Origin of the sequence: Aquirhabdus sp. (assembly GCF_046462495.1) — a bacterium.
GTDB lineage: Bacteria > Pseudomonadota > Gammaproteobacteria > Pseudomonadales > Moraxellaceae > Aquirhabdus.
The window spans coordinates 57,672-115,342 of sequence record NZ_JBKGVE010000002.1 but is presented as its reverse complement, the minus strand read 5'-3'; the positions used below and the strand labels follow the sequence as shown (position 1 = coordinate 115,342).

Genomic DNA, 57,671 nt, shown 5'->3' with positions numbered 1-57,671 from the left:
GTCACTCGTTGCCCCCAATTTTTTTGAAGACAGCGGCTTCAAGCTGCATCTGGGCAAAGGCGCAACTGAAGTTGATCGTGCTGCTAAAACAGTGACAACAACCAGTGGCGAGAAGATTCCTTATGACAAGCTTGTTCTTGCTACGGGATCATTTCCATTTGTGCCACCACTACCGGGTAAAGATCGCCAAGATTGCTTGGTCTATCGCACGATTGAAGACCTTGAAGCCATGAAAGTGAGTGCAACACGCTCCAAAGTTGGTGTGGTCGTTGGTGGTGGATTACTAGGTCTGGAAGCTGCTAAAGCGCTACGTGATTTAGGTTTAGAGACCCATGTAGTTGAGTTCGCACCGCGCTTAATGGCGGTACAGATTGATGATGGTGCAGGTAAAGTATTACGCAATAAGATTGCTGCGCTAGGCGTTGGTATCCATCTGGGTAAGAACACGACTGAAATTGTTGATGGCGAAATTTGCCGCCACCGCATGAATTTTGCCGATGGTTCGCATCTTGAAACGGACATGATTTTGTTTTCTGCGGGTATTCGCCCACGCGATGAGCTCGCACGTCAAGCTGGTCTGGATGTTGGCCCTCGTGGGGGTATTGCCATTGGCAATGAATGCTTAACCAATGATCCTGATGTTTATGCAATCGGTGAGTGTGCGCTCTGGGAAGGACGGATTTATGGCCTGGTCGCACCGGGTTATCAAATGGCTGAAACGGCTGCACACTCTATTATTGCCCATGAAAAGAAAAAAGAATTTATGGGCGCAGACATGTCCACCAAGCTGAAGCTGATGGGCGTAGATGTGGCATCGATTGGTGATGCACATGGTGCTACAGCGGGCGCACAAAGCTTTGTCTATGTGGATGAGCCTAACGAGGTTTATAAAAAGCTCGTTGTTTCTGCGGATGGCAAAAAATTATTGGGTGCAGTGTTGATCGGTGATGTTGAAGCCTATGGTGGCTTACTGCAACTCATGCTTAATGACATGGATTTGCCGGACAACGCCCAAGCCTTGATCCTCCCTAGTTTTGACGGTTCTGCAAAGCCTGCTTTAGGCGCTGATGCACTACCCATGACCGCAACGATTTGCTCTTGTAATAATGTCAGCAAAGGCGAAATTTGCGATGCGGTGGCCAAGGGCTGCATGGATTACGATGCCATCAAGTCTGGAACGAAGGCAGCCACATCCTGTGGTGGTTGCGCTGCACTTGTCAAACAAGTCATGAATGCAGAACTCGAAAAAATGGGTGTAGAGGTCAAGAAAGACATCTGCGAACACTTTGCGTATTCACGTCAAGAACTCTTTCATCTGTGCAAAGTCGGTGAAATCAAATCGTTTGATGCCTTGCTCGATAAGCATGGTAATGGTCAACATGATGGTTGTGATATCTGTAAACCGACTGCTGCGAGTATTTTTGCTTCGCTTTGGAATGAACATGTGCTTAAAAAACCATTGGCAGCTCTACAGGATACCAATGATTACTACATGGCTAATCTTCAAAAAGACGGCACTTATTCTGTTGTGCCACGTATGGCAGGCGGAGAAGTTACTCCAGATGGCTTAATCGCTGTAGGTTCGGTTGCTAAGAAATATAAGCTCTACACCAAAGTGACTGGTGGTCAGCGTATTGACTTGTTTGGTGCGCGTTTAGAGCAACTTCCGCTGATCTGGAAGGAACTGATCGATGCCGGATTTGAGTCTGGTCATGCGTATGGTAAGTCTCTACGCACAGTTAAATCCTGCGTAGGTTCAACGTGGTGTCGTTATGGCATGCTGGATTCCGTTGGCTTTGCCATTCAACTTGAAAATCGCTATCGCGGTTTGCGCTCACCTCACAAAATCAAGTTTGCCGTGTCTGGCTGTACACGTGAATGTGCCGAAGCACAAAGTAAAGACGTTGGCGTGATTGCGACCGAAAATGGCTGGAATCTCTATGTCTGTGGTAATGGTGGTATGAAACCTCGTCATGCTGAACTGCTGGCATCTGATCTGGATAGCGAAACTCTCATTAAGTATGTCGATCGTTTCTTGATGTTCTATGTCAAAACTGCGGATCGTTTACAGCGTACCAGTGTTTGGCGCGACAACATGGAAGGGGGGCTGGATTACCTTAAGGATGTCGTGATCAACGATTCCTTGGGTCTTGCTGCTGAACTCGAAGCACAAATGCAATATGTTGTAGATACGTTCCAATGTGAATGGAAAACAGCGGTCAACGATCCTGAGATTCTCAAGCGTTTCCAACCCTTTGTAAATTCCAATCAGCCTGATGACAACATCGTCTTCGTTCAGGAGCGTGGACAGATTCGCCCTGCGACACCAGCAGAGAAGGCTGGACGTATTACGATCGTTGAGATGGCATAAACGTTTTATCCCACTTCCTTCTATTATGGAAGGAAGTTTTTTTAAAGATTTGGTTTATTTAACTGTTTAATTAAATTTTAAGAGAATCGTCATGTTAGAGAAAATATGCACATTGACTGACCTAACACCCCTTGTTGGCGTTCCAGCTCTTGTTCAAGGTGAGCAAGTTGCGATCTTCCGTTTAAAAGATGGCAATGTCTATGCCGTATCCAACTATGACCCCTTTAGCCAAGCGAATGTAATTGCGCGGGGAATTACTGGTAATTTAAAAGGCTTTGATGTGGTGGCATCACCGATCTACAAGCAGCATTTTGATTTAAAAACAGGTTTGTGCTTAGAAGATGAAACGGTATCTCTTAAGACCTATCAAGTCACTGTTGATGGTGATAATGTGCTGATTGCACACCATTAATTAAGAAAATATTTATCAGGTTTAATACTTTACTCGGATGGGGGTTATCCTTGCTCAGTATTAAGCACTTTGTTGAAATTCATGCGCTGTTTGGGAGTGTCTTGTTTTGGCTAATCGTATCCCGTTGTTTAATTTTGCTGTGCCACGCATTCGTATCTTGCATTATTCATGGTTAGCATTTTTTATCACCTTTTTGATTTGGTTCGCACATGCGTCACTCATGCCTACACTCAAAGTGTATTTCGGCATGAGCGACGCACAAGTCAAAGCATTATTGATGCTTAACGTTGCATTGACGATTCCTGCACGGGTTTTGATCGGCGTGTTGGTTGATAAGATAGGCCCTCGGAAGTCTTATAGTGCTTTACTGCTGATCAGCGGCATCCTGTGCTTGCTCTTTGCAGCCGCACAAACCTATAACCAGCTTGCGGTGATGCGTTTCTTACTCGGGTTTGTGGGTGCTGGATTCGTGATCGGCATTCGTCTGATTTCAGAGTGGTTCCCCGCACGTGAAGTGGGTATTGCTGAAGGCATCTACGGTGGATGGGGCAACTTTGGTGCGGCCGTGGCTTCGATGTCTATGCCCTTTCTTGCTTTTCATGTATTCGGCGGTGCTGATGGCTGGCGGGCCGCAGTCGCAACAACAGGGGTGATTGCGATCCTTTACAGCTACGTGTTTTATCGCGGTGTAAGAGATACTCCTGAAGGTTCGACGTATTTCCGTCCGATGAAAGCCGGTGGCTTAGAAGTCACAACCAAAGGCGATTTTGTTTTCTATGCCTTTATGACAGCTCCTTTGTACCTTGCTTTGGTGTTACTCGCATGGCGTTTATCACCTGCTGGATTAAAACTTCTCAGCGCAGGTGAGACTCAAATCGCTTATCTGGCTATTTTGCTCTTAACGGTCTATCAATATTATAAAATTTGGCATGTGAATAAGCATTTGTTCGTGGCGAATGCACCTGTGCCACCGCGTTACCAGTTCAAGCAAGTGGCGATTTTGAATCTTGCATATATGGCTTGCTTTGGTTCAGAGCTTGCCGTGGTCTCCATGTTACCGCAGTTCTTTATCGATTATTTTGAGGTGTCGAAAAGTTTAGCGGGCTTAACCGCGGGATGTTTTGCGGTGATGAACTTGTTTGCTCGACCAGGTGGTGGCTACCTGTCAGATGCTAAAGGACGCCGCCGAGTGCTCATGATTTGCTTACTGGGTCAAACGCTGGGCTATGCGCTCATGTCACAAATGGGCAATAGCGGTTGGACGCTAGCGATGGCTGTAGGTGTGGTTTTGGCGACTTCAATTTTTGTGCAAGGTGCTTGTGGGGCGGTGTACTCGATTGTTCCTTTGATTCAGCGCCGTATGACGGGTCAAATTGCGGGTATGGCTGGCGCATATGGCAATGTGGGCGGTGTCTTGTTCTTAACCGTATTCTCAATGGTATCACCGACCGGCTTCTTTTATGTGTTGGCGGGAACGGCTGCGCTCGCATTTATAGGATCGTTCTTCATCGCGGAGCCCCGTGGTCATATGATCGAAGTTCATCCTGATGGGCGGATTGAGAAAATTGCTGTTGAGTAAATAAGTTATAGACGCTATGCGCTCATTTTAAAATGGGCGGATAGGTTGGGATGGTCAGAGGACTTTGATTCTCCCGTTTTATTTTTAAGTTATGATCAAGCTAGAATCAACAAACAATAAATGATCAAAAATAGATAAGGTGACCAATAGCCATGCCTCTCGTTGTTACTGCGGCTCAATATAGTGATAAAGGCCCTAAAACCGCTAATGATGATGCATTGGTCATGCACTTGCCTGAAGGCTTTGGGCGCAGCGCACATATGCTGATTGCGGCGATTGCCGACGGTGTCAGCTCTGCCGAGTCGGGTGGCCCAGCTGCGATGATTGCAACTCGTAATTTTTGTAGTGATTTTCTGGCCACAGATTTAAATTGGTCGATTAAAACAGCGGGCTATCGGGTATTAACCGCGATTAATCGGTGGTTGCATGGTCAGGGGCAGCATTATAACCATCGCTATAGTACGCATCTCACCACGTTTAGCGCGGTTATTATTTATGAACAATCGGCGCATATCTTTCATGTGGGAGATTCTCGTGTCTGGCGGTTTAGACCCGCTCAGCAAGGTCGTGATCATCCAATCAAACAGTCGCTGGAGTGCCTGACCAAAGATCATACGATTCAAACAGGAAGCTCTGAGCAACTCATCCGCGCATTGGGGATGGATTGGCGTATTGAGGTCGATTATCTGGAGGTGGATGTTCAAGTTGGCGATTACTTCTTACTGACGACCGATGGTATTCACGGTGTTTTGTCTGCACAGACTTTATCTGATTTGATTCAAGAGCAGACTAATCTGGGCCAGTTTTCAACGGATGATTTAGAGTGCTGCGTCAAGCAGATGGCAACATTGGCACAAGATTCGGGCAGTACTGATAATCAATCTTGTCAACTCATTCATATCGATACGCTTGAAGTTTCCCATAATCACCCACCCGATTTAGCAAGTTTTCCACCGCTTTTACCTGACAATCTAAAGCCGGGTTATAAAGTCGATGGATATGAGATCGTTGGTGAGCTACATGCAAATAGTCGTAGCAGTATTTATCATGCTGTGCAGATGAGTAATCAGAAGCATGTCATTCTAAAAGCACCTTCCCAACAATTTAGTGATAACGTTGCGACACTACATGCTTTTGTCCAAGAAGACTGGATTGGTCAACGGATTGAGCATCCCGACATTGTACAGACGCTAGCACCAGAGCAACCTCGTCAATTTTTATATCTGGTTCAAGAGTATCTGGCTGGATGTACGCTACGCAGATGGCGAGAGGCAAACCCCAATGCACCCGTTGAAACGGTTATTCGTTTTGTGCGACCTGCTGTTCGTGCATTACGTGCACTTCACCGCCGTGAAACACTCCATCAGGATGTCAAACCAGATAATTTTATGGTCTGGCGTGACGATCAGGGTCATCAGCATTTAAAGTTGATAGACTTTGGTAGTGCGCAAGTGGGAAGCGTGACAGAACGACGAATTTGTCCCGGAGCGCTTGAGTACGCAGCACCCGAGTATGCCCTTGATCAAAATATCGATGCGCGGGCTGATCAGTTTGCGCTTGCCGTGACATTTTATGAAATTCTTACGGGCGAGTTTCCTTATGGGAGCCATTATCTATCCGCCCAGTCTGCTGCTGACTTTGCCAAATTAAGTTATATCCCCGCATCCAAATATAATCCTCATGTTCCAGCATGGATGGATGCCGCTTTAATGCGTGCCTGTAGTCTGAATGTGGAGCAACGCTATGAAGATTTGGGGGAGTGGCAGGCAGATCTAGAGCGACCTAATTACGCACTGACTAGGCCGCGTATGCCGCTGATGGAGAGCCATCCTGTACAGTTCTGGCAGACCGTTGCGGCATTACTTTTTGTTACCAATATCCTTTGGCTGGTTGCCTGGTTTAAATAGCCGAGTGTTTTATCAACGGTATTCTTCTAAGAAAAAAAACGAACTTTTTAAAAAGTTCGTTTTTTAAACATTACTGATCATTATTCGTTATTCAAACTGCATTCATAATTGCTTGGGTCGAACTGACAACGAATTTTTTTGAGAAAACTCATCATATTTTTGTCATAAAATCCTTGCATTGTCATGGAGATTCGCGATTCTCGCATCATATGCATGTAGCTGGGTTTGTCTGCAGAGATACATCCATCCAGTATTTTGCATTGATAGATTTTTCGGTTTCATCTATAAAGGCATAAGCAGTTGGGGTTTGCATTGCAGAAAATTCACGCATGAGTTGACCAATACCGTCCGGAAATTTACCACGATGTACCATCATGACGCCCGTAATTTGTACGATAGGAAAGCGAATAATTGCACCTTTTATTGATCCATCAGATGCAGTCATTCCTTTATAAAGCTCAAGGGGTTTAAAGATCAAAGCAGGACCCGCCATGATATCAACTTGACCATTGTTAAATTTTCCTGAAAGGGTTGTAAGATCGACTGAAACAGGCTGGGCACCAATTTGTTGCACCATTTTGGCTTGTGATTTATCAAAATCCAGCACTGCGACCTTTTTCCCTGCTGCTTTAGCAAGCGTATCAATTTTACGATCATTGACCATAATATAAGCCGCTCCCATGGGGAGGATTGAAACTATCTCATAGTCCTGATTGACCATATATTTTGCGGCTTCTGGCTTTGAGAGCAATTGAATGGCTTCTGTTAAATGTTTATAAGATGGGATTGCGCCCAGAGCATCTAAGCTACCCACAAATCCATTAAATTCCTTCGCACGTAGGTTACTCATAGCGACGCCATCGCACTGGCCTGCTTTAAAGTCTTCAGAAGCAATTTTTTCGTTGGTATAAACCCGAAACTTTACATCAGTACTCGCTTTACGCTTTGCAACAGCTGAAGCGATATCAATGTGCATATCCAGTGGTGATGTCATTGTGACATTCATATTGATGCCCATGTTCTGAGCAATACGTGTGTATTTAGGCAACTCTTTGAGGTAGCTCATAGCAAAATCAAAGCCTTTTCCTTTAGCGCCTTCTGGTGAAAATATACAAAGAGTGACTTTAGGCGGGATTTTGTTCCAAGTTTTGGGGTCATCCATCATTTTTTTTGCACGAGCAAAAATGTCTGAATACTTTTCTAATTCGTCAACATCGGGACCATTCGAACCTAATGGTTTAGCGCCATCAGGCACAGCATAAAGTGGGGTGGATATTGTACTTAGCAGCGATAGAGTGAGGGCGGATAAGAGTCGCAGTTTGTTATTCATATATATTCCCTTGTGTATGACTTTAATAGCCCGTTTTATAATCCATAAGTTTTATTTTGACGATGTCTATAAATCTTCGATTAAATGAAGCTTCGTTTTGGAATTTATCATTTAAGTAGAAAAAATATTATGGCTTAAACTTTGCGTAATTTGAGTAGTATGGTCAACTGGCACACATCAAAGTTTGATGTTTTACTGTCCTGTTTTGCCTGTTGAGTTGGATGGTTATTAATGTTTAGGTATATGCATCAATAAAAAAAACAGGCTCTACAGGCCTGTTTTTTTTATTATTGAATTTTAGAGTGCTATTCGTCGGTCATACTGCACTCGTAATTAGAAGGGTCAAATTGACAGCGAATTTTTTTGAGAAAACTCATCATGTTTTTGTCGTATAGACCTTCTTTGGTTAGAGAAATCCGCGACTCGCGCATGAGCTTGATATAACCCGCTTTATCAGCAGCAGGCACGTCCATCCAGTATTTAGGCTCAATGGCTTGTTCTGTCTCCGTGATAAAAGGATAAGCCATAGGGGTTTGCATGGCTGAGAACTCGCGAACCAATTGACCAACGCCATCTGGGAATTTGCCGCGATGCATCATCATCACACCCGTGATTTGTATCAGCGGGAAGCGGACGATAGCGCCTTTTACGGTACCATCTGGTGCGGTCATACCTTTATAAAGTTCAAGCGGTTTAAAGATCAATGCAGGTCCTGCCATGATATCTACCTGTCCATTATTAAACTTGCCGGACAGGGTCGTGAAGTCCACAGACACAGGCTGTGCACCGATTTTTTGAACCATCTTCGCTTGAGTCTTATCAAAGTCGAGGACCGCAATTTTCTTTCCCGCTGCTTTGGCTAGGGTATTGATCTTACGATCATTGACCATGATGTAAGCAGCGCCCACAGGAATGATTGCGACAACTTCATAGTCTTTATTCACCATGTATTTTGCAGCTTCAGGCTTAGACAATAATTGAATGGCTTCAGTTAAATGCTTATAGGAAGGGATTGCACCAATCGCATCTAGACTGCCGATGAAGTCATTGTATTCTTTGGCACGTAGATTACTCATGGCCACACCGTCACACTGACCCGCTTTAAAGTCTTCGGATGCAATTTTCTCGTTGGTATAGACACGGATTTTCACATCGGTGCTGGCTTTACGCTTAGCCTTTGCTGAAGCCATATCGATGTGCATATCTAGAGGCGATGTCATTTTGACATTCAGGTCAACGCCTAAGTTTTTTGCGACTTGGGTGAATTTAGGCAAATCTTTGACCGCTTTCATGGCAAAGTCAAAACCTTTCCCTTTAGCTCCCTCTGGAGAAAATACACATAAAGTGATGTTTGTCGGGATTTTGTTCCAAGTTTTTGGATCATCGATCAGTTTCTTAGCGCGGCCAAACATATCCGTATATTTTTTTATTTCTTCTGGTGTTGGAGGTGCTGTATCAATTTTGGAGCCGTCTGGGGCGGAGGCATTGATTAAACTTTTAACTTGCATCACCGCATCGGCGATTTGTTTTTGATCTGCGGCTGGAGCGGCATCAGGTGCAGCAACAGCTAATAATGGAATGAGGGTCAGTAGAGAGGTACAGACTACGGCCTTCAGGGATTGAATATGTTTCATACCTATTCCTTGTAAAAAGTTATAATTTATTATCGATAGATCACTTCACTGTATTTTCTGCAAAGTGAAACCAGATCATCAATATGATGATTTGAGTCTATCGGTCATGTATTAAAGATCATATGGCTTATGCAGCATGTTTTTCGAATATTATGGTCAAGTGTGGTTTGACTGGTATGGTCATTATCTAAGTTTGAATTTACTGATTCAAAACAATATTGAGCAGTACTGAAAATTGATACGCGGAAATGAAAAACGGGCTAATATAAGCCCGTTTTATCGTTATATTGAGTCTTTATTTATTCGTCGGTCAAGCTGCATTCATAGTTTGTTGCATCAAACTGACAGCGGATTTTTTTAAGAAAACTCATCATGCGTTTATCGTAAAAACCCTCTTTCGTCATTTCAATACGAGACTCGCGCATCAGTTTCATATAGCCAGGTTTATCTGCAGCAGGGACGTCCATCCAGTATTTAGCATCGATCGATTTTTCAGTTTCGTCAATAAATGAGTAAGCCATAGGAATTTGCATTGCTGCAAACTCGCGCATCAGTTGACCAACGCCATCAGGGAATTTACCCCGATGCATCATCATCACACCAGTGATCTGTACGATAGGAAAACGCACGATGGCACCTTTGACCGTTGATCCATCAATAGCAGTCATGCCTTTATAAAGTTCAAGCGGTTTAAAAATCAACGCGGGACCAGCCATGATGTCGACTTGACCATTATTGAATTTACCCGAGATGGTGGTTAAGTCGACGGAAACTGGTTGAGCGCCGATTTGTTGAACCATCTTCGCTTGTGATTTATCAAAGTCTAATACCGCAATTTTCTTACCTGCAGCTTTGGCTAATGTATTGATCTTACGATCATTAACCATGATATAAGCAGCACCCATGGGAATGATCGAAACGATCTCATAGTCCTGATTGACCATGTACTTAGCAGCTTCAGGCTTTGCCAGTAACTGAATTGCTTCAGTGAGGTGTTTATAAGATGGGATTGCACCGATGGCATCAAGGCTACCGATGAAGCCATTAAATTCTTTCGCGCGCAGGTTACTCATCGCGACGCCATCACATTGACCCGCTTTAAAATCTTCAGAAGCGATCTTTTCATTGGTATAGACGCGGAATTTAACGTCTGTACTGGCTTTGCGCTTGGCTATGGATGATGCCATATCAATATGCATATCCATTGGCGATGTCATGGTGACTTTGAGATCCACGCCCATATTTTTTGCAATTTGGGTGTATTTGGGAAGCTGTTTGAGATAGCTCATTGCAAAGTCATAACCTTTGCCTTTGGCGCCTTCTGGAGAGAAAACACAGAGTGTCACTTTTGGAGGGATCTTATTCCAAGTCTTAGGGTCATCCATCATCTTTTTTGCGCGAGCGAAAATGTCTGAATATTTTTCTAATTCATCCACATTGGGACCATTTGCACCAAGGGGCTGGGAGCCATCTGGTACCGCATATGAGGTCAATGGCATAGCGCAGAGCATGGATATGCTGAGGATAGAGGAAAGCAAGCGATTATTTTTCATAAACATTCCATTGAGTAAATGATGACTTATTGTCTAAAGTTATATATTCAGCTTGAATCAGCACTGGATTGGTGACGCGGTACTCTGGCATAAGTCTAGCGTGGACAAGAAAAAGAGTGTATGACCTATCTTTCACCTTTCACTGATTTTATGGTCAAGTATTTGAAATAAAAAAACCGCTAACTGCGGTTTTTTTATTTTTAAAATTTAATTAATCAGCGACCCGCTTGGTAGTGCGCTTGAGGCTCGGCAGTTGATGCTTGGTAGCCTGAGGTAAAGTCATGCAGACCAGCTTTTGCTTCATTGATGTCTTTGCCTTGCTTTAATATAAAACTGTCAAAGCCGACACGTTTTAAGTAAAACAATACATCTTTAAATACATCGCCCGTTGCACGCAATTCACCTTTAAAACCTTGGCGACGAAGAAGCGTGGCAAATGAGTAACCCCGACCATCTGCAAAGGCAGGGAAGTAGATCTCAATCAGATCTAAGTCAGCTAAAGGCAAAGATGTGGTTTCTGGTGAATCTTTTTCAGTCAGAACCAAGCCTTTTTTGCCACTAATTTCAGCCAAGCGCTCAATTTGTGCAAGGCTTACAGTCACATCGCCAGAGGGTAATACGCCATCCTCAGCGATACGCTGAAAGGTATCCAATGCGGAATCGCCTGCGAGGTTCAATACCAGATTTGGGGTTTGATTATTTGGCATAGACACGCTCCTTGAATGGCGCTAAGCCAATGCGACGATAGGTATCGATGAAGCGTTCTGTTTCATCATTAATGGTTTGACGATTGTCGAGGTAGGTATTGAGAATTTCTTCAACAATATCGGCAACCTCATCGGCACCAAAGGATGGTCCAAGAATGTCACCCAAACTTGAATCGTGTCCAGCATTACCCCCTAAGGAAATTTGATAAAACTCATCACCTTTTTTATCCACGCCGAGAATACCGATATGGCCGACATGATGGTGACCACAGGCATTCATACAGCCAGAGATGTTTAGGTCGAGATGACCGAGATCATAGACCGTATCTAGATCTTCATAGCGACGGCTAATGGCTTCAGAAATCGGGATTGATTTTGCATTGGCCAGTGAGCAGAAGTCACCGCCTGGGCAGCAAATGATATCGGTTAAAAAGCCGATATGCGCACGGGCTAAATTATATTGGGTGAGTATTTTCCATAGCTCAAACAACTTGGATTGCTCGACATCAGCAAGCACGATGTTTTGTTCATGGGTAGAGCGTAGTTCACCGAAGCTGTATTTATCTGCTAGGTCTGCAATCAGATCTAGTTCTTCAGAGGTTGCATCACCGGGCGCAATGCCAGCACGTTTAAGCGAGATATTAACGATCCGATAACCCGGAGTTTTGTTGGGATGGGTGTTGATGCGATACCAGTTTGCAAACACTGGATTTGCCTTGAGGGTTTCAGTGAAATCAATATCAGGCAATGCTTGATATGCAGGCAATGAAAAGTTCTTTTCCATTTTTGCATACAAATCACTTGGCACCTTAAGTTCAGCACGGATTTGACTAAATTCAGCTTCTGCTTTAGAGGCAAATACAGCAGGCGTTAGTGCCTTCACGAGAATCTTAATCCGCGCTTTATATTTGTTATCACGACGCCCATGCAGATTGTAGACACGCAAGACTGCTTCTAAGTAAGCGATCAGATCTTCACGGGGCAAGAATTCACGAATGATCGAGCCAATGATTGGCGTACGGCCAAGACCGCCACCCGCCATGATTTGATAGCCCCATTCTGATGGTTCATCATTCAGCGCATGCTCAACCAGATCGACATTAAGGAAGGAGTGGAGCACAGCATCATATTGTGCTTGCTGTTCTTCTTGATCTCCATTGACATCAGCAGATGCCAAAGCCTGTTTCGCGTCCTCTAAACGGATTTTATAGTCGGCAATACGTTTAACCACATCGGTTTTTTTAACCAAATACACGCCGATATCATGAAATGCAGTTGCGGCACGATCGATCTCATTTAATGCACTAACCGCGATTTTGAATTTACGCGGTAGGAATACAAATTCTGGGTGAAAGGTTGACCACTGACGAATAATTTCACAGGTTGGGCGTGGATCAGCGACTTCGCCTTGAATACGTCCAGCGAATTGATCCGTGGTGGTATTACGGATACAGTTGCCGCTGGTTTGGATTGCATGCATTTGTACTGTCGCCAGTTCAGCAAGAATATCGGGCACATTTTCAAGTGCAGGCCAATTCAACTGAATATTTTGACGAGTAGAAATATGGGCATAGCCACGATCATAGGTTTGGCTAATCGACGCAATTTTACGGATTTGCTTGCTGTTCAGTACGCCATAAGGTACGGCGATCCGCAGCATCGGCGCATAACGTTGTACATATAAGCCATTCTGCAAACGCAATGGGCGAAACTCATCTTCGCTGAGCGTTCCTGAAAGGAAACGTTGGGTTTGGTCGCGGAATTGTGCGACGCGTTCGTCGACCAAAGCTTGGTCAAATTCAGTGTAGACGTACATGGCTGTCTTACTTGGCTCGTAGGTCAAAAAATAATGTGCAAATGTAACAGTTTCGCCTTTATCTGAAAAACGTTTTTTCTCGATAATGTTAGTTAGATTTGGTGATATGCAAAGTCGAAAATCAGAAATAGGTGTGATGTGTCGTTATTGTAGCTTAACCAAGGTTGAATATTGATCATATTCAACCTTGGGAAGAAAGTTTATTTAAAATGCTTGTTTATTATGATTTTTTCTTTTTCATTTCAATGATTTTACAAACGACATTGAGTTTAAACAGTAACCGTTTATTCACTTTAATAGAGACAAAGTAATCTACGCAGTTGAAGTCCGCATCAAAATAACCTTCCTTAGAGAAGGATGCACCAACACGGCGATATTTTTTAAACAGAGAAGGGACGTCTTTTTTATGATATTTCAGTTGGCTATGTTCAGCGAAACTAAAGAAATCATCTTCTTTGGTTAAATAGTGCTCTAAATCAAAAGGAACTCGACTGGTAAAGTCTTTCAGTTTTGCTTTTTTATGTAAGTAACCTTCGGTAGCAATGATTTTTTTATGTGAAGAGGTTAAGTTCACGCTCACTGTACCAATCAAATATTCTGCTTTAAGCTGATTCAAGATGAGTGGCACCATACCCATCCACAATACGGCAAGTGCTTTACCGCCACGATAAGCCTCATCGACACACGTACGACCAATTTCATAAACTTGTTTTTTATCTTTAAGATATTCATCCAAATTAAATTCAGATTCTGAATAATACTGACCTAAGCTTTCTTTAGCTTTAGGTGTAATGACGCGTGTACAGGCGATAATTTTTTTGGTTGCTGTATCACGTACAAGAACGTGAATGCTGTATTGATCGTATTGATCGTTATCGATGCCATCATCAAAGTAAATGTTGTATGCACCGCCAAATACTTGAGCGCGAAAACGCTGGATTTCAAGAATTGTTTTTGAATCTTCAGCAATTTCGCATTCTAAATTAGGTCCGCGTTTTGGTGTGTTTTTGGGAACACGTTTTGGAAACGGGGGCATGGAACGTAGAATTGGTAATGAGCGAAATGAGGGTTGATTCATAGTTTGAGGCTTCTATTTAGAGTAATTACGAAAATATTACAGTTTAATTATGACAATTTAGAGATATCCATCACCATCCATCTAAAACGTTATTCTTTGTAAGTGATGCGACTTTAGCTGTTTCCTGATTAAAACTGAGTATGTGCTTTGGATTGATATCACAATTGCATAAGATTCGATGTAAGATCACCTCTAATTCCCAATGACTTAAAGTGAAAAACAAGGATTAGCCATGCTGTTGAATAGCACCACGCGCGGCGCAGGATATGCAATATTCATTCTGACCATGATGAACTTGCTCAATTATTTAGATCGATATGTTCCAAGTGTGGTGAAGGATCTATTTAAGCATGATTTAAAACTGACCGATTTTCAGACCAGCTTACCCATTACCGGGTTTGTAATCGTTTATATGCTGTCGAGCATGATGTTTGGTGCCTTGGCGGATCGTTTCCCTCGTAAAATTTTGATTGCTGCGGGTATTGCCCTTTGGTCACTAGCGACAGCATTAGCAGCTTTTGCCACTGGATTTTGGACTTTTATGCTTGCTCGTGCACTGGTGGGTGTGGGTGAAGCAGCCTATGCAACGCTTGCACCAGCATTGCTGAGTGATTTTTTCCCACCCGAGCGCCGTAACCGAATACTGACAATTTTTTATGTTGCCATTCCTGTAGGTTCTGCCATGGGTTTTATCTTGGGCGGCATGTTTGGTGAAATGTACGGCTGGCGTGCGGCATTTTTGATTTGTGGCTTACCGGGCATTGCAATGGCGTTACTTGCCTTGTGGATTCGTGATCCAGGTCGTGGACGTTTTGACCTTGATGCTGATGTCACTCCACCGAAGTGGGCACAAGCGATAGGTCTACTACTGCGCAATCGTGAATATATGCTGGTTGTCGCAGGTTATACCGTAGTGACTTTTGCTGCTGGTGCGCTTGCCGATTGGTTCCCGACGTTTTTACAACGTCATCGCGGGATGTCGATTGAAGAGTCAGGACATTACGTGGGGTTATCTGCTGTTGTGGGTGGGTTGTTTGGAACGATCATCGGTGGATTTCTTGCCGATAAATTAAAAGCATGGACACGCCAGTCTTATATGGCCTTGTCCGGTTGGTCGATGTTGCTTGCAACCATCTTTGGTTTTTTTGCTTTGACCCTGCAAAACGCCATGGGTGCGGTAACTATGCTGTTTTTAGCCCAGTTTTTCTTATGGTTTTATAATGGTCCTGTGAATGCAATGCTGACCAATTGCGTACCCAGCGCATTACGTGTACGGGCATTTGCCTTCACGATTTTGTTGATTCATTTGTTGGGCGATGCAATTAGTCCGACGATTGTGGGTTTAGCATCGGATTATATTGGACTACAAAGTGCGATTCAGTTGGTTCCGATAGCAATGGGGATAGGCGCGCTGATTTGGTTATATACCTGGCGGACATTACCAGAGCGGGTCGTTACTGAATCTGTTTGAGGCTATGATAAAAGGGAGGAAATTAATAAAATTTCCTCCCTTTTTTTAGAGTGAGCATGTCGCTATTAGTACCATTAAGGCTCATGCCAAACGGTTCTAAATCCGACATGGCCTGTACCTAGATTGGCCTCTTGCGGCTGCCGTGCACTGGCACGATATCGCGAGCAATAATTCGCTGCACAGAGATAAGAGCCGCCTTTCACAACCATTTGTGCTTGTGGAAAGAGAGACATATGCTCCGCTTTTAAACTCACCAGCGGATCACCATTGCCATGGGGCTGATGACCACCCCGATAAGCATCGCGTGTCCACTCCCACACATTTCCAATCATGTCGTATAAACCCCAAGGGTTCGGCTTAAAGCATCCGACGGATGCACGACCTGCAAAGTGATCTGTGTTTTCATTGTGCAAGGGGAAGTCGCCCTGCCAGAAATTAGCAGTAGGGGTTCCTTGTGTGTCTTCGGGCTGATGGTGCATGTCTTGATGATGGTGCTCTAGGTCTGCATGTGCAAAATCATCATCTTCGACATTCGCTTTCGCTGCGTATTCCCATTCTTGTTCTGTGGGTAATTCATGTCCTAGCCACTCTGCATACCTTGAAGCATCACGTTGTGTGACCAGAACTACGGGTTCATTGAGGCGAGTGTTAATCGTGCTATTTACGCCTTCTGGAGCATGCCAAGAGGCACCTTTGACATATTTCCACCACGCATTTGGACGTTCAGCAAGTTCTTTTTCCGTGGGGATAATAAAAATTGCACCACCGCCTTCTTGTTCGACCTCAGTGACATAACCTGTTGCTTTGACAAAGGCTTGAAACTGAGCATTAGTCACTTCAGTCTGATCGATCCAAAATTCTTTGACAGTGGTTTTTCCAAAAGGTTTTTCATCGGGATAGCCATGTGTTGACCCGAATTGAAATTCACCAGCATGAATATTGACCATACCCGCTTGCTTATCCTGTGGCCATCCTTCTGGAGTCCCTTGGTACAGTTTGCATAGTTGAATGTCACCTAAAATTTCTTGAGGGATTAGGTGTGGTGTTCGTGCATCCCAGCGCCACACGATGAATGTCCCCAACCCAATAACAAGAGTTGCAATTGCGAGTGTGTAGAAAGTTTTTTTGCTCATTTGTTGGGGTTACTCAGGATTACCCAATGCGAACTTATCTGGTGAAGGTGGTGTTAAGTAATAGGGAATCAATCCAACGCGTGTCGAATAGTTATCGTATTCACGCTTAAGATCCGCCACGATATCGGGGTGCTGATCTGCGACGTTATGATTTTCCCCTCGATCTGTTGACAGATCATAGAGTTCCCAAGTCATGCTGGAGACTGCACCTCCTACTTGAAGTTCGAGTTTCCACGGACCCTTACGTACATAACTATTGCCATGTAATTCATCAGCAAAGACAAAATTTTCACCCCGTACAGGTGTTTTTGTTTTGTTTTCAAGAAGAGGAAGGAGTGAAAACCCTGTCGTTGGATTAACTTCTCGGCCATGATATTGAGTCCCTGGATTAGGGGTTTGGCTGATATCAAGCAGAGTCGGTAATACATCAATCACCGAGGTAAACTGTGTGAGATTTCCTTCAGATCTAAATTGTTTAGGGAGCTTGACGAGAGCAGGTGCGACCACACCGCCTTCACCTGTCGTGTCTTTCCAGAGGTGAAAAGGGGCTGCACTGACCTCAGCCCAGCGTGGGCCAATATAGGTGTACGAGTTATCATGACCAATATTGGAGAGACTATTATCAAATCCTTTAGGCGCTCCGCGGACAAATCCTTCAGCGCCATTGTCAGATGCGAAGAAGATTAAAGTATTGTCATACTCACCGATATCTTTCAGATGCTGAATTAAGCGACCAATATTATGATCAAGGTTTTCCACCATTGCGGCATAGACCTCCATTTTACGCGATTCGATTTGGCGTTGTTCAAGAGTGAGAGATTGCCACTTGGGACGAATATTTGATTCAGGTAAGATGGTACTCGGCTGAAAGTCAGCAGGAATAACCCCTGTTTTTTTCTGACGCTCAATACGAGCCTGACGAATAGCGTCATAACCGGCATCATATTTGCCTTTATAACGATCTATATATTCAGTCGGTGCTTGTAATGGCCAGTGTGGAGCCGTGTAGGCGGCATAGGCAAAGAAGGGCTTATCGAGAGTCTTGGATTGGCCAATATAAGAAATCAGTTTGTCCGTGTAAAAATCAGATGAATAGAAAGAATTCGGAACATTGACCAGAACGCCATCCTCACGATAGGTCCCGCGGTTATAGCCCGTAGGAGCAGTCCCAAAATGTAGGTCACCCCCTTGAAGCAGGACAAAGGATTTTTCAAAACCACGCGCTTTAGGGCTCAGTGCCTCCGTCAGTCCTAAGTGCCACTTTCCTGCCATGTAGGTATCGTAACCGTTATCTTTAAGGAGTTCCGGCAGTGAAAGCGACTTTTGATTGAGATAGCCTTCATAACCTGGATGCCCAACTTGCTGAGGTGCAAGCAGCTCAGCCATTGCGCCAAGTCCAGCCAAATGATGGTCCGTTCCAGAGAGCAGTTGTGATCGAGTTGGGGAGCAGGTTGGCGCAGTATGATAATCCGTTAATAAACGTCCTTCAGAGGCGAGCGCATCAAGATTCGGCGTTTTGATTTCCCCGCCAAATGCCCCAATGTCTGAATACCCTAAATCGTCCGCTAGAATAAATAAAATGTTAGGTCTTTTTGAAACGAGTGGGACGGGTGCATCATCTTGACTATTACAACCACTTAGCAACGTAATACTAACGATGCTTATCATTAAAAGAGAAAGGCGAAGCGGGGTGTGAGACATGGAAATGGCCTAAATCAAAGTAGAAATCGTTTGAGTTAGGGTAGCAATCTTCTTATTGGATTTTAATGCATATAAATCATAACAATATATTTTAAAGAGATAATTGATAAGCAGGGATATCTTACTTTCTTATCAAAAACACTACGTCCAGCGGCTTACTAAGCAGTCTAATATCCGTTAGGATAAAGTACTTATTTAATTAAAAAACAAGCAGCCATGTCTACATTCTCATTTCCAAACCAGTATCCACTCTACCTTGCTAATCGCCCTGTCACTTCAAATGAATGGCTTGATGTGACTGACAAATTCAGCCTCAAGACTGTCACTCAAGTGGCACTGGCTGACAATACGATCATCAACCAAGCGATTGAGGCCGCAGTGAAGGCTGAGAAGCCTATGGCGCAATTGAAAGCCTTTCAAAAGCAAGCCATTTTATTGCACTGCGTGCGTCGATTTACGGAGCGATTTGATGAGTTGACTGAAGTGTTAGTTGTTGAAGGTGGGAAGTCTCTGACTTCAGCCAAAGCAGAAGTTCTGCGTTTGATCAGTACGTTTCAATTGGCAGCGGATGCGGTGACACAACTGGATAAAGGGGCAGTGATGCCTTTGGATGTCACTGAAACCGCAGGACGCTATCGTGGTATGACGCAACGTGTGCCTGTTGGTGCAGTATCACTTATCAGCCCGTTTAATTTCCCCCTGAATCTGACTGCCCATAAAATCGCACCTGCGATTGCGGCAGGCTGTCCATTTGTGCTTAAACCCGCGAGTCTGACACCGGTCAGTGCCTTGATTATGGCTGAAGTTTTGGCCGAGACAGACTTGCCCATAGGTGCGTTTTCTATCTTACCTTGCCATAGAGAAGGCGCTGATCTATTCGTAACCGATGACCGCTTCAAACTGCTGAGCTTTACAGGCTCGGATAAAGTGGGCTGGGATATGAAAGCGCGGGCGGGTCGTAAAAAAGTGGTGTTGGAATTGGGCGGTAATGCCGCAGTGATTGTCGAGCCGGATACCGACATTGACGCAGCATTGGATCGTTTGATTACAGGTGCATTTATTCAATCTGGTCAGGTGTGTATCAGTGTACAGCGGATATTGGCTCATCAAGATATCTATGATGAACTCAAAACTAAATTCGTCGCACGTGCAAAGCTATTGACTCCAGCAGACCCACATCTTGCATCGACTGTCATCGGTCCAATGATTAAGGAAAAAGAGGCACAACGCCTTAAAGGCTGGATTGATGATGCCGTACAACAAGGCGCTTCAGTTTTAGCAGGCGGGCATTTAAATGGTGTTTTACTTGAAGCCACCGTTCTTGAAAATGTTCCTGACTCTGCTGATGTCTATCAGAATGAGGCGTTTGGTCCTGTTGTGATTCTAGAGAAATATTCGAGCTTCGATGAAGCTCTAGAATTGGTAAATCAGAGCCGTTTTGGTTTACAAGCTGGTTTATATACTCAAAATCTAAATAAGATGCTGCAAGCATGGGATGAACTTCATGTAGGCGGTGTGATTATCAATGATGTACCAACCTTCCGTGTTGATAACATGCCTTATGGCGGAGTTAAAGACAGCGGGTTGGGTCGTGAAGGCATCCGCTTTGCGATTGCCGATATGACTGAAGAGCGCGTACTGGTTATCAAACAGTGATCGCATCATTTACTAAATGAACAACGGGATAGGATATGGTCACTGAAGTCATTGGCATTGATCATATCTATATCACAGTCAGTGACATGACCCGTTCCGAAGTTTTTTATGATTTGGTCATGACAGAGCTTGGTTTTCGAAAGAATTCATTTGTCCTCAATCATGCAGGGCATATCCAATACTATAACCGTCAGTTTGGTTATGTTTTACGACCATCAAACGAAGACACACCCAATTATAATTCCTACCATACGGGTTTGCATCACTTATGCTTCCGTGTACAGAGTGTGGAAGATGTATACAGTGTGGCAAAGCGTTTTGCGGATATGGGTATCTACTGTAGTGAGCCCAAGAGATATCCTGAATATGCAGAAGACTACTATGCCGTTTTCTTTGAAGATCCCGATGGTATTCGATTAGAAGTCACGAACTATCGTAAAGAGCGCATAGAGCGCGCTTTATATTGGGATAAGATTGAGACTTAGGATTTTAAGCGTAACGCCTTGTTATTGAGAGATGTTGTATCTATGAATGCGTTACTTTCAGGGTTTGGTTTAACCTTATCGATTATTTTTGCGATTGGTGCACAGAATTCATTCATTTTGAGACAAGGACTCAAAAAAGAGCATGTGTTTTGGATTTGTTTGGTCTGCTCGCTATCCGATTTGTTATTGATCGTGATGGGAGTGCTTGGATTCTCGGTCGTCATCCAGAAAGTCCCATCGCTCATGGTCATTATTAAGTATTTGGGCGCACTTTTCCTGTTTGCTTACGGACTAAAAAGCTTTTGGGCGGCATTCAAGTCTAGTGCCATGATTTTGGATGATGAAAAGTTTAAAACAACATTAGGCCGAAATATCACTATTGCACTGGCTTTAACGTGGTTAAATCCTCATGTATACCTTGATACCGTTTTCCTGATCGGATCAATCTCGACTCAATTTATGGGGCAGAAACTAGAATTTACAGTAGGCGCTGTGGCGGCTTCTTTTGTATTTTTCTTTTCTTTAGGGTATGGTGCGTCACTCCTGCGGCCTATATTTAGTAAACCTATTTCTTGGAAAATTCTGGATATGGTGATTGGTGCCTTTATGTGGGTGCTGGCGGTGTTGTTAGTCTGGGATATTTAGTTATTCCTAATCTAATATCTTGTTCAAATAAAAAACCGCTATCTCAACTGCGAGATAGCGGTTTTTTTAATCAAAAAAATTAAGGGTTAGATGAAAAATTCACCTTTTGCCGCTTTATCTTTCAATAATTGCGGCGGCGCAAAGCGTGGGCCGTATTTAGCAGCCAACTCTTCAGCGCGTTTCACGGCCTTGTCCAAACCATATTGGTTGATGAACTGAATCGCACCACCTGTCCATGGAGCAAAACCGATACCGAAAATAGAACCGATATTGGCATCTTGAACTGACTCAAGTACACCTTCTTCCAAGCAGCGGATCGTATCCAGAGCTTGAACAAATAGGATGCGATCAATCATTTCCTGCTCGCTGATGGTCACTTCCGGTTTCAGCCATGTCGATAGACCCGACCACAAGTGTTTTTTGCCGCCAACTGGGTATTCATAGAAACCCGCGCCTGCCGCTTTACCTTTGCGGTTGTGATCATGGATCATGGCTTTAACCAGTGCTTCGGTTGCTTGTACAGGCAGATCTTTGCCTTCTGCTTGTAGGTCTTTACGTGTTTGCTCGGTGATGTGTTCAGTCAGACTGAGACTGACTTCATCTTGAATCGCCAATGGGCCAACAGGCATACCAGCTTTTAATGCCGCCATTTCAACACGGGCAGGATGGATGCCTTCGGCAACCAATGACATGCCTTCTTGAATGAAGGTACCAAACACACGGCTGGTAAAGAATCCGCGACTGTCATTGACCACAATCGGTGTTTTGCCAATTTGTTGTACATAATCAAATGCACGGGCCAGAGTCTCGGCACTAGTATCTTTACCTTTGATGATTTCAACCAGTTGCATTTTGTCGACAGGGCTAAAAAAGTGGAGGCCGATATAGTGAGTTGCATCTTTGCTCGCTTGCGATAAACCCGTGATTGGCAAAGTCGACGTATTGGATGCCATGATGCCGCCTGCAACCAATTGTGCTTCAGCTTCTTGAGTCACTTTAGCTTTCAATTCACGGTTTTCAAATACGGCTTCAATGATCAGGTCACAACCTGCCAAATCTTTGGCATCAGCAGTTGCAGTGATATTAGCCAAAATCGCATCTTTCTTGTCAGTGGTTAAGCTGCCACGAGAAACACGTTTTTCAAGCAAATTTTGACTATAGCTTTTACCTTTCTCGGCGGCTTCAGATGAAACGTCTTTAAGAACGACAGGGACACCTTTGATGGCTGTTGCGTAGGCGATACCGCTACCCATCATGCCTGCACCCAGTACGCCGACTTTGGTCGCTTTCCATGGCGCAATGCCATCTGGACGGCTATGACCGGCCTTAATGGCATTCAACTGGAACCAGAAGGTACCAATCATGTTTTTGGCAACTTGACCTGTTGTGATTTCGGTGAAGTAGCGGGATTCGATACGCAGTGCAGTATCGACATCCACAGAAGCACCTTCAGCGGCTGCACTCATGATGGCTTCAGGAGCAGGGTAGCAACCTTTGGTTTTGTCACGCAGCATAGCTGGAGCGATAGCCAGAATCTGAGCGACTGCTGGCGTACGTGGATCGCCACCTGGAATTTTATAACCTTTCACATCGAAGGGTTGTTGTGATTTAGGATTCGCTTTGATCCAAGCATGTGCTTTTGCCAAAACTTCATCCATGGTTTCGCCAGTATCGTGAACCAGTCCGAGTGATATGGCTTTTTTCACATCAAACTGTTTACCTTCCATTAAAAATGGGAAAGCATTTTGTAGACCGAGTAAGCGAACCATGCGAACAATACCACCACCGCCTGGCAGTAAGCCCAAAGTGACTTCCGGTAAACCAAATTTGGTTTTTGGGTCGTTCAGAGCAATGCGATGATGGGTTGCCAGAGCAATTTCCCAGCCACCGCCAAGTGCCGTGCCATTGAGTGCTGCAACTATTGGTTTACCTAAAGTCTCGATAGAACGCATATCCGCTTTAAGCGATTCAATCATCTTAAAGAATTCAGTCGCATCTGAACGTTTAACAAGGATGAGTTCATCCAGGTCACCGCCAGCGAAAAAAGTTTTTTTCGCAGAAGTAATAATGACACCGGCGAGGTCAGTTTCAGCTTTGAGTTTTGTAGCAACTTCATGCAGACTGACACGAAACTCACCATTCATCGTGTTAGCAGATTGACCTGTAGAGTCTAGAGTCAGTGTGACGATGTTATCTTGATCTTTATTGTACTTAATTGCGCTCATGTGTATTTTCTCCTTAAACGACTTCAATGATCGTAGCGATGCCCATGCCGCCGCCAACGCATAAAGTCGCCAGACCGCGTTTTTTACCTTGTCGCTCTAACTCATCAAGTAGTGTGCCGATGATCATTGCACCTGTTGCTCCGAGTGGATGCCCCATGGCAATAGCGCCTCCATTGACGTTCACTTTTTCTTCCGGCACTTTGAACTCAGTGATGAAACGCATCACGACAGCAGCAAAAGCTTCGTTGACTTCGAAGAGATCGATATCATCGATTGTCAGTCCTGCTTTCTCCAGTGCTTTGCGTGCAGCAGGTGCAGGACCTGTCAACATGATGGTGGGATCTGTACCGACGAGAGCCGTTGCGATAATTTTTGCGCGGGGTTTGATGCCCAGTTTTTTGCCCGCACTTTCGGAACCGATAAGGACAAGAGCAGCACCGTCAACAATGCCTGATGAGTTACCTGCGTGATGGACGTGATTGATTTTTTCGGCTTCAGGGTATTTTTGCAGTGCGACCGCATCAAAGCCCATATTGCCCATCATTTCAAAACTGGGTGATAGACCTGCCAATTTTTCTGCAGTCGTGCCAGCTCGGATAAATTCATCTTTATCCAGTACGGTGACGCCAGCATTATCTTTTACTGCAACAATTGATTTATCAAATTTTCCAGCCGCTTGAGCTGCCGCAGCTTTGGCTTGAGAGTGGGCTGCAAAGTTATCGACGTCAGTGCGGCTATAGCCATCTAGGGTCGCGATCAAGTCAGCACCCACACCTTGTGGAATAAAACCTGATTTCAAATTGGTTTCTGGATCGAGGGCCCATGGACCGCCATCGGAACCCATTGCAATACGCGACATGGACTCTACACCACCAGCCACAATGAGATCTTCCCAGCCTGAGCGCACTTTTTGTGCTGCGAGGTTCACAGCCTCAAGCCCTGATGCGCAAAAACGGTTGATTTGTACCCCAGATACATTTTCGCTCCAGCCAGCTGCTTGTGCTGCGGCTTTAGCTATATCGCCACCTTGATCGGCAATTGGCGTGACACAACCCAAGATGACATCTTCAACTAAGCTGGTATCGAGGTTATTGCGGGCTTCGAGCGCATGCATAAGATTCACAAGGAGTGAAATCGGTTTAACTTCATAGAGGCTTCCGTCTTTTTTTCCTTTGCCGCGTGGGGTGCGGACTGCATCAAAGATATAGGCTTCGCTCATGGGACAGGCTCCTTCTGAAACGGTTAAGGTGTTGGAGGTTTTTCTAGCTTAAAGATTAAATGAAATAACTTATCGGACTAGTTGGGTGAATCATTTGATGCACAAGAGTGTAACGTTATTTTTTATGGGGGCAATGGTGAGAATGGTCAGCGAATTTGGTGCGAATTGCTAAAGAAGTTAATCATCAAGGTGCGCAACATGACCCAGGTCATCAAATTAATCATCTCTTGGAAGGATATGTTCTCTGAAAAACTGAGGTCCTGATTTAAACACTTGCTATTCATCTGATAAAAAAATATGCTCGAAATAAGCTTGAATAATAATGAGTTTATAAAATATGGTTCCAATATTGATTGTTTTGGTCATTGGGCTTTTTTTCTTTTTGTTCTTTCGCGTGAGAAATCGTGAATCTTATATACGCAATTATAAGTTTCCTCAGGGGTTAAATCGCCGATTGAGTAAACATCATCACCATTTAACTCCTGAACAATTTAAGTTAGTTGTTGATGGATTACGTCAATTCTTTGTTATTTATCTTAAAAGTGGGCGAAAGAGTATCTCTATGCCCTCTCAAGCTGTTGATGATTTATGGCATGAATTTATTCTCTATACCAAGGCCTACCAGACGTTTTGTCATAAGGCATTTGGACAATTCTTACACCATACGCCAGCGGTGGTCATGACCCCAAGTCAAAAAAAGAGTAATGCCGGCCTTAAACGCGCGTGGTTCTATGCTTGCCGTGATGAGAATATTGCACCAAATGCGGCTTTAAGGTTGCCGCTGATCTTTGCTTTGGATGCGCAGCTTAATATTGCCAATGGTTTTCATTATGTACCTGATTGCAAGCGGATAGGGCAAGCTAATAATACCGTTGGGATTTATTGTGGGGGTGATTTTGCAAACAGTTCTTGCGGGACTTCCTGTAGTTCCAGTTCAGATTCGGATAGCGGATGCAGCGGTAGTGATGGCTGTAGCGGAGGATGCGGGGGCGGAGGGGATTAAGATATAGTTTTATAAACATATCAAGCTGATGAGTCGCCTTTGACTTATACGTAACTACTTTGAAGTCTGATTTTGCGCAGTAATCTGAGCAATGTCGACTTTTGTATTCACAATAGGAAGTTGTTTGGCAATCGATGGGAAAATGTTAGCTACAGTATTTTTAATATTAGGATCTCTTTTTACCCCAAAACGTAAATTAGTTGATATCCATGCCGAGCCGGAAGTGGACCAGCCTTCTGTTGAGTCTGAATGGAGAATAATTTGTGTATACCAATCTTCGGGGTAACTGATTTGGCCAGCACGCACTTCAAACAGTGTATAACGCGCGTCTAAGGTAGATGTGTAATAGCCATCTTGTGCTTGAATGGATCTTAAATAGTAAAAACCTGGTCGAAGACGAAAAATAGTCGGTGATTCAGTTTTAACATTTTGATAATACGCTGCATGTAGTGAGTCTTTATCAGCTCGTATGAGTTCTAAGTCCACCTTAGGAAATTGCTTAGCATCAAATGCGAAGTGCGGATGCAGCACTGCGTATCCCTGATATTTATCAATAGGGTCACCTTCCTTAAGATAACCCTGAGATGCGCAACCAGAAGCAGAAATAATAAAAAAGGCTGTCAGTATCGCTTTATACATGGCTAATCAGCTACTCCGCATGAATCTGTCGATACAGTCCTGGCGTGACTCCCGTCCATTTCTTGAATGCACGGTGAAAAGTACTGGTCTCACTAAAACCAACTTGCTCTGCGACCTCGTCTAACGTCAGATGAGGCATACCCAGCAAGTGAATTGCAGCATCTCGTCGTAGATCGTCTTTCACGCCTTGATAACTCTTTCCTTCAGTCGCTAGCCGACGACGAAGTGTTTGCGGAGAGAGATACAATTGAGCGGCTATATCGTTAAGTGTCGGCATATCTGTGCCGATATGAGTTTTGAGGAGTTCACGAATACGAGACGTTAGAGAGTTAGTGTTTTTAAATTTAATCAGCAGTTTAGCGGGAGCTGTTTTTAAAAATTCATTGAGTGTTGCTTCAGTCTGGCGAATAGGGAGCGCTAAATAATCAGCAGCAAAACTAATTTCAGTATAAGTCGTATCAAAGATCATCGTCGGTGCAAAGAACAATGCATCGTATTCTTCAACATGTTTTGGCTTGGGGTAACCGAATTTTACACGTTCTAAAGGAATTCGACGCTCAATCAACCAACTGGCTAAACCATGCCAAATCATCAGCATACTTTCAGTAATGAAATGATCGATATCACGCTCACGGGGCACATTGACGCGCAAACGTGCTTCATGCAAATCATGACTGATGCTCATCGACCAGTCTGAGCCGAATAGACTATAGAACTGCTGGCCACGTTCAAGCGCACGTCCTAGCGTGCCAGCATGAATGATCAACTGACACATTGTCGCAAAAGTACCTAATCTGCGCGGCGTGCTATCAAAACCAAGATGCTCATCCTGAGTGGCGAGCCACAACGTTTGTGCGAAGCGAGTGTATTGTTCTGGTGAGACACGAGCCTTAGGTTGCAGAAGAAGGGAAGGGTCAATTCCAGCACGACTGACCAGACTTTCAATATCCATATTGAGGCGTTTCGCACCCGTCAGGGCGGCATTCACAAAATGAATAGAAATGGTCTCACGATTCATATATTACTCTGATCAAGAGAAAAGAAAATTAATAAGTCTATAAACCCATTCAGGTTTTGCATGGCCATAATCGAACATTTGACACTTCGGCCTGTTAAATTATGCCAGCTTCACTGACGCTTAGGGTCATTGTGACTGTATTTGTGATTGTAATAGTCTATAGTTTTTGTGCAAAGCACAACAGTACTGACAATAATAAAAGTCAATATTGGGTTTATCTTCGCAAGCAATGCATCTCGTATCAAAACTAAGTCTGGAAACAAGCACATGGTCAATCAGTCTCTTCCACCTCTTTCTGGTTTAAAAATCCTTGATTTTTCAACACTGTTGCCCGGTCCCTTCGCGACATTGATGCTTGCAGATCTGGGGGCAGATGTGATTCATGTGGAGTCTCCATCCCGAATGGATCTCGTCCGTATTATGCCGCCCTATGCGGATGGACAGGCGACCGCACATGCCTATTTGAACCGAAATAAGCGATCAGTAGCGATGGATCTTAAAGATCCTGCCAATATTCAAAAGATTAAAGAGCTAGTGTCGGAATACGACATCATTGTTGAGCAGTTCAGGCCCAATGTTATGGCTCGCTTAGGGCTGGACTATGAGGCATTGAGTAAAATTAATCCACGTTTGATCTATTGTTCAATCACGGGCTATGGGCAAACTGGCAGCTATAAAGATCGTGCTGGACACGATATCAATTATATCTCTTTATCGGGTATTGCTGGTCATAGTGGACGTATCAACGAGCGCCCTCCTGCGATGGGCATCCAGATTGCAGATGTCGCTGGAGGATCATTGCATGCAGTGATTGGGATTTTGGCTGCGGTGATTGAGCGTCAAACGAGTGGACAGGGGCAGCACGTCGATATTTCGATGACAGATTGTGCCTTTAGCCTGAATACCATGGCTGGGGCTGCGCAGGTTGCGGGTGGTGAGCAACAGGGACCAGAACAAGGCATGCTAAATGGCGCAACATTCTATGATTATTATCAAACCCAGGATGGACGCCATATCTCTATTGGCTCACTTGAACCACAATTCCTTATGGGGCTTGCACAGGCCTTGGCATTACCGGAGATATTGAGTTTAGGATCGTCATTACAGCCAGAAGATCGTGCTAGTGTGCGTGCCATGATTCAAAAGGCAATCGCAGAGCATAGTTTTGAATATTGGAATCAACTTTTTGCGGCGCTGGATGTGTGTGTGGAGCCTGTTTTGAGCCTAGCGGAAGCAGTGAATTCTAAACTTGCGACAGAACGCGGATGGTTGGTTGAGGTACCCTTGGCACTTGATCAGCCTCAGACCCAAAAACAGCTTGCGCATCCGATTAAGTATTCGCGTAGTCAGCCTGTTTATCGCTTCATGGGCAGAGCCGTCGGGGCGGATGAAGTTTAGGCCATTTACTTTTATCATTGACATCAATAAAAAAGCCCGACCTCCTGCAGAGTGCAAGAGGCCGGGCTTTTTATTTGAGAAGTTTAGCCTTTCCAGCTGTCTTTCAAATCGAGGATTCGATTGAACACAGGCTTTGCCGTTGTATGATCTTTTTCATCGGCGATGAAGTAGCCTTCACGCTCGAATTGGAAACGATCACTCGGCTGTGCTTCTGCAAGGGATGGCTCAATGATAGCCTGCAAAATGGTCCGTGAGTTCGGGTTGACGTTTTGCATAAAATCATCACCTTCTTCAGGATCCGCATTGTTAAATAAGCGATCATAGATTCGGACTTCTGCAGGTACTCCGGCACTTGCTGAAACCCACTGAATCACCCCTTTAACCTTGCGGCCTTCGGGGTTTTTGCCCAATGTCTCTGGGTCAATAGAACATTGGAGTTCGATAACGTTTCCAGCCGTATCCTTAATCACTTCATCACAGCGAATCACATAGGCATGACGCAGACGAACTTCACCCTCTGGCACGAGACGTTTAAAGCCTTTAGGCGGAATTTCTTCAAAGTCTGCATGATCGATGTAAATTTCCTGCGTTAGCGGAATCTCACGTTCACCCAAATCCACATTGGGATGACGTGCATGCTTCAATGTCATCGCGTGAGGAAGGTTGGTTAAGGTGACTTTCAATGGACGTAAAACAGCCATGCCACGCGGTGCAACATTCTCGATAGATTGGCGAATACAGAATTCAAGCAATCCGACATCGACGATTCCATCGTTTTTACTCACACCAACACGATGACAGAAATCACGCAGACCTTCAGGTGTAAAGCCACGACGGCGCATGCCCGCAACAGTTGGCATACGAGGATCATCCCAGCCATTGACCACACCATCATCGACCAGTTTTTTCAACTTACGCTTACTGGTCAGCGTGTAGTCTACATTGAGACGTGAAAACTCAATCTGACGTGGTTTGGCAGGTGTATTGACCTTGGCGATAACCCAGTCATAGAACGGGCGATGATCTTCAAATTCAAGGGTGCAGAGGGAGTGAGTAATCTCTTCAATGGCATCACCGAGAGGGTGGGCATAGTCATACATTGGGTAGATGACCCACTCATCACCTGTTTGATGATGTTCAACATTCAAAATGCGATATAACACGGGATCACGCATATGGACATTTGGACTTGCCATGTCAATTTTCGCACGCAGTACGGCAGTACCCGCTTCAAATTCACCGTTTTTCATTTGGGCAAATAAAGCGAGATTTTCTTCCACGGTATGATTGCGGAACGGGGAGTCAGTACCGACTTGGTTGAAGTCACCCCGATTAAGGCGAATTTCTTCGACACTTTGCAGATCGACATAGGCATCGCCTTGCTTGATCAATTGGATCGCCCAGTCGTAGAGTTGACCAAAATAGCTTGAAGCATGGCGGACATCACCATTCCAATCAAAGCCGAGCCATTTTACATCTTTCTCAATATTATCAATATATTCTTGGAGTTCTGCAGCGGGATTGGTATCGTCAAAGCGAAGGTTACATAAGCCGTTGGTTTCTGCGGCAATACCAAAATTCAGGCAAATCGATTTCACATGACCCAAGTGTAAATATCCATTGGGTTCAGGGGGGAAGCGAGTGACGATTTGAGTATGCTTACCCGTGGCAAGGTCATCCGCAACAATGGCGCGAATGAAATCTAGGCCCACTTCTTTGTTACCTTCTTTTCCATGCTGTTCGCCGGCATGCTGTACTTGGGTCTGTTGGCTCGTGTTCGTCGAGTTAGTAGACTTCGTGGGGGCATGTGTGCGAGGTGTAGCTAGATCAGAAGGATTCATAATACTCATTACTTAAGGTTAAAAATAAAAAACAGCCATCCACAAACTTCTGTTGGAAATAATGTGGGTGGGTCTATAGGAGTTCAAGCTCTGTGATGTCGATACGGGTTGATTAGAGTCAACCTACAAAACAGCATAAATGAAACAATGACATAAAACGTATAGTTTATCGTCAATCGATACTTATATCCTATGAACTCCCACTAAAACTGCAAAATACCTATAAAATAGCTGTAAATAATTGCAAGTTTAGCTTGCTGCATAGTCTACCGTTTGATTACCCTAGCCTCAACCAATTTCCCTACTGCTTTTTGGAGTAATAAAGCATGGCAAACCCACAAGTCGAATTTGATACTACCGCTGGTAAGATTGTTGTTGAACTTAATCAAGAAAAAGCACCGAATACGGTTGCTAACTTCCTGAAATATGTAAACAGCGGTCATTACAATGGCACTATTTTTCACCGTGTTATTCGTGACTTCATGATTCAGGGTGGTGGTTTTGATGAAAACTTCAGCCAAAAATCAGCACCGCATCTTGTCGACAACGAAGCGGATAATGGCCTGAAAAACGAAGAAGGCACGATCGCAATGGCGCGTACCAGCGACCCACATTCAGCAAGTGCACAATTCTTTATCAATGCAAAAAACAATGCATTCTTGAACCATTCAAGCAAAACCTCACAGGGCTGGGGCTATGCCGTATTTGGTAAAGTCACTTCAGGTCTGGATATCGTGAAACAGATCGAAGGTGTTAAAACTGGTAATAAAGGCGGACATGGTGATGTGCCGCTAACAAACGTTGTGATTAACACTGCAAAGGTATTGCCAGCGTAATCGTTTAACGATTTGCTTGAACAATATGCACTATTGATGTGTATGTTAGTCTAAAATACGGCAGCCTTCGGGCTGCTTTGTTTTATGTGGCGCCTTCTATGACGTTTTCTTTGGAAATCGCTATAACGTTTTTTATTTTATGAATCTTTATCTATGAAAACCTTGTTTATCGCCGATCTACATTTATCCAATGATGAGCCACGTTTGACTGAAGGTTTTTTGGCGCTCATTGCTCGTTTTGGTCAAGAGATTGATGCGTTATATATTCTTGGAGATTGGTTCGAATCATGGGTAGGCGATGATGATGATGATCCTTGGCTTAATCAAATTACAGAACCACTCAAGCCTCTGACTGCACGTGGCGTACAGATTTGGGTACAGCATGGCAATCGAGATTTTGCATTAGGGCAGGATTTTCTAGATCGTTTTGGTGGTCAATTATTACCTGAACGGATTACCATCGTTGAGCATGGTTTAACACTGCGTATTGAGCATGGGGACGCGCTTTGCACGACTGACGTTGCTTACCAACAGTTTCGAGTGATGAGTCGTAATCCTGATTGGTTGAGAGGCATGCTCACTCAGCCGCTTGATACACGTCGTCAGTTGGCAGCGATGATTCGTATGAGAAGCCAGATGAGTCATGCCAATAACCCCAGTAATATCGTCGATGTTGAACCTAATGAAGTGATCCGTGTTATTGGCGATGTCGATGGTATGATTCATGGTCATACCCATCGTCCTGAGGTGCATGAGTTAGTTGGTGAGGATGGCCAAACGAAGCGTCGTTATGTGTTGGGCGATTGGCGTGTTAATAGTACGACACAAGCTGGTGTGGCTGTGATTGGCTGGCTGGATGATGCTGGTTTAAGGTTAGAAGAGTTTAAGTTCTAATTCATATGATTTTAATGTCGTTGATGTGCCTACATTAAAATCATATATAGTATTTCTCAATGCACTGAATCATCAACCAAATCAAAACCACGTCTGACGTCCTCAATTTCATCAGAATCTTCTGCCGCCGCAAGCAACTCCGCTAAGTTTAAGTCGGTATGGATTGACTCTCCGATCACATCGAAATAACGATCCGTACTAAAGAAGTTACTAAAAATAAGATTGCGTAATAGGGTTGGCGTGGGTTCCAGACCTTCAACATCCATGCTGGTTTTATAGCGGACCTCTCCATCTTCCCAGTCCATTTCAAAGTTACCCAAAACCAAGCCATAGTTGATACGCACAAACAGTTCAGCTAGGCGAGGGCGTTGTTCAAGCGGAACACTTTCAGGCAGTATGCTGTACACCAATAAACGCTGACTTTCAGGAAAGACGCGAACGATACAAATCCATTCACCGTGCAGACCACGGACGGGCATACGAAATGTCGCAATGGGCTCACTATCAGGATGTGTTGGCAGATCTGGTTCGTCAAAATTAAGTTTTTCAACGGCGAGTAAGTCGCGGACTTGATTAACCAGAGACGACATAAAACTACTCCATGAAGTGTTTGAAATTGGCGGTGTATTTCGCTTTGATTATAAAGTGAAATGAACCAGCATGAGAGATATGTTGTGTCGATACGCTGAGAATACAATCAAAATGCAAAATAAAACATCGAGTAACACTAGGCTACTCGATGTCATAAAAATCTTTTGTGGTGAGTCTAATAAAGACTTAGTCTTTTAGAATCGCATGGGCTTCTGTTGATGCATAAAAGAGGCGTAATAAAGGCTCAATGCGCGTTTTGAGATAACCATTATCAGCAAGGTGTTTGATCGTTGTTTTAAGAGAGGGTTCGAGTTCGGCAACAATGAAGTCTGGCGTGACATTCACATCGGATAAGAGTTCAACAATACTGCGGTTGCTATTACGTGCATACCATCCAGCTGTTCCTTCAGCAACGATAGATTGTACATATTTACCCGTGCGGATATGGTTCCAGATAACAACAATCAAATGCGATGCAGCGTCAACGGTTTGATCATCAACAAATTTTCCCGCAATAGACGCGGGTTTTGTTTTAATGGTTGACCAGACTTCAGCCGCGATGCGATGCACCTGCTTACTGCCCAATTGTTCTTTGGTCTTTTTCTCACTAATGCTCATGATGTTACGGATGTTGCGAGATAGGTAGTTTTGCAGAGCGTCGTCCAGATTGCTATCAGTCGCTCTTTCTAATACGCCTTTGCCTAACTTCATCAGTGAGGATGCACCCGGTATTTTTTTGGTGACGACGTTATTTTCCATATAGTCTTTAATCGCATGACTAATCGTTGTCGATAAAATTTCGCCAGTGGCAGGATTGCTAAAAATTTGATGAATCAGTTGATTGCGTTTGTCTGTTTCATTGGCAATGAGATTGATGACCACTTCAGCTGTAGCATCGGGAACCAAATCAGAAATCAGTGTATTTTTGCCTTCGGGGTTTTTTAGGGCATCTTTAACAATATTGGCGATCTCTGTGCGAAGCTGATTGCTGGGTGCAATATCGAGTACACGTTCTTTAGCGATACGTTGAATAATGTCTAAAGGCACCAATGTTGAAAGCGGTGTTTCAAGCAATTGTTCAAAGAGGGCCGCAACTTCTGCACGGATGACATCAAAGTTTTGCAGTTGCGCAATCGTATGTTCCACATGTGCGTTAAGAAGGGCTTCTGCTTTAGGGCTTAATTTTGATGATGTCATGGCACGTTTTCCTTAGATAAATTTATAAATTATGGTGGAGATAGACAGTAACAAATCATGAGTATTAACGCAAAAGCAGCCTTTTAAAAGGCTGCTTTTATACATTTGATCGCGACTTTATTTTGCAGCTGGTGCGGGTGCAGCGGCAAATTTGTTTGGTGTTGCGATCGCTTTGGCCAAAAAGGGCAGATAGGCTTGAACCACAAGTTGTTCTGCTTCCAAGATGGGTGTGTGTCCAACATTATCAAGGATCACTGGTGGACGTTTATCTTTCAATGAGCTCATGAGTTCAGGAACGACGCCGACATCAACGATTTGATCTTGTTTGCCCCAAATGACCAGAGTCGGTGCTTCAATCGACTTCACTACAGTTGCAAATGAATCGGGTGTATAGGATTTATTGAGTTCAATTAATTTTTCGACAAGAATAGTCATCGTCGGTGCTTGACCAATCATGACTTTTTCTTGACCGTCAAAAATGTCTTTTGGAATGAAAGGTGCATCTTGCATCGCTATTTTGATTACATTCTTAAGATCGCCGGGCTTACGAACGACGAAGTTGCGCAGCAGGGATGGGTCTTTCAAATATGGACTTTTAGTAGTGGCATAGACCCCAGCAGTATCAACTAGCAGTAAACTTTGCGTATCGCTAAAGTAGAGACTCGCGTATAGACCTGCAATTGAACCGCCCATGGAATGACCTGCGATATTGAGGTTCTTCTCAATATGAATGGTTTCGACAAAACGACGTAGCGATTCGGTGATTGTTGCAGGCTGTAGGTCATAGGTTGCTGCAATTTTAGTTTCGCCACTTGCAGGAAGATCGACGGCAATAACGTGATAATACGGTGTGAGATGATGGGCAACACGGTTCCAGTTATCACGACTCCCACCCAAGCCATGTACGAGCAAAATTGTTGGTTTACTTGGGTCGCCACCTTCAGAGTATGCCCAGTCCACATCGCCTGCAGTGGCGCGTTTTGAAGTAAATCCTGCCCAAGCTCGCTCTTCATTGAGGATACTTTGAAAGTCAGTAGCAGCATGGACGACAGGGAGAGTTGCCGTCATGACGGGAATGATAAATGCGATTGAGATTGCGAGTTTACGTAGAGAAAAAGTCATGAAGTTCATCCTGAATCAGCGTGTTAGTCATCATTGTCGAAAAGTAAGTACATGGGTTTGAGGGTCAGATTTATAGCAGCTGAATTCTCAATCCTTGTTCAGTCTTAATAGGTGGAGATTAGCATACAACAACTCATTTTCATTGGCTGTATAAATGCTTTTCTTGAGAACTGAGTCAATTGAGAGGGTGATAGGTTGCGTCAGGGGGTGAAACTGAAGACTACAGATTTATTATTCTTGCACGCTACATCCTGTCTTAGAGGGGGTAGCGTGAGATATAGCGTTGAACTTAAGTATTTGAACGACGTTTTGCCAAATAATGTCGAGCACCTTGAATGAACAGGGGAAGCAAGGACAAACCAATAATGATCAGCACGATCAATGTTAGATTCTCTTTAACAATGGGGAGTTGACCTAAAAAATATCCCGCAGGAACGAGAGTCCCTACCCAGAGGATGGTGCCTGAAACACTAAATGCGAGAAAGCGCAGATAGGGCATGGTACTCATACCCGCTACGAAGGGGGTAAAAGTTCTAATAAAAGGCATAAAGCGACCAATTAAAACAGATTTCCCACCATGCTTCTGGAAGAATGCTTCAGCTGTTGCAAGGTGTTTGCGGCTAGGAAATTTACGCGTTTCACTAAATAAACGTGTGCCATACTTACGACCAATCCAATAGTTGGTGCTGTCTCCAATAATCGCCGCAGAGCCTAAAACACCGCTGATGAGCCACGGATCAAGCTGGCCGATCGCTGCCAGAGCACCCGCAGCAAAGAGTAGGTTGTCGCCAGGCAAAAAGGGCATAAAGACGAGCCCGGTTTCGCAAAAAATAATCAAAAAAATAGCGGCATAAACCCATGTACCGTATTGGTTGATAAACTCTTTGAGATGCTGGTCAATGTGCAGGATAAAATCGATAAAGGGCATAAGTGCAATTACTCAAAAAGAAAAATAAACGGGTATATCTCAGTTTTACAATTAAATGTTTCTGATTAGAATATGAAAATCTAAAAAAATCGTTCTGCATAAAAAAGTATTGTAGATTACAGATCATATTTTCACACTTTCTTTCTTGTACTTTATCATAATGGGCTTAGGCTATAATTAGGGCAATGTGCTGATTTTTCATTCATTCTTGATTATGGTGTTTTTTGACAGATTTAATCACTTCAACTGAGTTTTCGCCCCCTAACGAGTTACTTGTTCACTCTTGGCGATCTGACGCCTTGACTGCCAAAAACTTGCAGATCGTGCGGGGTGATCTTGTATTGTCGGGCCCGCTGACTTTTACTGTCGAATCTGGGCATATCCTTCACGTTCAAGGGCATAACGGAGCAGGGAAGACAACGTTGATGATGATGCTTGCGGGTTTACTGCCAGTCATGGGTGCATCAACTTTATTGTGGGCTGGCGCCAAACCCAGTGCGTGGCCTGTGCTTTATATTGGGCATAGGATCGGGCTCAATAGTACTTTGTCTGTACGCCAGAATTTAGAGTTCTTACAAGCATTGAACGCAGGAGAGCTGGTTCACTTGCCTAGTGCACTTGAAGCGGTTGGTTTGACTGGCTATGAAGATACCCCCGTGGCTCAGTTGTCGTCAGGACAGAAGCGCAGGGTTGCATTGGCCAGACTTTGGTTGACATCTCACTCAAATGAGTTATGGCTGCTCGATGAACCGTTAACGGCTTTAGATCAGGTGATGATTGAACGTTTATGCCAGCAGCTACAAACACATACAAAAAGGGGTGGCCGTGTGATTTTGACGAGTCATCAGTCGTTAACGATAGCGTGTCAGACACTGAACTTAGCAGAATATTCTGCCTCAGAATTCGTAGTGGAAGATTCCATTTTATCGGATGAGGATCGTATTTAATGTCCTCCCTCCCCTCAACTCCGAGTCACACATTACGTTTTATTCGTGCAATATTTCGCCGTGAATTTGTACTTCGGTTTAGAAATCCAAGTGTCTGGTTGCATGCGATTGTTTTTTTTGTCATGGTTTTGGTTCTATTTCCTTTGGCCGCAGGTGCAGGTTTAAAGTTGCTTCATCAAATCGGTGCAGCCGCAATATGGATCGCTGCACTTTTATCTGTGTTATTGGGAGTAGATAGCCTATTTCGCAATGATGTGGATGATGGCACTTTGGAACAAATTGTGATTGCCAGACATTCACTGACATTGTGGGTGCTATTCAAAGTTATAGTGCATTGGTTGACTGGTGGTTTTTTACTGGTGATCTTATCTGTGCTATCTATGCCCTTGTTTGACTTTAGTGGGGCCGAGGCGAGCGTTTTGGCGTTAACGCTACTTTTGGGTACGCCTGTTTTGACTTTGCTTGCAGGCGTCGCCGCAGCTTTGACCGTATCATTACGTGCAAATAGTATCCTTGTCCCGTTGATTTCCTTGCCTCTACAGTTGCCGATATTGATCTTTGCGACGGGTGCTGTTGATGTGTTGCGCAGAGGGGGGGATGTACTTCCTATTTTAGCGTTGCTTGCCGCAGGACTGATTTTAGCGGTTCTGTTTCTACCGTTTGCAATTGCTGGTGCATTAAAATTATCAGTTTAACTGTCACCAAGCATCGGCAAATTCAAGAGACATGAATAAAACTGTTGTTTGATAAAACCGAAAATTCGAGCCTATATGCCAGACCCAGATTTGACACCCAAAGTAGATGCTATTCATAAGCGACCTCATTTTTTCGGTCGTCTATGGAGTGGTTTTTTACAGACAGTAGGAACTCAGTATTTCTACCAAACCTTCAGTCGCTGGGTACCATGGCTCAGTTATATTGCAGCCACTCTCATTCTGCTCGGTTCCGTTTGGGGGCTTGCTTTCGCCCCCCCCGATTATTTACAAGGCAACAGCTATCGCATTATTTTTATTCATGTTCCTGTCGCAAGTCTAGCGTTGTCAATATATTTTGGACTTGCGGTTTTGGGTGTGATTCACCTAGTCTGGAAAATTAAGACCGCAGCAATCGTTGCTCAAGCGGCTGCGCCAGTCGGACTGGTTTTATGTGTACTCGCATTAGTGACCGGTGCAATTTGGGGAAAACCAACTTGGGGAACTTACTGGGTATGGGATGGACGTTTAACGAGTATGCTGGTGCTTGCATTTCTGTATGTAGGCGTAGTCGCTTTGTTTGATGCTTTTGATCACACTGAAAATCAAGGTAAGGCTGCGGCAATATTATCGATCGTTGGTGCGGTGAATATCCCGATTATTAAATATTCGGTGGTATGGTGGAATACGTTACATCAGGGGTCTACGTTTACCTTGACGGCTGCACCTAAAATGGCTGCGTCGATGTATTTACCGTTGTTATTGATGTTTGTTGGTTTCTATTTTTTTGTTGCGGCTTTGGTCATTTATCGCACCTGTACATTAATTTTACAGCGTGAGCGGCAAAAGAAATGGGTGAGGCAACTCATTGAACAGCGCGTTTCATGCAAAGCATCAAAATCATGAGGAGTGTTGAATGAATTTTGCATTTGAAAATATTCATGATTTTATTTGGATGGGGCACCATGGTGTCTATGTATGGAGTGCATGGCTGATCAGCATTGTCTCAATATTATTCCTGATTTTGCATTCGAAAAATGCGCGTCAGCGCTTTTATCAACGTGAACTGGCTCGATTACGTCGTGGTATTGCACAGTCCTCTCCAGCTAATTCCAAGCGTACCCCATCCGAGCGTAGTGAGTGATCCGATGAATGCAACACGTAAACGACGATTGATGATTGTTATCTTGGCCTTGCTTGGTCTCTGCGTTGCAATAGCACTCATTCTCTATGCATTACGCGCACAAACTGACTATTTTTATACACCTGCCCAAATTGCCAGTGGCGCCGCTCCCAGTAACAAGCGAATTAAAGCCGGGGGAATGGTTGTAAAAGGCAGTTTAAAAAAACAAATAGATTCATTGAGCGTGAGTTTTCAAATCACAGATTTTAAATCGACAGTGGGCGTGCGCTATACAGGGATTTTACCTGATTTGTTTAAAGAGGGGTCAGGTGTGGTGGGAACGGGAGAGATGCACGATGGCTTCTTTTTCGCTGACGAAATTTTGGCGAAGCACGATGAAAATTACATGCCGCCTGATGTGACTGCAGCTTTAAAAGCTCAAGGTCGCTTATCCGATGGTCGGCTAGCAGTACCTCAAAAATAAATAAGCAGTATTTGAAAAGAGTGATGTGTACTTATTCATTGATTTCTACATCCCCAGTCACGGTTTCTCAACGAGAATCTGGTAGCTTGTCACTAAGAATTACAGCATAATTCGACGCTGTTTTTCTTGGTTGGAAAATCCCCACTTTTTTATTATCTCCAGTTCGGTTGCTGGTTTTAATGCTATATTTTTGTTAACGGTACGAATTTATTTTTAGTATGGTTTGTAGATTGGTTTTAGGATTGGTTTGACGATGGCTTTTACTCATTCTCCTCGCGCTATTGTGTTGCTGTCAGGTGGTTTAGATTCAGCAACATGTTTGGCGTGGGCTATGCAGCGTTATCAATGCGAGGCTCTGAGCTTTGCTTACGGTCAACGTCACTCTAGTGAGCTTGATGCTGCTAAAAAATTGGCCGCTCAAGCGGGCGTCCCACATCGTATTATTAATATCGATCTACGCAGCTTAGGGGGGTCGGCATTAACGGATGATTCAATTGACGTGCCGGAGAATGAACCGGGCGGAATTCCTGTTACCTATGTGCCTGCGCGAAATACGATCTTCTTATCCTACGCCCTGGCTGTTGCTGAAGTGACGCAAAGCCAGGCGATTGTGATTGGCGTAAATGCCGTGGATTATTCAGGTTATCCCGATTGTCGATCTGAGTATATTGATGCTTTTGCACGAATGGCTGCTCTGGCGACCAAAGCGGGAGTTGAGGGTAATCCACTTACAATAGATACGCCACTATTACACTTATCCAAAGCGAATATCATACGCTTAGGCACTGAACTTGGCATAGACTACTCGTTGACGGTTTCATGCTATCAAGCAGATTTACAAGGTCGTGCTTGTGGCCGATGCGATAGTTGTCGGTTGCGTCGTCAGGGGTTTGATGATGCGGGAGTTGCAGATCCAACACATTACCAGTCTTGATTGCTCAACGATCAAGTTGGTTTTATTTTGTTGCATTGTTATGAAGTTTTATCGCTCTATCGCTTAAAATCAATCAATTATTAGGTTTACTATGAATACTTTATCTATGAAAAACGTAATGCTTGCTACTACAAAGATTGCAATGGCTGCGGCAATGTCGGGTTTATTGATGACTGCTGCACAAGCTGCTCCCAAGAAAGATGCTGGTGCAAAAGACGCTGGACCTGTAGATATTCAAACTGTAATGATCCAACGTTGTACCAGTGAAGCAACTTCGGCCAAAATTACTGATGCAAAGAGTGCCCAGAAAGTATGCTCATGTACCATTGGTGTACAGGCTAATAACTTGAAGCTTGGTGAGTTCTGGGCGATTCAAAGTTTGGCGATGAGTGGTAAAGACCCGCGTAGCCTACCTGCGCTACAGCGTATTCAGCCGCAATTGGATAAATGCCGTGAGGGAGTGACTTTCAATACCCCTACAGCACCTGCCGCAGATGCAGCACCGGCTCCAGCAAAGCCTTAAATACTACTGACTCATTTGAGATATGTGGGTCATTTGTGAAATTCATTTAAAAAAGCAGACTTTCGTGTAGCGAGGTCTGCTTTTTTTTACAATTGCGTCGTATGATGATTTTGTCAGTGATTCAGATTATTTTATAAAGAAAATATAACCTACAAGGAGTCAGTAGAATGACGATAGAGCAGCCTGTTGCGGATACAGTGATCAAACATGACCTTTCTATTTTGCCAAATCTCAGTGTTATTACCACACAGGGGGAAGTTAATTTGGCAACGTTGGTTGGACAGCCGTTAATTTTATATTTTTATCCAAAAGACGCGACACCCGGGTGTACGACTCAGGCACGAGACTTTCGGGATCTAATGCCTGAATTTGCAGCACTGGGTGTACGTATTATTGGAGTATCTCGTGATAGTTTGAAGGCTCATGAAAAATTTACAGCGAATGAATGCCTCCCTTTTCCTTTGATCAGTGATTCGGATGAAACACTTTGTCGTTACTACGATGTGATTAAAGAAAAGAATATGTATGGCAAAGTTGTGCTCGGGATTCAGCGCAGTACTTTTTTATATGATAAGCACGGAAAGTTAGTGGAAAGCTGGCGCAAAGTTAGCCCTCCAGGTCATGCTGAAATGCTTCTTGGGCAGGTGAAGTTATTGGTTTAGGTTGTTTTTTGATCAATACCTATCGTGAGTTTTAACTCTTTAGAGATTCGATTTTAGATGAAATCGCTACTTGCCGATTAGAGGTCTAGTCATTGCCCTGAAAGGGTATTTTGACTCCCCAAATCACGCGATTTATGTTAAACTCCAGCTCCTCTTTAAATAAAACAATCCTTGAAAAATGGATTGTTTTATTTATTTTTAACCTATTGTTTTAGATGATTTTGTTCTGTAAGTCGTTGTGCTGGTTTGATCGCGTTTGTAGTTTTATTTAATTCGTTTTAAAGCTTGCAATTCACATCAATAAAAATTCAGCAATACGCCAGATTCTACGCCCAAAGGAGCATACATGAGCGATTCAGAAATCCTGCCGATTGCTATTGAGGATGAACTCAAACAGTCGTATCTGGACTACGCCATGAGCGTCATCGTGTCACGGGCGTTGCCTGATGTCCGTGATGGATTCAAACCCGTTCATCGTCGTGCATTATTTGCGATGCGTGAACTGGGAAATGATTACAACAAGCCTTACAAAAAATCAGCCCGTGTAGTCGGTGACGTGATCGGTAAGTATCATCCACATGGTGATACGGCGGTTTACCATACGTTGGTTCGCATGGCGCAACCTTTTAGCTTGCGTTACCTTTTGGTGGATGGCCAGGGTAACTTTGGTTCGGTTGATGGCGATGAACCAGCGGCGATGCGTTATACCGAAATCCGGATGACCAAGTTAGCTCACGACATCATTGTCGATTTGGAAAAAGATACCGTCGATTGGGAAGATAACTACGATGGTTCTGAACGCATTCCTAAAGTTATGCCAACACGTATCCCCAATCTGCTGATCAATGGATCTGCGGGGATTGCTGTGGGTATGGCGACCAATATGGCGCCACACAATATTACTGAAGTGCTCAACGCCTGCTTGGCGTATGTCGATGATAGTGATATTACCGTTGAAGGCTTGATGGAGCATATCTCTGGTCCTGATTTTCCAACCGGCGGTATTATTTATGGTAAAAGCGGTATCGTTGATGCCTACCGTACAGGTAAGGGGCGTCTACATATCCGTGGGAAATATCATCTTGAGGAAGATGAAAAAACCAATCGGGTCAGTATTGTTTATACCGAAATTCCTTATCAGGTGAATAAAGCAAAGCTGATTGAACGTATCGCTGAACTGGTTAAAGAAAAGAAACTGGAAGGAATTAGCGAGTTACGTGATGAGTCTGATAAAGACGGCATGCGGATCGTTGTTGACCTTAAGCGAAATGAAAATGCTGAGGTCATTATTAATAATTTGTTTATTAATACGCCACTTGAAACTTCTTACAGCATCAACATGGTGGCCCTTGAAAATGGGCAGCCCGGTCTTAAAAATCTTAAAGATCTGATTGCAGCGTTTATTCGCCATCGTCAAGAAGTTGTGACTCGTCGGACCCTATTTGAATTGCGCAAAGCGCGTGAACGCGGACATTTGTTGGAAGGCTTGGCTGTTGCTTTGGCCAATATTGATGGCATTATTGAAACCATCAAAACTTCGGCTAACCCCAGCGAAGCTCGTGTGCGTTTACTTGAAGGTCAGTGGCAAGCGGGTGGCGTACTGGCACTCCTTGAAAAATCAGGTCATCGCTCCATTCGCCCAGACTATATTGAGGGTGAAGATCCAGCGAATCCCTTTGGTTTGACGGGTGACCAATACCGCATGTCACCTGCGCAAGTTGGTGCGATTCTTGAGCTTCGTTTACACCGTTTGACAGGTTTGGAACAAGACAAGTTACTTGCTGAATACACTGAAATTTTGGGTGAAATTGCCGAACTACAATCTATTCTTGATAGTTTTACCAAGTTGATGGAAATTATCCGCGGTGAGTTACGTCAAGTTCTTGAGCAGTATGGTGATGCACGTCGGACTGCAATCGTTGAATCACGTATTGATTTTTCACGTGCAGATTTGATTCCAGAAGAGCAGGTTGTTCTTACCGTTTCAAAAACAGGTTATGCGAAAACTCAACCGCTGGATGACTATGCTGCTCAGCGTCGTGGTGGTCGTGGTAAGTCAGCGACGAGCATGAAAGAAGATGATTATATTGAGCATTTAGTGGTTGCCTCAAATCATGCGACCGTATTGTGCTTTACCTGTAGTGGCAAGGTTTATTGGCTTAAAGTTTATGATGTGCCGCAAGCAAGTCGTGGCTCTAAAGGGCGCCCAATTGTCAATTTATTGCCGCTAGAAGATGGAGAGAGCGTCACTGCAATTCTGCCGTTGATGGACTTCCCTGAGTCTCACTATGTGTTCATGGCTACTGCAGATGGTACCGTAAAACGTGTTGAATTAGAGCAGTTTAGTCGTCCACGCAGTGTTGGTTTGCGCGCAATTGAATTATCAGAAAACGATACTTTGATTGGCGTTGCCATTACAGATGGTACACAACAAATCATGCTGTTTAGCAATGAAGGGAAAGCGATTCGTTTTGATGAAAATGAAGTGCGCGTTGTGGGGCGTACGGCCATGGGTGTACGTGGGATGCGTATCGATGATGCCTCACGCATTGTTTCATTGGTCGTCGCGCCAGAGTCGGGTGAAGTTCTGACGGCATGTGCGAATGGCTTTGGTAAGCGTACAACGGTTGATGCATTCCCTGTTCGCCATCGTGGCGGTCAAGGCGTTATCGCGGTGCAAACGAGCGAACGGAATGGTGAGCTTGTTCGCGCAACAGCCGTAAATGACAGCAATGAGCTTCTTCTGATTTCAGATGGAGGAACCTTGGTACGCACCCGTGTTGCAGAGATTCGTTCAGTAGGTCGTAACGCACAAGGTGTGATGCTGATTCGTTTAGGTGATAGTGAGACATTGGTCGGCGTGGTTTGTTTGGATGGTGTCTGTGCCGATGACGATGTTATTGAAGGTGAAGTGACAGAGGGTAGTGATGATCAAGAGATTGTCGATGCACCCATTGAAACTGCCGAACTGGAAACTCCAGATGCAAAGGATGGAGATTAATCCTCGTAATTAGGGCATAAATAAAAGAGGACGCCATGGGCGTCCTTTTTTTATGGTGTATAGGTATATTCGTGTGTGAAAAACACAATTTGGCAAAAAGGATTTTTCTTGGCTTGATACATTGCATAGTCTGCATTGGACATTAATTTTTCTGCGGTTTCTCCATGCTTGGGGTAAATCGCTATACCAATACTGGCCAGTATAGAAAAATTTTCTAGTCCATTGATTGTTATGGGCATGGAGAGCGTATTTTGAATTTTTTCAGCGATACTTAATGCGTTTTCGTGAGTATCCACTAAGTTTTCAAGAATAAAAATAAATTCATCGCCGCCTAGCCGTCCAAAGGTATCCGCTCTGCGCAAAACTTGTTTTAGGCGGCTTGCGATGATCTGTAATAGCTTATCACCAGTGGAGTGCCCAAGTGTGTCGTTGACCCACTTAAAATTATTGATATCCATAAATAAGAGGGCAAATTTCTTTTCATTTTTTTCGGCATCAAGAATAACGCGTTCGAGAATTTCATTGATTAAGTAACGATTAGGGAGACCGGTTAAGGCATCAAAGCGTGCCATTCTATTGACTTGTTCTTCGGCTTCTTGCCAATGTTTGACAGCGTTATGCAAAAAAATACAACCGAACATAAAGCTAACTAAAAGTGCAGAAATCAAGGCACTGCTGTATTTGTAAATTTTTACATGTTTAGACCATGTTGCGGCATTAATATCTATACCAGATATTGCAATAATTTTTCCGCTATGAGGATCATAAATCGGTGCATGTGCAGAGACCCAATCTCCCCACTGATCATGGAAGGGACCTTCTACAAAGGGCTGACCTGTTATAAATATATTTCTCAGCTCCTTTGAGGGGTTATTAAATACTTCGCCGGGAGGAGAGTAATCTTTGGAGTGAATATCTTCGGTGTCAAAGATGAAATGCACTTGGTCGTTATCTAAACGCATTAAATAAACGAATCGAGCATCCTTCATACTCTGTTTAATGCGTGTAAGACGTTCTAACGTCAGTTTATATCCGGGTGTAGTCAACTCTGAAGAGTCACCACTAAAGTTACGAATATCGTTAGGATCTGTAGCGGCTGCAACGAGTTTGGCTTGTGTCAAAAAAAAGTCATTCGCTTGAGCGTTGGCATATCCTGTGACTTTTACGGTCAAAAAAATACCAAAAATGACAGCAATGACCAATAAAGAGGTAAGTAATGCTTTATGTTTCAATATATTGAGTAATCTAATCACAGAATTCTAGATCGACCATGGGTTACGTAATAATACATCTAAATGAACGATTTTTAGAAATGTCCTAATCTGCCTAATTAGGGATGAAAACTCGTTATCTCTCTAGTTAAATCAGACTATAGGTAAAAAATCAGCGATAAGAGGTCTTTTTAATGATGATATAAAAAAATTATGATTGAAAGATCTATGACATATTCTAAATGATATGCAGAGATTCGGGGTCATTATCCATTTAATAATGGTGTAATGCGATATTTTAGAGTTCTGTATGTAGGTAATAAGATATTATATAAATAAAGCTACTCGGTAATGATATATCGGGTAGCTTTCATGGAGGATTATTTGTCAGGGGGAGGGTTAAAAGAAATAACTACCTTGAACCCATATACGCGGACTACGATCGGTATCGCTGGTCGGTGTGCTGCTGTTTCTTAAGTACAGCGCAGAATTTAGGGCATAAGTAGCTAATCTTGTGCTTGATCAAGAACAATCCGTTGCATCCGTCAGTCGGAATTTGAAGACTTCCATTAGAACCCTCAATTACAGCTTCAATTTTGCTGATTTTCGTCAAATCGTTGGAACAGCGGATCATGATCCTCGAATCTTAGACAATAAATGTGTTTGTCTAGGGCATAAGAATAAACGAGATGAATCTCGTCGTTATCAGGTTCAAAAATATGGTTAAATATGCCCCTTAAATTAAAACTGTTTTTCTCATTGTTTTTTTACTTCGCAAGGACATATTTTCATGCGTGCTTTTAACTTCTGTGCAGGTCCTGCCGCACTTCCTACTGCCGTACTCAACCGTGCTCAATCTGAGCTTTCTGATTGGCATAGTACAGGCATGTCCATCATGGAAATGAGCCATCGCAGTAAAGATTTTGTTGGTGCCGCGGACAAGGCTGAAGCCGATTTGCGTACCCTTTTAGGGATTCCTTCGAATTACAAAGTATTATTTTTACAAGGCGGTGCTACGCTGCAATTTTCGGCTGTGCCGTTAAACTTGCTAGGCGCAGGACAAACGGCCGACTATATTGATACTGGTATTTGGGCACAAGGTGCAATTAAAGAAGCACAGCGCTATGGTAATGTGAATATTGCAGCGTCAAGTAGCGCTGATCATTATCATCATGTTCCGGCGCAATCGTCATGGAATTTGACGCCTGATGCTGCATATGTTCATTACACACCGAATGAAACGATTGGCGGACTGCAATACGATTTCATTCCAGAGGTAGAAGCTCCACTGGTTGCAGACTTTTCATCTTCAATTCTGTCAGAACCTCTTGATGTTTCTAAATTTGGTTTGATTTATGCGGGTGCACAAAAAAATATTGGCCCAGCAGGACTGACTTTGGTTATTGTGCGTGATGACTTGATTGGTAAAGCACAATCAACTATTCCAAGTCTATTGGACTACGCCAAACAAGCAAACAGTGGTTCAATGATCAATACACCACCAACGTTTGGTTGGTATTTGGCGGGCTTGGTTTTTGAGTGGTTGATTGAGCAGGGTGGCCTAACGGTCATGCAAAAACTTAATCAAGAGAAAGCAGCATTACTATACGATTATATTGATCGAAGTGGTTTTTATGCTAATCCAATTAACCCTGCAAATCGCTCAAAAATGAATGTACCTTTTACTTTGGCTGATGCATCACTTGAAAAAGCATTTCTTGCAGAAAGTACTGCTGCTGGCCTATTGAATTTAGCCGGACACCGCTCTGTCGGAGGAATGCGTGCAAGTCTTTATAATGCGGTTCCTTTAGAAGCCGTACAAGCTTTGGTCGCATTTATGCAAGACTTTGCTAAGCGTAACGGCTAAGGTTGAAAAACAGGTGGAATCTTTAAGATATCGTGAGCGTATCGCTTTGATATTGCATGAGCTTGGGATTCCAGCTGAAATTGTTCTGGAGCGAGGGTTAGTTTTACAGCCTGAGACCAGTGATCTAGTCTTGATTGCTGCTGATGAGGATGGCCGGGAATATCATCTTGAACCGCATGCTGCGAGTGCATGGTTTAAGATGCATGAAGCTGCAAAAGCACAAGGTATAGATTTCTTTGTTGTCTCAGCTTTTCGTAGTGTCGATCGTCAGGTAGAAATCATTCAAAGAAAAAAGCTTAGTGGTTTGTCACTAGAGCAGATTTTGGCTGTTAGCGCGATACCTGGTTATAGTGAGCACCATACTGGGCGCGCGATTGATATCGGTACTGAGGGTTGTGTGTCGCTTGAAGAGGCGTTTGAGCAGACGGAGAGCTTTGAATGGTTAGTTCAATATGCAAAGCAATTCGGTTTTATCATGTCTTTTCCACGAAATAATATTTACGGTTACCAATACGAACCTTGGCACTGGTACTATCAAGGTTAATATTTACCATAACTATTACATGATTTTAGAAGGTTTTTTTGATGATAACAGGCAGTTGTCTTTGTGGTGGGGTGAAATTTAAAATCAACGCAGCGCTTGAACCCATTCAAGTGTGCCATTGTTCCCAGTGTCGTAAAGCCCAGGGCGGCCCTTTTGCAACGAATACCCCAGTCTTAACTTCAAACTTTGAATTGACCGATGGTTTGGATATATTGACGGAGTATGAATCGTCACCAGGAAAGAAACGCTTCTTTTGTTCACGATGCGGATCACCGATCTATAGCGCTCGTTCAAGTTTGCCGGGCGTCATTCGTATTCGTGCGGGCTTACTTGATGAGCCTCTGACTGTACGTCCATCTGTGCATGCATATGTGGCATCAAAGTCTAGCTGGTGGGATATTCAGGATGGTTTGCCCAAGCACCCTGAGGGTATTGTGGTGCCTTAATCAAGATTCCTTTAATGTTTTCTCGATGGTTGGCAATACATTCTGTAGCAACTTTGTCTGAGCTTCCGTCTTAGGATGGATGCCGTCTGCCTGTATCAATTCAGGATGTCCTGCCACACCTTCTAAAAAGAAGGGAATAAACGTCACTTTTTCGTTTTTGGCTACAGTTTTAAAAGTATTGCTAAAGGCTGTCGTATAAGAGCTGCCATAACTGGGCGGTATTTTCATCCCCAGTAATATCACTTTCGCATGATTGCCCTGACTGAGTTTGATCATACGCGTTAAATTACTTTGTAGGATCGCTGGGGGTTGACCTCGTAAACCATCATTCCCACCAAGTTCTAAAATAACGATATCGGGATTATAAGTCGTTAGCAATTTTGGCAATCGAGTTAGTCCTCCGCTGGATGTCTCACCACTAACACTGGCATTAATGATTAGATGCTGTCCTTTTTTCTTAAGATCTAAAGTCGTTTGCAATTTGTTGACCCAGCCGTTTTGGGGATCTATCCCGTATCCCGCACTCAAGCTATCACCAACGACCAACACGCTCTTAGCTTGTGCACCAGCAGTGACTAAAACACTCATTCCCATTAACAAAATCCAACTTGGTGTCCTGAGTTTTCGAGTTATCGTGTCAGATAAAGCTGATAGTAATCTATGATGTTTTAAATCTTGCATGTCATTCTCGTCTCAAGCGATATCAATCTTTAAGGGTAATTTTATGTCGGACTTGTTGGTTGGGGAGTCATCTGTGACCTCCGCTCAGAATGGAAAAAATAATGATGCACTTTTAACTCCTGACATAAACCATCATCCAGAAAAGCCTGTCGCGATTCAAGTAGAACATGTCACTCAAATCGTCAAGACGGAAGCCGGTTTGTTAACGGTGTTAAATGATATTTCTTTTCAGATTCCTCAGGGCGAGCAAGTTGCGATTACGGGACGATCTGGTTCAGGAAAGTCGACATTATTGGGTTTGCTTGCTGGTTTAGATACTGCCGCCTCCGGAAATATTCGTATCTTCGATTTCCCACTCCAAAATTTAAACGAAGATCAACGTGCACGTGTTCGCTTAGATTATATAGGGTTTGTTTTTCAATCATTTCAGTTATTACCCCATTTAAGCGCCCTTGAAAATGTGGCTTTACCCTTAACGCTCGCACGGCGTATACCGGCTAAACAAGCGCGCGAGTTGGCAGCGACTATGCTTGATCGCGTGGGGCTCGCTGCTAGAAAGCTTCAGCATCCCAGAGTCTTATCCGGCGGTGAGCAACAGCGCGTTGCGATTGCCCGGGCATTGGTTCATGAGCCTAAAATTATTTTTGCGGATGAGCCGACTGGTAATCTAGATGGTCAGACGGCAAATGATATCGAAGATTTATTGTTTGAGTTAAATCGGGAACAGGGGACCACATTAGTTGTCGTGACGCACGATCTTACGTTGGCTCGGCGTTGTAACCGACAGCTTCATTTGGTTGCCGGTCATTTGAACGTTGGTGAGCAACTTCATACTAACCCATCTCCTGCTGGAATATTAGGTGAGAATGTAGGTCTCGAATCATGAGTGTTTTTACCGTGCTTCTACGGCAAAGTATAGGTAGCCGTACATTAGGGCTGTTGCTTACTGCATTAATTCTAGCTGTGACAGCAACGACGATGTTGCAGTTTACAACCCGTACATTATTAAGCGCCGTACAGCAGCAAGCAGGGCAGTTATTGGCAGCAGATATTGCGATTACCAGTACGTCACCTATTCAATCTGCTTGGAACACACGTGCTTTTGCATTGAAACAAAGCCAAGTTTTGGCGTTTAGTTCGATGGCACAAGCGGGCGAGCAGTTTGCTTTATCCAGTGTGAAAGCGGTAGAGCCTAACTTTCCGTTACGTGGCGATCTATTGATAGAGCAACACGGGGGAGGAGCGATACTCAGTCATGCACCCGCGCAAGGTACAGTCTGGGTAGAACCACGGTTACTCGATGTTTTACATATTGCTATTGGAGGCTCTATCCGTATTGGTGAGGCCAATTTACAGATTGCCGGAGTGATTCGTCGAGATGCGAATCGTGAGCTCGGTATGAATGGTTTTTCACCGTCCATTATCATGAATAGGGATGACATTGCTCAAGCTCAGATCATACAACCGGGCAGTCGACTAGAGTATCGATTGTTACTTGCTGGTCCACCTGATGTTGTGGCTCATTTTATTGAAGAGAATCAAAGAAAATTGACCAGCGCTGAGCGATTGAGAACTGCAGGTCAAAACAATAATCGATTAAATCAACCCATTCGCTTATTGAGCGATTATGCTCAGGTTGCGGGACTGCTGACAATTGTTCTATGCGGTATTGCTGTGGCTTTGTCGGCTCGACGTTTTGCTGCAAAGCAGATAGATAGTCTTGCCCTAATTCGCTGTCTCGGTGCGACAAGGCTACAGATCTGGTTTGCGTATTTGGGCGTGCTGTTGGTGGTTTGGTGTATTGCCGTACTGATTGGTTCGGGTCTTGGAGCATTTTTTGCAGAAGGCTTGTTAATGATGTTGCGAAATACCTTACCGTCACTGGAAATTAACTTTCAACCTTTACTGTTTATCAAAGCACCATTGCTGACAGGGATGCTAACGGCGACAGTGACGCTTTTGGGGTTTGCTTTGCCTGCGTTATTACAAATGCTTCGGGTTTCACCGCTAAAAGTATTGCGTACGGACTTGGGGACAAGCGTGTTTTCGGTATTGGGTGTTAATTCACGGGTATGGTCTTCATTGTTGATTTTTGGATTGGCCTGGACTGCATTACTGTGGTTTGTGGTTCTGCAAACCGGAAAACTGTGGTTTAGCTTAATAATCATTGTCGCTATCAGTGTTGTTTTCTTAGTCACTTTTGCTATAGCGTGGTTGGTCATTATCACTGTGAAACGGAGTGGACGTGTGGAGTCGGCTTTATTACGCCAACCTGCAACGACGGCATTGCAAATTGTTTCTTTAGCCATGGGCTTGGGTTTGATAGGCGTTGTCATGTTATTACGCGGTGATTTGCTCAATCGCTGGCAAACCAGCCTACCATTAGGGACGCCTAATCAGTTTGTATACGGGCTTCCTCCGGATCAAAAAGATGCATTTACAGCAGCAATTGCTCAGTATCATTGGGTGAGTACGCCCCTTTATCCTAGTGTTAAAGGGAGACTAAAAAGCATTAATAATCACGAGTTGAGCAGTCAGCTTCGACGAGAGAATAGACTTGAACGTGAACTCAATCTGACAATGACAGATCAAGTTCCAGCTGATAATGCTTTGGTTGCAGGGCATTCGTTCAGTGCCCCAATGCAAGTTTCTGTCGAGGAAAAGCTGGCAGGTAAACTTGGAATTCATTTAGGGGATCGTATTGAAATGAGCTTGCCAGAGGGGCGGCTTGTCGCAACTGTTGTTAGTTTACGCTCGGTTGATTGGGATAGTTTTAAGCCAAATTTCTTTTTTATGTATTCAAAAGGGTCCTTGGATGTTAACGCAGGAAGCTATCTCGGCAGTTTTTATTTACCCAAAGGCGATCATCAGCAACTAGCCACTGTGATTCAACAATTTCCAACAACGATGCTGATTGATATCGATGCGATTTTGCAGGAAATTCGTCATTTGCTCGATATGCTAGGACAAGCATTGACTCTGCTTGCAAGCTTGGTTGGTTTATCTGGCCTTTTGGTATTGCTTGCAAGTATCCACTCCACGATGGATGAGCGAAAGCGCGAAGCGGCCTTACTGCGAACTTTAGGTGCTTCAAAGTCGCAATTGCGCTTACGTTTAATGCTTGAGCTTGCCAGTTTAGGATTTTCTGCTGGATTGCTTGCAGTCGTGATTGCTGAAGTTGTCGGTTTGGTATTGGCATGGCGATTTGATTTAGCGGTTGGCTTGCATGGCGTATGGTGGATTATCGCACCGCTATTCATGATGACGATCACCGTTATGGTTGGATTAAGCCGAGTACGTTCTCTCTGGAATACCCCTCCTGCATTAATATTACGCGAACTTGGAGTTTAGTCTGATGAATACACTAGAAATAAGCATAATTCTCTGTACAATCCAATTTATTAAGCTTATTAACTATAAAAATGCAATAACTATTAATAAAGACTTTAGATCGCAAAGATATTTAATGCAGGAATAATAATCCATGGAGATCCTTAACCTCATTCAGCAGTTACGCGGACAAACCGAATATGTGGTTAATGGATCGTGTACGCCAGAGTTTGAACCTTTGATGCAAGCTTTGCGTCAGGTGATTCCCTTGAATCGCAAAGGCGGTGTGGCACTAGCAGTCTATTTTCGTGGGGAGTTAGTTGCTGATTTATGGATGGGATTACAGCAAGGTGCGACACTGTGGCAGGAAGATACCTTAAGTCTTTCATATTCAACGGGAAAAGGGGTATTGGCAACGCTTGTTCATATCCTCGTTGATAAAGGTTATCTGGATTATGATCGTCCCGTCCGTGAGTATTGGCCAGAATTTGGTATTTTAGGCAAGGAAAATATTACTTTACGCCATTTGTTGTCTCATTCCTCTGGACTTTATGATATCCGCCATGTCATCCATTCTGCTGAAATGATGTTGGATTGGGATGCGATGCTGAAAGCCTACGAACAAGCGATACCGCGGTTTGAGCCAAACTCTGCTAGTGCATATCAAGCATTAAGTTTCGGCTGGCTAGTCGGGGGTGTCATCGAAAAAGTAATGCAAGAGCCCCTTGCTGTGACCTTTGAGCGCGAACTGGTCGAACCCCTTGGACTAACCGGTGAAGCTTATTTTGGTACGCCTGATACGGAGCTTGAACGGGTAGCTCGACCTTATCGCAAGCCGCCTACAACGCATTCGAATACACCAGAAAATCCCAAGCCCAGTTCTAAGTCACCGCCAACGCTGACGACGACGCAGAGCATCTTAAAATTCTTTGGCCAAGATCCTTTGGATGTCAGAGATGCGCTGGTTCCTAAAAAGATGGGGCAATTTGATTTGTTTAGTGATGATGCCCTGCAAGCCTGTATGCCCGCATTTAATGGCGTTTTCAGCGCTCGCGCATTAGCAAAGATATATGCGGTGCTTGCTGCGGGTGGTGAGTTTGAAGGTAGATCCTATCTTTCTCGGAAAACGATGAGTCAACTATCAGCGATCCAACATCGTCGTCGTGATCGCGTTATGCCGATTTCGATGAGTTGGCGTCTTGGGTATCATCGTGTAATTACGATGGGCAAACGTGTTCCCAATGGTTTTGGTCATATGGGGTATAACGGTTCAGGTGCATGGTGCGATCCTGATCGAGAGCTGAGTATCGCATTTGTCACAAGCTATAGTATGGATTCTATCGGGGGAGACCCCCGATTCTGGTGGCTGAGTCAACGGACATTGCAATTGGCAGATAAGGTGATTAATGGACGTCGAGGTTGGTTATGAGCTTAGAAAACATCCCTCATCGGCCTATCTTTATCGATTGTGAAGCTTCAAGTCTATCGACACGATCTTTTCCGATTGAGGTTGCATGGGGCGCTGAATTAGGGAAAATCGAAAGTTACTTAATTAACCCTAGTGATATTAAAGAATGGGTTGATTGGAGTGAAGATTCACAAAGAATCCATGGTATTAGTCTTAAACAATTATTTGAAGATGGTGTTGATCCCCATTGGTTATGTCAGCGCATGAATGAAAGTCTTGCAGGTCAGGTACTTTATAGCGATGTTCCTCGGTATGATTTACGCTGGATACAAGTTTTATTCACGGCGTGCGGTCAAAGCATGACATTTGTAATTGGGGATGCCATATGGCTCATGATACGTTTGATGTCGCAAGATGTCTTAGCCGCTCCAGATGTATTTGATGAGCCCTTATTCGATATTTTAGAGACGACGAAGAAGGAGTTAGGACGACAACATCGCGCTGCTTGGGATGTTGAGTATTTATTGCATTGCTGGGAAAAGGTGAATGCAGCAACAACGGAATAATTTTGTGACTGCGTGTTAAATAAGGCTAAAACGGATTTGGGACACTGAGTTTGTTGTGTCAAAAATTAAAACGTGCGTGTTTCCTTTTGTTAAATTAGTTATCCTAGACTTATGTTAAAATTTACTGTGCGACAAGCATCAGCCCGTATCGATAGATGATCATTTTTTATTATTTCCCCCGTGTTTTTAGTTGGAAGTCTGCATGTATCAAGTTTTAGCGCGTAAGTATCGTCCTCGCAATTTCGCGGAATTGGTAGGGCAGACGCATGTATCGCGTGCGCTCGGCAGTGCACTTGAGCGAGGTCGATTACATCATGCTTACTTATTTACGGGTACCCGGGGGGTTGGTAAAACAACGATTGCGCGTATTTTATCGAAATGCCTCAATTGTGAGACAGGGATCACTGCGACACCTTGTGGCGTATGTGGAACTTGCCGGGCAATCGATGAAGGTCGTTTTATTGATCTTATTGAAATTGATGCTGCATCTCGTACTAAAGTCGAAGATACGCGTGAGCTACTGGATAATGTCCCTTATGCACCCACCCAAGGGCGTTATAAGGTTTATTTGATTGATGAAGTTCATATGCTGTCGACACATAGTTTTAATGCCTTGCTTAAAACGCTAGAAGAGCCTCCTGAGCACGTTAAGTTCTTGTTGGCCACGACTGATCCTCAGAAGTTACCAGTGACTGTGCTGTCCCGTTGTTTGCAATTTACGTTAAGACCATTGCCGCGCCAGGAAATTCATGATCATTTGGCACAAGTACTTGGTAAAGAGCAAATTGCATTTGACGATGCTGCGCTTTGGTTGTTGGCAGAATCTGCACAAGGGTCACTTCGTGATGCCATGTCGTTGACCGATCAAGCGATTGCATATGGACAAGGCAGTGTACAGGGCGCTGATGTGCAAGCCATGCTGGGTCTGCTAGATCGTAGCCAAGTTGCACATCTATTACAGGCCCTTCATCAAGGGCAGGGTGATCGTGTCGCTAAGATATTATTTGATCTAACTCAACAAGCCGTAGATGTGAGTGCTGTACTTGATCAGTTGATTACCCTCCTGCATCAGGTTGCACTTGCCCAATTATTGCCCAAGCAAGCCGATATCGGAACACCACTCGAAGCGGAAATTTTGCATCAATTGGCTTTGAGTTTTGATCGTCAAGATGTGCAGTTGTATTATCAGATTGCGCTGCAAGGGCGTGCGGATTTGAAGCTCGCAGTGACGGCACAGCAAGGCTTTGAGATGTGTGTTTTGCGTTTACTCGCATTTAGACCATTGGCGGTGACCGAGGCAGTTATCCTGAAACAAAACCATGAATCCGCTCTTGAGTCTGATCATATTCATGCGCATCAAACCTCTCAACCAGAGCGTTTAGAGTTAAATGATGATGTTGAACTAAAAAAAAACAGTGAAGTAATCTCACCAAGTGTTGTTCCTCATCCTATTGCAGAATCTAGTCCTGACATTGTTTACCCCGCTGAAGACACATCTCTTCAAGTGCATGAGCAACCTGCATTAGTGACTTCCACTGATATTGACCAAGTAGAGCAAGTCGAACTATCCGATGAGAAGATTGATGCAAATGATGCTGAACTTGCTGATCAATCGTTTTTAGCAAGTGACATGGTTGGTGATGGAAAGATTTTAGATTTTGACCAAAAAGAGTCTCAAGCGGCGGCTGCATTGGTCGTCGATCAGCTTGAGTCTGTGGAGAGTCCAAAGAAGAGTATCGCTGTTGACGAGCCGTTGCATGCATCAGTCGAAGAGATTACCGCTTCGGTGCAGACTACAACAACCGTATACCAGTCAGGTGATTTGAACCCTTTTGAGATTCTGGCTCATCCCGTTGCCGAACTGTCTGGTGAGTGGACAGCTGAAAAATGGGAATATTGGCTTCGTGAACGGGCGCTTGTTGGGAAGCTGTTTGGAGGGGTATTAAGTTTAGGTCAACATGGATTGATGCGGGGTGCTATTGGCGGTGCTATTGAGTTTGTAATTGCGGCCGAACATCGCGTTTTAACTGCTGAAATGCGTCATGGGTTGCTCGAGGCATTGAAAGAGGATTGGCCACAAACTCAGCTTGAAATTATCAATGTTACTCCTGATGAGATTACCCCTGTACAGCGTAAAGAGCTACGAATTAAACAAGCACAAATCAAAGCACGAGAGCTGCTTGTTATTGACCCTGTTGTTGCGCCACTTCTTACTGAGTTTGAGGGCGAGATTATTGAGCTGGTGATGAAAGAGGGCTTAGCTGGATAATGTTCTAAGAGTCACGACTTTTTTCGAGTATCTCTATTCTAAGGTTATTCTGTCTAGGCAAACCAACACCTGCCGATAGAGGGTAGTCCATACTTGTACCTGTCTTTTGATATCCGCGCCTAAGATAAAAAGAAAGCAATTCATGGCGAGCGGATAAGACAATCATTACGAATTTTTCAGCTGAGAAGTAGTCGATAGCAAACTGTTCAGCATGGTTGAGTATTTCTTTGCCTAACCCTGAATCTTGTGATGTTGGAGCTACCGCCAGCATTCCGATATAGCAATGATGATCTGCTTTTTCGATATGTACACAGGCATAAATCTTTGTATTATAAATACCGACTAAAACAATCGAATCATTTTTTTCTATGATCTCAATAATTTGCTCGTAGCTTGTGCGGGAACCTGAAACAAGATCAGATTCATGTGTCCAACCTGCTTGATCAGATTTGGGACGATAGGCTGCATTGACGAGCGTGGAGATTTCAAGCGCATCGGTAAGAGTAGCAATGCGAATTTTATCAAGTTTCATAAATATGCTAAACCTTGAGGATAATGCTCTATGTCCTCTACCTGCAATTTCCGAAGACTGAT

48 protein-coding genes and 1 pseudogene (1 of these 49 only partly in view) are annotated in these 57,671 nt (G+C 43.9%); 29 read left to right on the top strand and 20 right to left on the bottom strand.

Annotated elements, in window-relative coordinates:
* From nirB to ACLHG7_RS00685, 4 genes are all read left to right on the top strand, one after another.
* Window positions 1–2,371, top strand: the 3' portion of a protein-coding gene (gene nirB, locus ACLHG7_RS00700; RefSeq protein ID WP_410209174.1) for a nitrite reductase large subunit NirB. 185 nt of this gene lie to the left of the window's left edge; the window shows 2,371 of its 2,556 coding nt (coding positions 186–2,556); the start codon falls outside the window, past its left edge; the stop codon is at window positions 2,369–2,371.
* 91 nt (window positions 2,372–2,462) lie between these two features.
* Window positions 2,463–2,783, top strand: a complete 321-nt coding sequence (nirD, locus tag ACLHG7_RS00695) for a nitrite reductase small subunit NirD (RefSeq protein ID WP_410209173.1) — start codon at window positions 2,463–2,465, stop codon at window positions 2,781–2,783.
* Window positions 2,784–2,889: 106 nt separating this feature from the next.
* Window positions 2,890–4,362: an MFS transporter gene (locus ACLHG7_RS00690; RefSeq protein ID WP_410209172.1), complete on the top strand. Its 1,473-nt coding sequence runs from the start codon at window positions 2,890–2,892 to the stop codon at window positions 4,360–4,362.
* A 152-nt stretch (window positions 4,363–4,514) separates the two neighbouring features.
* On the top strand, window positions 4,515–6,269 hold the full coding sequence (locus ACLHG7_RS00685) for a protein kinase domain-containing protein (RefSeq protein ID WP_410209171.1): 1,755 nt from the start codon (window positions 4,515–4,517) through the stop codon (window positions 6,267–6,269).
* Between the two features lie 80 nt (window positions 6,270–6,349).
* Here the strand turns inward: ACLHG7_RS00685 and ACLHG7_RS00680 are convergent.
* The 6 genes and pseudogenes from ACLHG7_RS00680 to ACLHG7_RS00655 all read right to left on the bottom strand — a co-directional run bounded on the left by ACLHG7_RS00680 (window position 6,350) and on the right by ACLHG7_RS00655 (window position 14,387).
* A pseudogene (locus ACLHG7_RS00680) lies at window positions 6,350–7,599 on the bottom strand (putative solute-binding protein).
* A gap of 305 nt (window positions 7,600–7,904) precedes the next feature.
* Window positions 7,905–9,233, bottom strand: coding sequence for a putative solute-binding protein (locus tag ACLHG7_RS00675; protein WP_410209170.1), 1,329 nt, complete (start codon window positions 9,231–9,233; stop codon window positions 7,905–7,907).
* A gap of 299 nt (window positions 9,234–9,532) precedes the next feature.
* A complete protein-coding gene (locus ACLHG7_RS00670; RefSeq protein WP_410209169.1) occupies window positions 9,533–10,786 on the bottom strand; it encodes a putative solute-binding protein in 1,254 nt (417 codons plus the stop codon).
* 215 nt (window positions 10,787–11,001) lie between these two features.
* Complete coding sequence (locus tag ACLHG7_RS00665) at window positions 11,002–11,493, bottom strand: DUF934 domain-containing protein (RefSeq protein WP_410209168.1); 492 nt, start codon at window positions 11,491–11,493, stop codon at window positions 11,002–11,004.
* Entirely contained in the window at window positions 11,483–13,309 is a 1,827-nt protein-coding gene (locus tag ACLHG7_RS00660) for a nitrite/sulfite reductase (RefSeq protein ID WP_410209167.1), read from the bottom strand. The genes ACLHG7_RS00665 and ACLHG7_RS00660 overlap by 11 nt, the downstream gene beginning before the upstream one ends.
* A gap of 220 nt (window positions 13,310–13,529) precedes the next feature.
* Window positions 13,530–14,387, bottom strand: coding sequence for a GNAT family N-acetyltransferase (locus ACLHG7_RS00655; RefSeq protein WP_410209166.1), 858 nt, complete (start codon window positions 14,385–14,387; stop codon window positions 13,530–13,532).
* 232 nt (window positions 14,388–14,619) lie between these two features.
* Between ACLHG7_RS00655 and ACLHG7_RS00650 the strand changes: the two genes are divergently transcribed.
* Entirely contained in the window at window positions 14,620–15,858 is a 1,239-nt protein-coding gene (locus tag ACLHG7_RS00650; RefSeq protein ID WP_410209165.1) for a spinster family MFS transporter, read from the top strand.
* A gap of 74 nt (window positions 15,859–15,932) precedes the next feature.
* On the opposite strand, the gene ACLHG7_RS00645 is transcribed toward ACLHG7_RS00650, so the two are convergent.
* Entirely contained in the window at window positions 15,933–16,991 is a 1,059-nt protein-coding gene (locus tag ACLHG7_RS00645; RefSeq protein WP_410209164.1) for a formylglycine-generating enzyme family protein, read from the bottom strand.
* A 9-nt stretch (window positions 16,992–17,000) separates the two neighbouring features.
* On the bottom strand, window positions 17,001–18,692 hold the full coding sequence (locus tag ACLHG7_RS00640; protein WP_410209163.1) for an arylsulfatase: 1,692 nt from the start codon (window positions 18,690–18,692) through the stop codon (window positions 17,001–17,003).
* Between the two features lie 216 nt (window positions 18,693–18,908).
* Here ACLHG7_RS00640 and ACLHG7_RS00635 point away from each other — a divergent pair, with 216 nt between their 5' ends.
* From ACLHG7_RS00635 to ACLHG7_RS00625, 3 genes are read left to right on the top strand one after another with little or no spacing between them, the layout of a single operon-like run.
* The gene (locus ACLHG7_RS00635) at window positions 18,909–20,348 is read left to right on the top strand and encodes an aldehyde dehydrogenase family protein (RefSeq protein WP_410209162.1); all 1,440 of its coding nucleotides are present in this window, start codon (window positions 18,909–18,911) and stop codon (window positions 20,346–20,348) included.
* Window positions 20,349–20,383: 35 nt separating this feature from the next.
* A complete protein-coding gene (locus ACLHG7_RS00630; RefSeq protein WP_410209161.1) occupies window positions 20,384–20,833 on the top strand; it encodes a VOC family protein in 450 nt (149 codons plus the stop codon).
* A gap of 42 nt (window positions 20,834–20,875) precedes the next feature.
* Window positions 20,876–21,478 (top strand): LysE/ArgO family amino acid transporter, encoded by a 603-nt coding sequence (locus ACLHG7_RS00625; RefSeq protein WP_410209160.1) that lies wholly within the window; start codon window positions 20,876–20,878, stop codon window positions 21,476–21,478.
* A gap of 86 nt (window positions 21,479–21,564) precedes the next feature.
* On the opposite strand, the gene ACLHG7_RS00620 is transcribed toward ACLHG7_RS00625, so the two are convergent.
* Together ACLHG7_RS00620 and ACLHG7_RS00615 are read right to left on the bottom strand one after the other, a co-directional pair.
* A complete protein-coding gene (locus ACLHG7_RS00620) occupies window positions 21,565–23,703 on the bottom strand; it encodes a 3-hydroxyacyl-CoA dehydrogenase NAD-binding domain-containing protein (RefSeq protein ID WP_410209159.1) in 2,139 nt (712 codons plus the stop codon).
* A 13-nt stretch (window positions 23,704–23,716) separates the two neighbouring features.
* Complete coding sequence (locus ACLHG7_RS00615; RefSeq protein WP_410209158.1) at window positions 23,717–24,922, bottom strand: acetyl-CoA C-acetyltransferase; 1,206 nt, start codon at window positions 24,920–24,922, stop codon at window positions 23,717–23,719.
* A gap of 562 nt (window positions 24,923–25,484) precedes the next feature.
* On the opposite strand from ACLHG7_RS00615, the gene ACLHG7_RS00610 reads away from it, so the two are divergent.
* Entirely contained in the window at window positions 25,485–25,925 is a 441-nt protein-coding gene (locus ACLHG7_RS00610) for a glycine-rich domain-containing protein (RefSeq protein WP_410209157.1), read from the top strand.
* 54 nt (window positions 25,926–25,979) lie between these two features.
* Here ACLHG7_RS00610 and ACLHG7_RS00605 read toward each other — a convergent pair whose 3' ends face one another.
* Window positions 25,980–26,564: a hypothetical protein gene (locus ACLHG7_RS00605; RefSeq protein WP_410209156.1), complete on the bottom strand. Its 585-nt coding sequence runs from the start codon at window positions 26,562–26,564 to the stop codon at window positions 25,980–25,982.
* A gap of 10 nt (window positions 26,565–26,574) precedes the next feature.
* Window positions 26,575–27,582, bottom strand: a complete 1,008-nt coding sequence (locus ACLHG7_RS00600) for an AraC family transcriptional regulator (protein ID WP_410209155.1) — start codon at window positions 27,580–27,582, stop codon at window positions 26,575–26,577.
* Between the two features lie 267 nt (window positions 27,583–27,849).
* Here ACLHG7_RS00600 and ACLHG7_RS00595 point away from each other — a divergent pair, with 267 nt between their 5' ends.
* Entirely contained in the window at window positions 27,850–28,980 is a 1,131-nt protein-coding gene (locus ACLHG7_RS00595) for a CaiB/BaiF CoA transferase family protein (protein ID WP_410209154.1), read from the top strand.
* A gap of 83 nt (window positions 28,981–29,063) precedes the next feature.
* On the opposite strand, the gene ACLHG7_RS00590 is transcribed toward ACLHG7_RS00595, so the two are convergent.
* Entirely contained in the window at window positions 29,064–30,821 is a 1,758-nt protein-coding gene (locus ACLHG7_RS00590; RefSeq protein ID WP_410209153.1) for a glutamine--tRNA ligase/YqeY domain fusion protein, read from the bottom strand.
* A gap of 326 nt (window positions 30,822–31,147) precedes the next feature.
* On the opposite strand from ACLHG7_RS00590, the gene ACLHG7_RS00585 reads away from it, so the two are divergent.
* On the top strand, window positions 31,148–31,657 hold the full coding sequence (locus ACLHG7_RS00585) for a peptidylprolyl isomerase (protein ID WP_410209152.1): 510 nt from the start codon (window positions 31,148–31,150) through the stop codon (window positions 31,655–31,657).
* A 153-nt stretch (window positions 31,658–31,810) separates the two neighbouring features.
* Window positions 31,811–32,551: a UDP-2,3-diacylglucosamine diphosphatase gene (locus tag ACLHG7_RS00580; RefSeq protein ID WP_410209151.1), complete on the top strand. Its 741-nt coding sequence runs from the start codon at window positions 31,811–31,813 to the stop codon at window positions 32,549–32,551.
* Window positions 32,552–32,607: 56 nt separating this feature from the next.
* Here the strand turns inward: ACLHG7_RS00580 and ACLHG7_RS00575 are convergent, their stop codons facing one another.
* The 4 genes from ACLHG7_RS00575 to ACLHG7_RS00560 form a co-directional block, all read right to left on the bottom strand.
* Entirely contained in the window at window positions 32,608–33,141 is a 534-nt protein-coding gene (locus tag ACLHG7_RS00575) for a YbjN domain-containing protein (protein ID WP_114899006.1), read from the bottom strand.
* Window positions 33,142–33,328: 187 nt separating this feature from the next.
* Entirely contained in the window at window positions 33,329–34,339 is a 1,011-nt protein-coding gene (locus tag ACLHG7_RS00570) for a hypothetical protein (protein WP_410209150.1), read from the bottom strand.
* A gap of 117 nt (window positions 34,340–34,456) precedes the next feature.
* Window positions 34,457–35,461: an alpha/beta fold hydrolase gene (locus ACLHG7_RS00565; RefSeq protein WP_410209149.1), complete on the bottom strand. Its 1,005-nt coding sequence runs from the start codon at window positions 35,459–35,461 to the stop codon at window positions 34,457–34,459.
* 289 nt (window positions 35,462–35,750) lie between these two features.
* Window positions 35,751–36,389 carry a DedA family protein gene (locus ACLHG7_RS00560; RefSeq protein WP_410209148.1) on the bottom strand — a complete coding sequence of 213 codons (639 nt, stop codon included), beginning with the start codon at window positions 36,387–36,389 and terminating at the stop codon, window positions 35,751–35,753.
* Window positions 36,390–36,688: 299 nt separating this feature from the next.
* Here ACLHG7_RS00560 and ccmA point away from each other — a divergent pair, with 299 nt between their 5' ends.
* The 9 genes from ccmA (at window position 36,689) to gyrA (ending at window position 44,755) form a co-directional block, all read left to right on the top strand.
* Entirely contained in the window at window positions 36,689–37,336 is a 648-nt protein-coding gene (ccmA, locus tag ACLHG7_RS00555) for a heme ABC exporter ATP-binding protein CcmA (RefSeq protein ID WP_410209147.1), read from the top strand.
* Window positions 37,336–38,031, top strand: coding sequence for a heme exporter protein CcmB (gene ccmB / locus ACLHG7_RS00550; RefSeq protein WP_410209146.1), 696 nt, complete (start codon window positions 37,336–37,338; stop codon window positions 38,029–38,031). The genes ccmA and ccmB overlap by 1 nt, the downstream gene beginning before the upstream one ends.
* A gap of 75 nt (window positions 38,032–38,106) precedes the next feature.
* Entirely contained in the window at window positions 38,107–38,934 is an 828-nt protein-coding gene (ccmC, locus tag ACLHG7_RS00545; protein ID WP_410209145.1) for a heme ABC transporter permease CcmC, read from the top strand.
* Window positions 38,935–38,944: 10 nt separating this feature from the next.
* Window positions 38,945–39,172: a heme exporter protein CcmD gene (ccmD, locus tag ACLHG7_RS00540; protein ID WP_410209144.1), complete on the top strand. Its 228-nt coding sequence runs from the start codon at window positions 38,945–38,947 to the stop codon at window positions 39,170–39,172.
* Between the two features lie 4 nt (window positions 39,173–39,176).
* Window positions 39,177–39,635: a cytochrome c maturation protein CcmE gene (gene ccmE / locus ACLHG7_RS00535; protein WP_410209143.1), complete on the top strand. Its 459-nt coding sequence runs from the start codon at window positions 39,177–39,179 to the stop codon at window positions 39,633–39,635.
* Between the two features lie 253 nt (window positions 39,636–39,888).
* Window positions 39,889–40,569: a 7-cyano-7-deazaguanine synthase QueC gene (gene queC, locus ACLHG7_RS00530; RefSeq protein ID WP_114898998.1), complete on the top strand. Its 681-nt coding sequence runs from the start codon at window positions 39,889–39,891 to the stop codon at window positions 40,567–40,569.
* A 118-nt stretch (window positions 40,570–40,687) separates the two neighbouring features.
* Complete coding sequence (locus ACLHG7_RS00525; RefSeq protein WP_114898997.1) at window positions 40,688–41,092, top strand: hypothetical protein; 405 nt, start codon at window positions 40,688–40,690, stop codon at window positions 41,090–41,092.
* Window positions 41,093–41,259: 167 nt separating this feature from the next.
* Window positions 41,260–41,754, top strand: coding sequence for a peroxiredoxin (locus tag ACLHG7_RS00520; protein WP_410209142.1), 495 nt, complete (start codon window positions 41,260–41,262; stop codon window positions 41,752–41,754).
* 346 nt (window positions 41,755–42,100) lie between these two features.
* A complete protein-coding gene (gene gyrA / locus ACLHG7_RS00515) occupies window positions 42,101–44,755 on the top strand; it encodes a DNA gyrase subunit A (RefSeq protein ID WP_410209141.1) in 2,655 nt (884 codons plus the stop codon).
* A gap of 50 nt (window positions 44,756–44,805) precedes the next feature.
* Here the strand turns inward: gyrA and ACLHG7_RS00510 are convergent, their stop codons facing one another.
* Window positions 44,806–45,987, bottom strand: coding sequence for a diguanylate cyclase domain-containing protein (locus ACLHG7_RS00510; RefSeq protein WP_410209140.1), 1,182 nt, complete (start codon window positions 45,985–45,987; stop codon window positions 44,806–44,808).
* Window positions 45,988–46,756: 769 nt separating this feature from the next.
* Here ACLHG7_RS00510 and serC point away from each other — a divergent pair.
* Genes serC through ACLHG7_RS00495 form a run of 3 tightly spaced genes read left to right on the top strand, consistent with a single transcriptional unit; the run spans window position 46,757 to window position 48,823 of the window.
* A complete protein-coding gene (gene serC / locus ACLHG7_RS00505) occupies window positions 46,757–47,833 on the top strand; it encodes a 3-phosphoserine/phosphohydroxythreonine transaminase (RefSeq protein ID WP_410209139.1) in 1,077 nt (358 codons plus the stop codon).
* A gap of 13 nt (window positions 47,834–47,846) precedes the next feature.
* Window positions 47,847–48,377 (top strand): D-alanyl-D-alanine carboxypeptidase family protein, encoded by a 531-nt coding sequence (locus ACLHG7_RS00500; RefSeq protein WP_410209138.1) that lies wholly within the window; start codon window positions 47,847–47,849, stop codon window positions 48,375–48,377.
* Between the two features lie 41 nt (window positions 48,378–48,418).
* A complete protein-coding gene (locus tag ACLHG7_RS00495) occupies window positions 48,419–48,823 on the top strand; it encodes a GFA family protein (protein ID WP_410209137.1) in 405 nt (134 codons plus the stop codon).
* Here the strand turns inward: ACLHG7_RS00495 and ACLHG7_RS00490 are convergent, their stop codons facing one another.
* A complete protein-coding gene (locus ACLHG7_RS00490) occupies window positions 48,824–49,417 on the bottom strand; it encodes an arylesterase (protein WP_410209344.1) in 594 nt (197 codons plus the stop codon).
* A 130-nt stretch (window positions 49,418–49,547) separates the two neighbouring features.
* Here ACLHG7_RS00490 and ACLHG7_RS00485 point away from each other — a divergent pair, with 130 nt between their 5' ends.
* The 5 genes from ACLHG7_RS00485 (at window position 49,548) to dnaX (ending at window position 57,077) form a co-directional block, all read left to right on the top strand.
* Window positions 49,548–50,390 carry an ABC transporter ATP-binding protein gene (locus ACLHG7_RS00485; RefSeq protein WP_410209136.1) on the top strand — a complete coding sequence of 281 codons (843 nt, stop codon included), beginning with the start codon at window positions 49,548–49,550 and terminating at the stop codon, window positions 50,388–50,390.
* Window positions 50,387–52,855, top strand: a complete 2,469-nt coding sequence (locus ACLHG7_RS00480) for an ABC transporter permease (RefSeq protein WP_410209135.1) — start codon at window positions 50,387–50,389, stop codon at window positions 52,853–52,855. The genes ACLHG7_RS00485 and ACLHG7_RS00480 overlap by 4 nt, the downstream gene beginning before the upstream one ends.
* Window positions 52,856–52,988: 133 nt before the next feature.
* Entirely contained in the window at window positions 52,989–54,263 is a 1,275-nt protein-coding gene (locus tag ACLHG7_RS00475) for a serine hydrolase domain-containing protein (protein ID WP_410209134.1), read from the top strand.
* Window positions 54,260–54,808 (top strand): hypothetical protein, encoded by a 549-nt coding sequence (locus ACLHG7_RS00470; protein WP_410209133.1) that lies wholly within the window; start codon window positions 54,260–54,262, stop codon window positions 54,806–54,808. The genes ACLHG7_RS00475 and ACLHG7_RS00470 overlap by 4 nt, the downstream gene beginning before the upstream one ends.
* A 202-nt stretch (window positions 54,809–55,010) precedes the next feature.
* Complete coding sequence (gene dnaX, locus ACLHG7_RS00465) at window positions 55,011–57,077, top strand: DNA polymerase III subunit gamma/tau (protein WP_410209132.1); 2,067 nt, start codon at window positions 55,011–55,013, stop codon at window positions 57,075–57,077.
* 4 nt (window positions 57,078–57,081) lie between these two features.
* On the opposite strand, the gene ACLHG7_RS00460 is transcribed toward dnaX, so the two are convergent.
* On the bottom strand, window positions 57,082–57,609 hold the full coding sequence (locus ACLHG7_RS00460) for a GNAT family N-acetyltransferase (RefSeq protein WP_410209131.1): 528 nt from the start codon (window positions 57,607–57,609) through the stop codon (window positions 57,082–57,084).
* Window positions 57,610–57,671: the final 62 nt, after the last annotated feature.

Coding starts and splice junctions, on each gene's coding strand:
- dnaX (WP_410209132.1), top strand. CDS start 55,011: ATGTATCAAGTTTTAGCGCGTAAGTATCGTCCTCGCAATTTCGCGGAA.
- ACLHG7_RS00630 (WP_410209161.1), top strand. CDS start 20,384: ATGGTCACTGAAGTCATTGGCATTGATCATATCTATATCACAGTCAGT.
- ACLHG7_RS00595 (WP_410209154.1), top strand. CDS start 27,850: ATGGTCAATCAGTCTCTTCCACCTCTTTCTGGTTTAAAAATCCTTGAT.
- ACLHG7_RS00495 (WP_410209137.1), top strand. CDS start 48,419: ATGATAACAGGCAGTTGTCTTTGTGGTGGGGTGAAATTTAAAATCAAC.
- nirD (WP_410209173.1), top strand. CDS start 2,463: ATGTTAGAGAAAATATGCACATTGACTGACCTAACACCCCTTGTTGGC.
- ACLHG7_RS00625 (WP_410209160.1), top strand. CDS start 20,876: ATGAATGCGTTACTTTCAGGGTTTGGTTTAACCTTATCGATTATTTTT.
- ccmC (WP_410209145.1), top strand. CDS start 38,107: ATGCCAGACCCAGATTTGACACCCAAAGTAGATGCTATTCATAAGCGA.
- ACLHG7_RS00655 (WP_410209166.1), bottom strand. CDS start 14,387: ATGAATCAACCCTCATTTCGCTCATTACCAATTCTACGTTCCATGCCC.
- ACLHG7_RS00675 (WP_410209170.1), bottom strand. CDS start 9,233: ATGAAACATATTCAATCCCTGAAGGCCGTAGTCTGTACCTCTCTACTG.
- ACLHG7_RS00635 (WP_410209162.1), top strand. CDS start 18,909: ATGTCTACATTCTCATTTCCAAACCAGTATCCACTCTACCTTGCTAAT.
- ccmE (WP_410209143.1), top strand. CDS start 39,177: ATGAATGCAACACGTAAACGACGATTGATGATTGTTATCTTGGCCTTG.
- ccmD (WP_410209144.1), top strand. CDS start 38,945: ATGAATTTTGCATTTGAAAATATTCATGATTTTATTTGGATGGGGCAC.
- ACLHG7_RS00585 (WP_410209152.1), top strand. CDS start 31,148: ATGGCAAACCCACAAGTCGAATTTGATACTACCGCTGGTAAGATTGTT.
- ACLHG7_RS00580 (WP_410209151.1), top strand. CDS start 31,811: ATGAAAACCTTGTTTATCGCCGATCTACATTTATCCAATGATGAGCCA.
- ACLHG7_RS00650 (WP_410209165.1), top strand. CDS start 14,620: ATGCTGTTGAATAGCACCACGCGCGGCGCAGGATATGCAATATTCATT.
- ACLHG7_RS00480 (WP_410209135.1), top strand. CDS start 50,387: ATGAGTGTTTTTACCGTGCTTCTACGGCAAAGTATAGGTAGCCGTACA.
- ACLHG7_RS00605 (WP_410209156.1), bottom strand. CDS start 26,564: ATGTATAAAGCGATACTGACAGCCTTTTTTATTATTTCTGCTTCTGGT.
- ACLHG7_RS00485 (WP_410209136.1), top strand. CDS start 49,548: ATGTCGGACTTGTTGGTTGGGGAGTCATCTGTGACCTCCGCTCAGAAT.
- ACLHG7_RS00670 (WP_410209169.1), bottom strand. CDS start 10,786: ATGAAAAATAATCGCTTGCTTTCCTCTATCCTCAGCATATCCATGCTC.
- ACLHG7_RS00565 (WP_410209149.1), bottom strand. CDS start 35,461: ATGACTTTTTCTCTACGTAAACTCGCAATCTCAATCGCATTTATCATT.
- ACLHG7_RS00525 (WP_114898997.1), top strand. CDS start 40,688: ATGCTTGCTACTACAAAGATTGCAATGGCTGCGGCAATGTCGGGTTTA.
- ACLHG7_RS00520 (WP_410209142.1), top strand. CDS start 41,260: ATGACGATAGAGCAGCCTGTTGCGGATACAGTGATCAAACATGACCTT.
- gyrA (WP_410209141.1), top strand. CDS start 42,101: ATGAGCGATTCAGAAATCCTGCCGATTGCTATTGAGGATGAACTCAAA.
- ACLHG7_RS00660 (WP_410209167.1), bottom strand. CDS start 13,309: ATGTACGTCTACACTGAATTTGACCAAGCTTTGGTCGACGAACGCGTC.
- queC (WP_114898998.1), top strand. CDS start 39,889: ATGGCTTTTACTCATTCTCCTCGCGCTATTGTGTTGCTGTCAGGTGGT.
- ccmB (WP_410209146.1), top strand. CDS start 37,336: ATGTCCTCCCTCCCCTCAACTCCGAGTCACACATTACGTTTTATTCGT.
- ACLHG7_RS00610 (WP_410209157.1), top strand. CDS start 25,485: ATGCCCTCTCAAGCTGTTGATGATTTATGGCATGAATTTATTCTCTAT.
- ACLHG7_RS00665 (WP_410209168.1), bottom strand. CDS start 11,493: ATGCCAAATAATCAAACCCCAAATCTGGTATTGAACCTCGCAGGCGAT.
- ACLHG7_RS00600 (WP_410209155.1), bottom strand. CDS start 27,582: ATGAATCGTGAGACCATTTCTATTCATTTTGTGAATGCCGCCCTGACG.
- ACLHG7_RS00615 (WP_410209158.1), bottom strand. CDS start 24,922: ATGAGCGAAGCCTATATCTTTGATGCAGTCCGCACCCCACGCGGCAAA.
- ACLHG7_RS00560 (WP_410209148.1), bottom strand. CDS start 36,389: ATGCCCTTTATCGATTTTATCCTGCACATTGACCAGCATCTCAAAGAG.
- ACLHG7_RS00590 (WP_410209153.1), bottom strand. CDS start 30,821: ATGAATCCTTCTGATCTAGCTACACCTCGCACACATGCCCCCACGAAG.
- ACLHG7_RS00475 (WP_410209134.1), top strand. CDS start 52,989: ATGGAGATCCTTAACCTCATTCAGCAGTTACGCGGACAAACCGAATAT.
- ACLHG7_RS00470 (WP_410209133.1), top strand. CDS start 54,260: ATGAGCTTAGAAAACATCCCTCATCGGCCTATCTTTATCGATTGTGAA.
- ACLHG7_RS00685 (WP_410209171.1), top strand. CDS start 4,515: ATGCCTCTCGTTGTTACTGCGGCTCAATATAGTGATAAAGGCCCTAAA.
- ACLHG7_RS00570 (WP_410209150.1), bottom strand. CDS start 34,339: ATGACATCATCAAAATTAAGCCCTAAAGCAGAAGCCCTTCTTAACGCA.
- ACLHG7_RS00645 (WP_410209164.1), bottom strand. CDS start 16,991: ATGAGCAAAAAAACTTTCTACACACTCGCAATTGCAACTCTTGTTATT.
- ACLHG7_RS00640 (WP_410209163.1), bottom strand. CDS start 18,692: ATGTCTCACACCCCGCTTCGCCTTTCTCTTTTAATGATAAGCATCGTT.
- ACLHG7_RS00575 (WP_114899006.1), bottom strand. CDS start 33,141: ATGTCGTCTCTGGTTAATCAAGTCCGCGACTTACTCGCCGTTGAAAAA.
- ACLHG7_RS00460 (WP_410209131.1), bottom strand. CDS start 57,609: ATGAAACTTGATAAAATTCGCATTGCTACTCTTACCGATGCGCTTGAA.
- ACLHG7_RS00620 (WP_410209159.1), bottom strand. CDS start 23,703: ATGAGCGCAATTAAGTACAATAAAGATCAAGATAACATCGTCACACTG.
- ACLHG7_RS00490 (WP_410209344.1), bottom strand. CDS start 49,417: ATGGGAATGAGTGTTTTAGTCACTGCTGGTGCACAAGCTAAGAGCGTG.
- serC (WP_410209139.1), top strand. CDS start 46,757: ATGCGTGCTTTTAACTTCTGTGCAGGTCCTGCCGCACTTCCTACTGCC.